Genomic DNA, 52,193 nt, shown 5'->3' with positions numbered 1-52,193 from the left:
ATTTAATCCAGGAATGGGAGGAATGCCGCAAGGATTTGGTCCGGAAATGGGAGGCTATCCAATGACGGGGGGATTCAATCCAGGAATGGATATGAGAGGAATACCGCAAGGATTTAGCCCGGAATTAGGAGGTCATCCAATGGCGGGGATGTTCAATCCAGGAATGGAAATGGGAGGAATGCCACAAGGATTTGGTCCGGAAATGGGAAGCTATCCGACCGGATATAATCAATCTTCAATAAATCAATCTCCTTATCCTCAAGATGCTGTTGGAAATACGCCAAACTCCTATTCAACGGAAAATAATGGTCCAGTTCAAGAGGCGCCATCTTATGAAGGGGCGATTACTTCAGAAGTGGCATCACCTGCTTATGGACCGGGAGGGAATGCTCCAGTATTCACACCTCCTTATAATCCTACTATTGGGCAGCCGCCATTTATGAATCCATATGGCATGAATCAAGGTACTCCATTTGGAATGCCAAGATACCAAGAGGATGAAAGCAGTGATCTATGATTTTTTTCATAGAGGAGACGATACTTTTTATTATCGTCTCCTTTCTTTATTAGAAAAAAAAATACCGTTCCAAATCATCGAATTAAGCAGGATTAGAAATGATGTATATCTAATAAAAACGAAGCAATATTGGATAATTTTAAAAGGTTTTACTAGTTATCAAAAACTCAAAGTTCAAGTTGCTTTTACAAGAGCGCTTAAACAAGAAGGTTTTACACAGACATATCAATTTTATGAGTTCGATGAGGAGCCAATTGTTATCGATAATAAAGTGTATGGGCTGATTGAATATCTTCCCCCACATAAAGATTCTTTTTCATATCATAGTAAGCGGAATAGACGGGAAGCACTTCAATTATTGGAGCATTATTATTCGGTTACAGAGCGACTGGTAGAAATATATAAGTATATCTTGCCAACTTTTCATTTAATGAAAAAATTTGAACACAGACTAGAAGAATATCGAATGAATATACCAATTATTGAGCAATATGTAAAAAAAGACATAGTAAAGGAAATAATGGAATGGGCTGATTATTCATTTGGTTCAATAAAAAACAAAATAGACTATTTGGATACAAACCCAAACGTAATCCTGCATGGGGATGTTGCTCATCATAATTTCTTACGTGTTAGGAATAATGAATTATACTTAATTGATTTTGATTTAATTAGTATTGGTCCACGAATTGCAGACTATTTACAATTTGCTAATCGCATTCTTCCTGATATAGGATGGTCTATACAAGATTTACAAAGTATGCAAGGCTACGCCGATCTTTTTAAAGATAAATGGTTTTTAATGGCTTTAATATATCCGACAGATATTCTGAGGGAATGGAATAGAATAATCAGAAATAAAGATGTAGATAATGCCTACTTGTTAGAACAAGTACAATTATTAACAACCAATCAGTTTCACAAAAGGAAGAAATTTTATCAAAAACTGCAACAACTTGTAGGAACATAAGACATAAAAAAAGACTGGCTAGACTTTACAGTATGTTTCTTTCCGAACAGTAGAAGATAAAAGAGAGCAAGGTTGCTCAAGTTTTACATGAAGGGGAGAATTCTACTATGCGTAAAGTTAAACTAGTTGCTCCAGTTCTGTTGACATTGTCTTTTGGATTAACAGGTTGTGGTGTAAATGAGGATCAAACTGCTGATCGAAATCGCCTTAATAATACTAGGCCAATTGGATATTATTCAAATGAACAGCATGAAGGAAACAATGGCGTTGGGAATGCCGATAATGATGGACCAATTACAGAAATGATGGACCATACTTTTGGGGATGAAGGAAATACAAATGGATCCAATGTTCGGAATGTAAACAATAGAAACAGAACAAACGTAAGAAATGTAAATAATCATCACAACAATCGTGATAACGTAAATATAAATGATCAGAATGAAAGAGTATCTTATGACACAGAATTAGCTGAAAAAATATCCGATCGAGTTACTAAAATGGATAATGTAAAAAATGCACGTACGCTTGTTTATGGAGAGAACGTTTTAGTTGCATTGGAAGTGGAAAATACAAAGAATGTGGCCAAAACAAAAGCGCAGGTAAAAGACAAACTAAATGATTCACTAAACGGAAGAGACATTTCAATCATCACAGATAGAGGAATATTTAACAGTATAGAAGATATAAATCGTTCGATTCGAAATGGTCAGCCGCGGCAAACGATTAACCATAATATTGAAAATATTTTTCAGGATTTAAATCCAGCTAGGGACAATAGATAATAAAAAAACTAACTTTGAGTGGTATAACCACTTGGGGTTAGTTTTTAGTCCATTCGTTCTTTATTAGAAACGTTTTAAAAGTGATAGACGATATTCCCCCAAATATACAAGAAGAAAAGCATGATTATAATAGAAAAAAGGATCGTTCTATATAATGAATTAGTTATTGAAATTACAAGAGAAAAGAGATATACTTTATAATGAAAAATACATTCGTTATAAAGAACTTATAAAATGTTAGTTAAAAGCCGAAAATGGCGGAGGGATATATAGTGAGAGTGCTAATCGTAGGTGGACAAGAGAATAAAATTAGACATGCTCTAATGCAAGAACTTTCAAACAAGCAAGTTTGTTACATAGTAGCTGATCGGAAAAAAGAAAATAGCATCCTGTCCTCTCTAGTTCATCATCAAGTAAACACTTTCTTGAACAAGATGGAATTAGCAGATTTAATGGAAAAGTATCAAATCGATTGTGTAATTGACTTATCAAATGAGCCAATTATGTCTAACAAAATGAAAGATTCCTTTGAACATTCAGAGAAGAATATTGCTCGTACGCTTGAAGTACTGGAGGCATGTGTGGAAGCTAAAGTAGGAAAAATTATTTTTCCGTCTACCATAGCAGTTTATGGGGACTTGGAAGATGTGATCACAGAGGATATGGTTTTACAACCAGTGCTATTTGAAGGATTATCGAAAAAGATAGTGGAGAAATATATACAACATTATCATACATTATATGGTCTTTCTTATACGATTTTACGATTTCCTATTTTATATGGAGAATATTCCTTCCAGAAGCAGAACGAAAGTATAGTGGAAACAACAATCAAAAATGTGTTGGAAAATCGTCCGTCTATTTGTTTTAAAGACGGAGAAGATAAGAAACATTTTTTACATATTAGTGATGCTGTTAAAGCCTTTATTTCTAGTTTAAATAAAGGCACGAATGAAATTTTTAATATTTGTCCGATGGAAAAATATTCAATGAAAGAAGTTGTCTCTATTATTCAGTCATTGATAAATGAAGATTCTCTTCCTCGCGTGGGTTTGAAAAAAGGAGAGAAAAGTAGAATTTCAACAAAGAAGGCACAAGTCCATCTTGGATGGCATGCTCAAGTGTCGTTTATAGAGGGGATTAGATTAGCGATGGTTAATATAAAACATGCCCTAAAACAGAAAAACGAACTATTGAAATAGGATTCATTATGATTCCACCTAGAGAGAGTTACTACGATACGCTATGAGAGAACCCTCCAATATAAGATTGCTAAAAATTAGGAATGAAATTATTTTTTATGGTGAGAATAATAGAGAGTAAGGTTGTTTAAAACCAAACTTTAGATTGACAGTACCTTATTTCCTTGGAAATAAAGCTGCTGTTGTGAGTAATGTGAAGAGGTGGTTATAATGAAAACCAGATTCCTTTTATTTTCAACTGTTCTTCTTGTCAGTATTCTTACTGTCTTTTTATCAAACGGACAAGTATATGGAAAGACTGGAAGCGGTGTCTCTCAAAATGAGAATCCTAAAAAATTGCAAGTCGTATTGCAAAGGATTTATTTAGACGGAGAAGTGAGTGAAGAAACAATAGAAGAGACAGTATGGTCGATGGAAGATTTCTGGTCAAAGTATGATAAATGGCAGCTGGTAGATATGACAAGCAGAGATCTTGTTTTTAAACAAGAAGTTGATGATATATCTCCATTGTTGAAAACAAATGGTTATTTTGGCATTAATGAAGAAGGGATTTTAACCATTTATAATGGAAAACCGGCTGAAGAGAACATTATTCAGTCCTTTTTCCAGCTTGATTTAAAGAAGCTGGAGTCGAAACAACATGAAGATTTACAAAAAGGTATTCCGATTAAATCAAGAGATCGTTATGTAAAAGTACTTGAAACCTTTAAAAACTTAACAACAATTGAAACTACTAATTAAGGAATTATCAGTGAACAGAGGAAACACAGTAAACGTGTCGAATCTGCTCACTTTTTTTTGCAAGAATATTATGAAAATCATCTATAATAGCAGTTCTACAAAATAGTATGATAAAATAAGGGCTAGGATTTATCCCACACTTAAGGGGCACGGAGCCCTACTTTTGGAAGTTTTCTTTATAAGGGAGAGAATATAATTTGTACGAATATATAAAAGGGAATGTAGAATTTGTTGGACCAGAATACATCGTAGTGGAAAATAATGAGATTGGTTATCAGATTAAAACACCTAATCCATTTTCGTTTTCTGCCTTTTCTGGTAGTAAGATTACTGTATATACATACCATTATGTTAGAGAAGATAATATTAGCTTATACGGTTTTCGTTCGCAAGATGAAAAAGCTTTATTTACCAAGCTCCTTAACGTTTCAGGAATCGGACCTAAGGGAGCATTGGCTATCCTTGCATCTGGAGAACCGAGCCAAGTAATATCCGCTATTGAAGCGGAAGATGAAGCATTCCTTGTGAAGTTCCCTGGTGTTGGCAAGAAAACAGCAAGACAAATGATTTTGGATTTGAAAGGGAAACTAGCAGAGTTTATGCCAGATTTCTCCCCGGATTTATTTACAGTAGAAAGGCATGTAGCGAAAGCAGAAAGTGATTCAGCAATGGATGAAGCGATGCTTGCTTTAACCGCACTTGGATATTCGGAGAAAGAAGTCAAAAAAATTATCCCACATTTAAAGAAGGAACAGTTATCAACAGATGGTTATATCAAATTGGCATTGAAGCTTCTTTTAAAAAGATAAATGTGGATAAACGATTATCTAGAAGAAAGGAGTGAATGTTATGGATGATCGAATTATTTCAAGTGAAGCAGATACACAAGATTTATCATTTGAAAAAAGTCTTCGACCCATTCAATTACAGGAATATATTGGGCAAGATAAAGTAAAAGAAAATTTAAAAGTGTTTATCGAAGCGGCTAAATATAGAGAAGAGGCTCTTGATCACGTATTATTATATGGTCCCCCTGGTTTAGGGAAAACAACACTTGCAACGATTATTGCGAATGAAATGGGAGTTAATATTCGTACAACTGCTGGTCCAGCAATCGAAAGGCCAGGTGATTTAGCAGCAATTTTAACTGCCTTAGAGCCTGGGGATGTGTTATTTATTGATGAAATACATCGTTTGCCGCGAGCTATAGAAGAGGTCTTATATCCTGCCATGGAAGATTACTGTTTAGACATTGTAATAGGCAAAGGTCCCAGTGCTCGATCAGTTCGCCTAGATTTACCTCCATTCACTCTTGTTGGTGCGACTACTAGAGCGGGTTCCGTTTCTGCACCGTTAAGAGATCGTTTTGGGGTTCTGTCTAGATTGGAATATTATGAGGTAGATCAACTCAAAGATATTGTTTCCCGAACAGCAGTTGTACTTCAAATTGGAATAGAGGACCTTGCAGCATGGGAAATTGCTAGACGATCAAGAGGTACACCTCGAATTGCGAATCGCCTTTTACGAAGAGTGCGGGATTTTGCACAAGTAAAGGGTGATGGAATGATTACGAAAGAATTGGCAGACCATTCCCTTGAACTTTTGCAAGTGGACCGTTTAGGGTTAGATCATATTGACCATAAATTATTACTAGGAATGATTTATAAATTTAAAGGTGGACCAGTAGGATTAGAAACCATTGCTGCAACAATTGGGGAAGAAGCACATACGATTGAAGATGTCTATGAACCATATTTACTGCAGATTGGTTTCTTGCAGCGCACTCCTAGAGGGAGAAGCGTCACACATCTTGTTTATGAACATTTAAATATAAAATTGGATTGATGGAAACATTTAAATAATAGAAAAGAATAAGCGGTATGAAGGACGAAAATAATGAATGATATTCCTAAGTATATAATGACTATTGGTGTGATTGTATTTCTTATTGGATTAGTAATGCAGTTTGTGCCGATTGGAAAACTTCCTGGTGACATTTTGATTAAAAAAGAGCATTCAACTTTTTATTTTCCAATTACAACTTGTATTGTGATTAGTATCATTTTATCTTTAGTTTTTTATTTTATCGGGAAATTTCGCTAAAAAAGATTGTATAAAAGAGAATAGGTGGACAGATATGAAAGTAGATTTATTTGATTTTTATTTACCAGAAGAATTAATTGCGCAGACGCCTTTAGAGGATCGTACAAGCAGCAGACTCATGATCGTTAATAAAGAAACTGGTGATTTAGAACATCGCAAGTTTAAAGATATATATGAGTATATTAATCCTGGAGATTGTTTAGTATTAAATGATACAAGAGTATTGCCAGCTAGATTACATGGTGAAAAAGAAGATACTGGAGCACATATTGAAGTTTTATTGCTGAAGCAGCAAAAAGATGACAAGTGGGAAACACTTGTCAAGCCAGCCAAAAGAGTCAAAGAAGGTACCGTTATTTCCTTTGGAGATGGAACACTAAAAGCAGTTTGTGTAAAAGAGTTGGAACACGGTGGGCGTATTCTTGATTTTCAATATGAGGGCATTTTTTACGAAATCTTGGATCAGCTTGGCGAGATGCCGCTGCCTCCCTATATTAAAGAAAAACTAGACGACCAAGATCGTTATCAAACTGTTTACGCGAAGGAAAGGGGGTCTGCGGCAGCTCCAACAGCTGGGCTCCATTTTACAACAGAATTGTTAGATGCACTAAAGAAAAAGGGTGTACATATTGCCTTTATTACTCTGCATGTTGGTCTTGGCACCTTCCGACCAGTAAACGTTGAGGATGTAGATAAACATGAAATGCATGCGGAGTTTTATCAGCTTAATAAGGAAACAGCTGCCTTATTAAATAGTGTAAGAGGTCAAGGCGGACGAATAATTTCTGTAGGTACAACCTCAACTAGAACGCTTGAAACAATTGCCTCTGCCAATAATGGTGAATTTGTAGAAAGCAGTGGATGGACAAGTATCTTTATTTACCCTGGATATGAATTTAAAGGAATTGATGGCATGATTACGAATTTCCATTTGCCTAAATCGACGTTAATTATGCTAGTAAGCGCACTGGCAGGAAGAGAGAACATTCTTCATGCGTATGAAACAGCAGTCAAAGAAAGATACCGCTTCTTTAGTTTTGGCGATGCAATGTTTATACAATAAGTAATCGATCATCATGATAGGTTATCAATTGCTTGAGTTTCGCAGTAATATTCTTTAGAATAATATAGTCGATTCTACTGTTTTTTAGTTACTAGATATTTTTTCATTAAAAACGGAAAATTAATCATGAATCTGAGAAAGATTCACTTTATATGAAGGAGAAAATAAATTTGACAGCAATACGTTATGAATTCATAAAAACTTGTAAGCAAACAGGCGCCAGATTGGGGATTGTCCATACACCCCATGGATCTTTTGAAACGCCGGCTTTTATGCCAGTTGGAACGTTAGCAACAGTAAAAACAATGGCACCAGAAGATTTAAAAACGATGGGAGCAAATATCATTTTAAGTAATACCTATCATTTATGGTTAAGACCAGGTCATGACATTGTGAAAGAAGCAGGCGGGCTTCATAAATTCATGAATTGGGATAAAGCGATATTGACGGACTCGGGCGGATTTCAAGTCTTTAGTTTAAGTGATTTCCGCAAAATCGAAGAAGAAGGCGTACATTTTCGCAACCACTTAAATGGGGATAAATTATTCCTTTCCCCAGAAAAAGCAATGGAAATACAAAATGCCCTAGGGTCAGATATTATGATGGCATTTGACGAGTGTCCGCCCTACCCAGCAGAATACGATTATATGAAGAAATCAGTGGAACGAACTTCTCGTTGGGCAGAACGCTGCCTAAAGGCACATAAACGTCCAGAGGATCAAGGTTTATTTGGTATTATTCAAGGTGGAGAATACGAAGAGCTTCGCAAACAAAGTGCAAGAGACTTAGTTTCTTTAGATTTACCTGGCTATGCAGTCGGTGGATTATCAGTTGGGGAACCTAAGGATGTGATGAATCGTGTCCTTGAATTTACAACGCCATTAATGCCAGATAATAAACCGCGTTATTTAATGGGAGTAGGTTCACCAGATTCATTAATCGATGGTGCAATTCGTGGGATTGATATGTTTGACTGTGTGTTACCAACCAGAATAGCAAGAAATGGTACGGTGATGACAAGTGAAGGCCGTCTTGTTGTGAAAAACGCTAAATATGCTAGAGATTTTGGACCATTGGATCCTGAGTGTGATTGCTATACTTGTAAAAATTATAGCCGGGCATATATTCGTCACCTTATTCGATGTGACGAAACATTCGGAATAAGGCTTACATCTTACCATAATCTATATTTTCTGTTAAACTTAATGGAGAATGTCCGAGACGCAATCAGAAACGACCGTTTAGGAGATTTTAAAGAAGAGTTTTTCGAACGTTATGGTTTTAATAAACCAAACGCTAAAAACTTTTAATAGAGAATTTGAAAGGAGGGGAAATATAAATGGGAAATTTAGCTGGTTTACTACCGTTTATTTTAATGTTTGTACTATTCTATTTCTTGCTAATTCGTCCACAGCAAAAGCGTCAAAGAGCTGTGCGTGATATGCAAAGTAGCTTAAAAAAAGGGGACAAGATTGTCACGATTGGCGGCATGCATGCTACAATCGATGCAATTGATGAAGGAACGGTTGTATTAAAATCAAAAGATGGCTCACGCCTGACATTTGATCGTAATGCAATTCGTGAAGTAGTAGAATCCTCTGCTGCAGTAGCTAGTCCAACATTAGAAAAAACAGAACAATAAGTAAAAAAAAGTGCAGTCTTAAAAAATAAGATTGCACTTTTGTATTTTATCGAAGGATTTTTAGTTGTTTATTTTTTGGAAAGATTTACCCCCAAAATACCTCCCATCATACAAATAAGGGTATAACATACATGATAAATGGTTTGTTCTATCGTAAATAGTTGGTCAGAGCCTAGAAAGGAAAATAAAAAAATGATGATGGAATAGATGAACCCCGTGAGTCCCCCAAGAAACCAACCTCTTTCCTTACCTTTCCCGCCGGAAATAAAACCACCTGCAAATAAAGTTATAAAGGATACGGCTGTAATAATATATCGCAGGGATGATTCTTGAATAGATGTAAATCTTAATAATAGGGAAAAGAACAAACTGCTTGCTATTAACATAATGAAAATGGCAATTAGACCGTATAAAACAGAACTGCCAACATGTTTACTCTCTTCGATTGTAAACCTCTCCTTTCCAAAACATTTAAAGTTTTCTATAAAAGTTCTCTAGTACAAGCATATTCGGGAAGGAAGAAAATAGAATTAAAAAATATTTAAAAACACATTTTTCTCTCATCCTTATACTGCTACTTTTCTGTATTATTTTTATCGTATGGAGCAGATTAAAAGAGAACATATTTGATCGGAGGAGATAATGTGGACCAGTATTTGATCATTTTGTTTAGAACGATTTTGATCTACTTCTTAATCGTTCTTATTTTTCGAATGATGGGAAAAAGGGAAATAGGGGAATTAAGCATACTAGATCTTGTTGTATTCATTATGATCGCAGAAATTGCTGTTGTTGCTATAGAAGATTATAAGGATCCCATTTTACCAACGCTATTTCCAATGTTTATCCTACTAGCCATTCAAGTGCTTCTTGCGTTCTTTTCTTTAAAAAGCAAAAAAATGCGTGATTTTATTGAGGGAGAACCAACATTAATTATCAAAAATGGTAAAATTGACGAAAAAGCAATGAGAAGCCAGCGCTATAATTATGATGACTTATTAATTCAGCTTAGAGAAAAAAATATCCGCAATATTGCAGATGTAGAGTTTGCCATATTAGAAACATCAGGTAAACTTTCTGTATTTGAAAAAGAAGAAAATAAGTCATCTATTACTATTCCATTAATTATGGATGGAATTATTCAAGAGAGCAACCTAGAGAGAATAGGAAAAACTAATCTATGGTTAAGACAGCAATTAAAAGATAAAGGATATGTTAATATAAAAAACATCTCCTTTTGCAGTTATCAAGACGGTGAATTTTATATTGATGTGATTGATCATTAAAGAAAGAACAACAGTGAAATCTTTCAGTAAAAAAGCAACCAGTGAGAAGCGGAATTCTCATTGGTTGCTACAGTTGAAAAAGTTTTAAGAAAAAAATGGACCAATCCAAGGGATTTTTGCTAAATCTTTTTTGTTCATTAAACGGAAAAGAAAAAGCAATATGATATAAAAGATACAGATTATACTAGTAATACTGATGATTTGTATCAGAATGGAAGGGAACGTTATTGTTTTGACTAAAAGAGAGCCAAGATAAGCAGTCAGCAAAATAACAAGCAGCATTTTTATATAATCTTTCACAATAATCGAGAAACTAATTGTTTTTAATATTGTAGCAAAATGAAGGATCGTTACTAAAACAAACCCAACAATTAAGGCAATAGCTACTCCGAAAATTCCAAACTCTGGTCGACTTGCAAGAATAAAAATTAATGCTGTTTTAACGGCTGCTCCGATAAAGCTGTTAATCATTGCTGCTCTAGCAAAATTTAAGGCTTGCAAAGTAGCCTGAAGTGGACCTTGGTAATAATTAAGAATAAAGAACGGTGCCATTAGCTGAATAAAGGAAGTGCCTCGCGTGCTTCCGTACATAACGGTCATTAAAGGCTCAGCCAACACATATAGGACTACAATGGCAAGTCCACCTGTCATAAAGGTGAATTTGAGTGCTTGCTGTAATAAATGTTCGATTAGCTTTAGTTGATTATTAGCTTTTGCTTCACTAATAGCAGGCACAAGAGATGTTGATAATGATTGAGTAAAGAAGGATGGCAGCATTAAGAGTGGGAGTGCAAAACCAGTTAATACTCCATATTGTTTTGTTGCATTGATAGCAGTAAGACCAGCTAATGATAAGCTATGTGCTACAACAATGGGTTCAATAAACCAAGCGATGCTGCCAATCATTCGGCTTCCTGTTGTTGGTAAAGCAATTGTCATTAGTTCTTGGAAAGTATTTTTTCCATTATGTACATATTGGAAGAATTTTTTCCGCAAATGAAATTTTTTTTTCCATTTAAATGATGCTAGTAAATAGAATAAAGACGCTAGTTCTCCAAGAACAGAAGCGAGCATTGCCCCTGCAGCAGCATATTCGACTCCAAGAGGCAGAAAGGCTTTTGTTAAAGTCGCAATTAACGCAATCCGAACGATTTGTTCAATCACTTGAGAAATTGCAGCTGGCTTCATATTTTGTCTGCCTTGAAAATACCCTCTCAAAACAGATGAAACAGCGATTATTGGGATAATTGGCGTAATCGCAAGAAGTGGTAAAAGAGTTCTTTCATCTGTAAATAGGGTTTGAGAAAGATAGGGTGCTAAAAGAAATAAAGCTGGAGTAAAGATCACTGTTAGACCTAAAGTTGTACTTAAGGAAACGATTAAGATGCTCTTTACTTTTCGTAAATTCCCTGCTGCTTCGGCTTCGGCTACATTCTTAGAGATTGCTACAGGCAGTCCAAGCTGAGTGATGGTTACAACTAATATCATTGTCGGGTAAACCATCATGTAGAGTCCAACACCATCATCTCCGATAAATCGTGCGATAACAATTCGATTTATAAATCCAAGAACTCTAGTAATAAATCCTGCTATAAGTAAAATCATTGTTCCTTTTAAAAACTTAGACATTCTATTACCTGCCTTCTCAAATAGCGAATAATACTATACAATTATCTATATGCAACAGAGTGGACAAAGCATGACAAGGTTTTTTTATAAAAGTAAGTTTGTTGTAAGGAAGAGACGATATTTTATTGTTAGTATGAAAAAGGAATCATATTTTTTTCTAGGTAAAATGGTTTGCTTAGCATTATGGAGGTATAGAAGTAAAAGGAGATAGCTCCCATGTTTAAAAGTAAGATAAAATGACTGTAATGGAGTGAATAGGAATGTCGTCAACATCAACACACATATATGACCAATATCGTTCACAAGTTAAACCTGTATTAAACAGCAAGTTAGAAGAGTTTCACTTACTTGGCTATGAGACTATTAAGGAAGACGAGCTATGGGCATTTTTAACGAATAAAAAATGGAGAAAGCCTGCTCAAGATATCAGAATTTCGGAGCTTGTACAGGATATACTGAATGTTAAGGTAGTAGACTATATGAACTTTGCCACTATCGAGGCATATAAAACGGCAGATCTATTCTCTGTCTTATCAGAAGAAGAAAAAAAAGAATTACTGAAGTAAAGGAGTTTTATTAATCAGAAATTCTTCCATTATTCTTTTTTTATAGTTGATGATGGTTTGGAGATGGTGGTAATAAAAGACAAGTCGTTAACTTTATGTGACAATTAGAATAACTTTACTAGTATATTTTTCTATACAAATTGACAGTCATGATAAACTGTTCCATAATGAGTTTATTCTAAGTTATAGAAGAAATTGTTAGTTTAATTACTGGAAAGAAGTGAGCCGCAGAAATAGAATAACAGCTGATTGCAAGGTTCATATTATAAGAGGACATCATTTTTGATAAATAACAATGAATATGGCTAGTATTAGTTGAGGAAGTTTCTGCTTTGTATTTCATGAGGAGGATTAATACATAATGGTTAAACGCAGTAGAATTGTTGCTTTTTTGTTAATCATTGTCTTGGCGGCAGGATTAATGGGAGGAACAACAAATAAAATTTTGGACAATATTAAGCTTGGATTAGACCTTCAAGGTGGATTTGAAGTTCTTTATAAAGTAGAACCACTGGAAAAGGGGAAAGCGAAAATTGATGAAGCCGCTTTAAAAAGCACAGCTCAAGCTTTAGATAAAAGGATAAATGTTTTAGGAGTAAGCGAGCCTGTTATTCAAATAGAGGGAAAAGACCGAATAAGAGTACAGCTTGCTGGTATAACAGATCAAAATGAAGCAAGAGAAATGCTTTCAACTGAAGCTAACCTAACATTCAGAGATATTCAAGATAAGAAATTACTAGATGGCTCTGATTTAGTGCAGGGAGGAGCAAGTCAAGAATTTGACCAGTATGGAAAACCTAGTGTTTCTTTAAAACTAAAAGATGCAAATAAATTTAAAGAAATAACACAATCAGTTTTAGGTAGTCCGTTAGTCATCTGGTTAGACTTTGAAGAAGGGGATTCTTATAATGCGGAAGCAGCGAAAGAAGAACCAAAATTCTTATCTGCGCCGATGGTAAGTGAAGTGATTAACTCGGATACTGTATCTATAACTGGTAATTTTACAGTAGATGAGGCGACCAGATTAGCTGAATTATTAAATGCTGGTGCATTGCCGGTTAAATTGACGGAAGAATATTCGACAAGTGTTGGCGCACAGTTTGGAGATCAAGCGTTAAAAGATACAGTATATGCGGGTATCATTGGTGTAGGCCTAGTATTTTTATTTATGCTTCTCTATTACCGTCTGCCTGGATTAGTTGCTATCATTACATTGTCCATCTATGTTTATTTAAATCTGTTGGTTCTTGATTTAATGAAAGGGGTATTAACACTTCCAGGAATTGCGGCACTTATTCTCGGTGTTGGAATGGCCGTAGATGCTAATATCATTACCTATGAAAGAATTAAAGATGAACTGAGGGTAGGAAAGTCGCTGCGAGCTGCTTTTCAAGCAGGTAATAAAAACTCCATCGGAACCATTTTTGATGCAAATTTAACTACCATTATAGCTTCGATTGTTCTATTTATTTATGGGACAAGTTCAGTAAAAGGGTTTGCTACACTCTTAATTGTTAGTATATTAGTAAGTTTTATTACTGCTGTATATGGTTCTAGATTATTACTCGGTTTACTAGTGAAAAGTAAATTGTTTGATAAAAAAATTACGTGGTTTGGAGTCAATCGTAAAGACATTAAACATATTAGCGAAAATTACGATACTTTAACATTGCCAACCAAATTTGATCGTCTTGATTTTGTAAAATATAAAAATGTATTTTTCACAATTTCTAGTGTTTTAATTGTGGCGGGAATTGTGATTATGTTTATATTCAAGCTTAATCTTGGAATTGATTTTGCAAGTGGATCTCGTATAGAAGTTATGGCAGATAAAGCATTAACAACTGCTGAAATTGAAGATCACTTAGATAAGCTGAATGTAAAAGCAGACGATATCGTAATTTCAGGTGACAAGCAAGATACTGCTGCTATTCGTATTAAGGGTGATTTAAGTCGAGCTAAAATTAATACGATAAAGTCAGAGTTTAATAAGACGTATGGGCATGATCCGAACGTCAGCAGTGTATCACCAACTGTTGGGAAAGAACTAGCTAAAAATGCCTTTAAAGCGATAATTTTTGCCTCCATCGGAATCATTATTTATGTGGCAATTCGCTTTGAAGTATATATGGGTCTTGCAGCTGTATTAGCATTACTGCATGATGCTTTCTTTATTGTCGTGATTTTCAGTCTCACACGACTAGAAGTAGATATTACCTTTATCGCTGCCGTGTTGACGATTGTCGGTTACTCGATTAATGATACGATTGTTACCTTTGATCGTATAAGAGAAAATTTAGCGAAGAAGAAGCGAATCAAAACACCACAAGAAATTAAAGATATTATCAACAGAAGTATTAGACAGACATTTGCACGTTCGATAAACACTGTAATAACGGTTGTGATTTGTGTAGTGGCTTTATTAATATTTGGAAGCAGTGCAATCACAAACTTCTCTTTAGCGTTACTAATTGGTTTAATTGGCGGTGCCTATTCTTCTATCTTTATTGCATCCCAGCTTTGGTATGTCTGGAAGAAGAGAGAATTAAAGAGAAAAGGTGTCTTAATTACGTATAAAGAAAAACGTCCAATTTCAGACGAGCCACAAGTATAAGACAAAACAAAAGCCTGTCTCCTAAAGGAGCGGGTTTTTGTATATTTGCTAAAAAAAATCCTTGTTTATGATAGTGGAAAGATGGAAAATAGGAAATAATAGAACCAAAAAATACAAAGGGAGGGAAGTAAATGAAATTTCAATGGAATATGCTTTGGGGAATTATTTTTGCTTTAATCGTTGCGGTCTTTGCAGTTATTAATGTCGAACCGGTTTCCGTTAATTACTTATTTGGAGAAGGGGAATGGCCGCTTATTTTAGTTATATTAATTTCTGTTCTTCTTGGTGGATTAATCATTGGCTCTGCTGGAATTATTCGTATTTATTCATTGCAGCGTAAAATTAAAACATTGGAAAAAGAAAAAAAGGCATTAGAACAAAAATCGGATGATAAAAAAGAGAAGGAAAAGGTTCTAACAGATCTAAAATAAAAAGGGATGTCTGCAAGGAGAAATTCGTTGGGAGTGTTTACTTCGATTAATTTCTTCTCAGACATCTTTTTTGTCTATTTAGTTATTTGGAATGATAATTGAACAATTTTTTTAATATTAAAAAGTAATTATAAAAACAACCACATGTTTTTCCATTCTTCTTGCATTGAAAGGACTTCTTTTAACTTGTATAATAGTTAGATTGAGGTGATTGAATGTTACGTTCCAAAAAAAGATGGATACAAGAAGAAACTTCAAATAAAGAAAATATTTTACTATTAGCAGAAGAGTTAAAACTAGCACCAATTGTTGCCTCACTTTTATTGAAAAGAGGTTACCATACACCAGAGGAAGCAAAAGCTTTTTTATTTGATGATAATAATGATTTTCATGATCCTTTCCTGCTTTTAGGAATGGATATAGCCGTAGATCGAATACAAAAGGCAATTACTAACAAGGAATTAATTCTTATATTCGGAGATTATGATGCCGATGGAGTAACTAGCACAACCGTTATGATGAAAACATTAGAGGATCTTGGAGCCAATGTACAATTTTATATTCCAAACCGATTTACCGAAGGATATGGCCCTAATGAGAGGGCTTTTCGCTATGCTAAAAGCATTGGTGTTCAATTGATTATTACAGTCGATACGGGTATTGCTGCTGTTCATGAAGCGGAAGTGGCAAAGGAATTAGAAATAGACTTAATCATTACCGATCACCATGAGCCTGGACCAATATTGCCAGAGGCACTTGCGATTATTCATCCGAAGATAGAAGGCAGCGGATATCCATTCCGTGAGTTAGCAGGGGTAGGCGTTTCTTTCAAGTTATCTCACGCTCTTTACGGAAAAGTTCCCCATCATTTATTGCCATTTGCGGCAATTGGAACAATCGCTGATCTTGTCTCTTTAACAGGAGAAAATCGCCTTCTTGCGAAAAAAGGAATTAAGGCACTGCAAGAAACGGATAATATCGGTTTAAATGCATTATATCGTCAAATGAATATCGACAAAAATACGATTAATGAAGAAACAATCGGGTTTATGCTTGCTCCGCGAATTAATGCTATTGGCAGATTAGGAAATGCGGATCCGGCTGTTGACTTATTATTAACGGATGATTCAGAGATTGCAAAAGAACTAGCATTAGAAATGGAAGAAACGAATAAGGAAAGACAAGCGATTGTAAATCAGATAACATTGGAAGCGATGGAACAAGTGGACGAGCTCTATCCATTAAATGAAAATCGTGTTCTAATTGTAGGGAAAGAAGGCTGGAACCCCGGCGTAGTTGGGATAGTTGCTTCTAGATTGGTAGAAAAGTACTATCGACCAACGATTGTATTAAGTTATGACAAGGAAAAGGGAATAGCAAAAGGATCTGCTCGCAGTATTGAGGGATTTGATTTATATAAAAATCTATCGACGTGTAGAGATATTCTACCTCATTTTGGTGGGCATCCAATGGCTGCAGGAATGTCTTTAAAAATAGAAGATGTAGAAGTTCTTAGAGATAGTTTAAATAGATTAGCATTTGAACAATTAACAGAAGAAAATCTCATTCCATTAACAAAGGTGGATGGCAGTTTTTCAATTAGTGATATATCTATTAAATCAATAGAGGAAATGCAAATGCTCGCCCCATTTGGAGTCGACAATCCCAAGCCAAAATTAACCTTCTGTGATCTAGAAATCGACAATATGCGGAAAATAGGTTCCAATCAAAACCATTTAAAGATTATATTAAAAGATAATGATTTTGAATTAGATGGAATAGGATTTGGAATTGGAGACCTATGTGATCATATCTCTCCAAGTGCAAAAGTTTCTGTATTAGGGGAGCTTTCGATAAACGAATGGAATAATCGTAAAAAACCGCAAATCTTTATTCAAGATATGGAGGTTGCTCATTGGCAGCTGTTTGACTATCGCAGTTTAAGAAAAGTGAATCAATTATACGAAGTAGTGCCTAAAAATGCCCAGTGGATTTTTTTTCATCAAGATTCTGTTCCTAAGGATATGGATGAACAAGTCTCTTATCAGGTAATTGAATCAATAGAGCAAGCAGCATTCCTAGAATCAATGAATAATGCTATGGTACTGGCAGATTATCCCCCTAGTTTGGATATGCTAAAAACATTGTTAACTAACAATGCCCCTGAAAGAATATATGCTGTTTTTTATAAACAACAAAGTGACTTCTTTAGTACAATGCCAACTCGTGATCACTTTAAATGGTTCTATGCTTTTTTAGCAAAACAGGGGAATTTTCACCTCCAAAAATTCGGTGGAGAGCTTGCTAGAAGAAAAGGCTGGAGTAAAGAAACGGTAGATTTTATGTCAAAGGTGTTTTTTGAATTAAATTTTGTTACAATGAAGGATGGATTTATTTCACTGAATAAGAATGTTCCAAAAAGAGATTTAACAGAATCTATCTCTTTTCAACAAAAACAAGCGCAATTTGAGCTGGAAAATGAATTAATTTATTCATCTTATGAACAACTTAAAAATTGGTTTGATCTTATTCTAAAGAAATCCGTCAATAATGAGGAGGAAGTAAAAGAATGGATTTAAAACAATATGTTACGATCGTTGAAGATTGGCCAAAAGAAGGGATCAGATTCAAGGATATAACAACATTAATGGATAATGGTGATGCATATAGATATGCAACAGATCAAATTGTAACGTATGCAAAAGAAAAAGAAATTGATCTTGTTGTAGGACCAGAAGCAAGAGGCTTTATCATTGGCTGTCCTGTTGCTTATTCGCTTGGAGTTGGCTTTGCTCCAGTTCGTAAAGAAGGAAAATTACCGAGAGAAACGATTAAAGTAGAATATGGATTGGAATATGGAAAAGACGTATTAACAATCCATAAAGATGCGATTAAACCAGGTCAACGTGTTTTAATCACAGATGATTTATTAGCGACAGGCGGTACAATTGAGGCGACAATTAAATTAGTCGAAGAACTTGGCGGGATTGTTGCTGGTATTGCATTTTTAATTGAATTGTCTTATCTTGAAGGACGTAAAAATTTAGACGGATATGATATTTTAACTTTAATGGAATATTAATCCACATACATGAAAAAAGGGCGCTGATTAAGCGCTCTTTTTCATAATCGAAAAGAAAAGAAAGAAAAAATTACTAGGAATAGGTAGAAATCGCCTTCATTCGACATTTTTCTTTCTTTCCGTATAAAATTTACTTCCAATCCCTTTACAATCTCCCTTTTTTTTTCGATAATAGTAATAATCATTCTAAAATAAATTTTATTCTTTTTTGTAATCTTGCATAAAAGTAGTAGGATAGAAAGAATGTCTAAAATATGCTAAATTTTAATAATATAATTGTAATATGAAAGGTGATTACATGGCGAACGATCAAGTATTAACCGCCGAACAAGTCATCGATAAGACTAGAGGATATTTAAACGAAGAGCACGTAGCTTTTATTGAAAAAGCTTATGACTATGCAAGAGAGGCTCATCGTGAACAATATAGAAAATCTGGGGAACCATATATTATTCATCCAATCCAAGTAGCAGGAATTTTGGCTGATTTAGAAATGGATCCAGCAACAGTAGCAGCAGGTTTTCTCCATGACGTTGTTGAAGACACGGAAATTACTTTACAAGATATAAGTAAAGCATTTAACAGTGAAGTGGCCATGCTCGTTGACGGTGTAACGAAGCTCGGTAAAATTAAATATAAATCACATGAAGAACAACAAGCAGAAAATCATCGTAAAATGTTTGTAGCGATGGCGCAGGACATTCGTGTTATCCTAATTAAATTAGCAGACAGACTTCATAATATGAGAACATTGAAGCATTTACCTGCAGAAAAGCAGCGTCGTATTTCAAATGAAACATTGGAGATTTTTGCCCCACTTGCTCATCGTCTAGGAATCTCTACTATTAAATGGGAACTAGAAGATACTGCATTACGCTATATGAATCCACAGCAATATTATCGTATCGTAAATTTAATGAAAAAGAAAAGAGCAGAAAGAGAACAATACCTAGATGAAGTAGTTACTGAAATTCGTGAAGGAACGGCAGAAGTAAAAATTCAAGCAGATATTTCCGGAAGACCAAAGCATATATACAGCATATATCGCAAAATGGTTTTACAGAATAAACAGTTTAATGAAATATATGACTTATTAGCAGTAAGAATTGTCGTCAACAGTATTAAAGATTGCTATGCCATACTAGGGATTATACACACAAGATGGAAACCAATGCCTGGGCGCTTTAAAGACTATATTGCGATGCCAAAGGCTAATATGTATCAGTCTCTCCATACAACTGTTATCGGTCCTAAGGGCGATCCTTTAGAAGTGCAAATTCGTACACAAGACATGCATCGAATTGCTGAATACGGGATTGCAGCTCATTGGGCATACAAAGAAGGAAAATCTGTAAATGAAGGATCCTCATTGGAAGAAAAATTAACATGGTTTAGAGAAATATTAGAATTCCAAGATGATTTCGTGAATGCCGAAGAGTTTATGGAAAGTCTGAAAATTGATTTATTTTCAGATATGGTTTTTGTTTTTACACCAAAGGGAGACGTGTTTGAGTTACCTTCTGGCTCTGTACCAATTGATTTTGCTTATCGTATCCATTCAGAAATTGGAAATAAAACGATTGGAGCAAAAGTGAATGGCAAGATGGTCACCCTTGATTACAAGTTAAAAACAGGCGATATTGTTGAAATTCATACGAGTAAACATTCGTATGGACCAAGTCAAGATTGGTTAAAAATAGCTCAAACATCCCAAGCAAAAAATAAAATTAGACAATTTTTCAAAAAACAACGTAGAGAAGAAAATGTCGAAAAAGGGAAAGAATTAGTTGAAAAAGAAATTCGTAATATGGAATTTGATTTGAAAGAAATTCTTACACCCGAAAATGTGAAGGCAGTAATTGAAAAATTTAATTTTATGACAGAAGAAGATATGTATGCGGCTGTAGGCTACAATGGAATTACAGCACTCCAAGTGGCCAATAGGTTAACAGAAAAATGGCGGAAGAAAAGAGATGCAGAACAGATTTCAACTATTTCAAATGCAGTTGCGGAATTAAAGTCTTTTTCCAATAATAAAAGGAGCGCTTCTGGTGTTCGAGTAACGGGAATTGATAACCTATTAATCCGTTTATCTCGCTGCTGTAATCCTGTTCCAGGTGATGACATAGTTGGCTTTATTACAAAAGGAAGAGGCGTTTCCGTTCATCGGGCAGACTGTACAAATATTGACACAGATGATGCGAAGGCACGACTAATTCCTGTTGAATGGGAAACGAATTTAAATAACCGCAAAGAATATAATGTTGAAATTGAAATAAGCGGCTATGACAGAAGAGGTTTATTAAATGAGGTTCTCCAGGCAGTTAATGAATCGAAAACAAATATATCGGCCGTATCTGGTAAGTCTGACCGTAATAAAGTTGCGACGATTAACATGAGTATTATGATTCTAAATGTCAATCATCTTCAAAAAGTTGTTGATCGAATCAAACAAATTCCAGATGTCTATTCTGTACGAAGAATAATGAACTAAGGAGTCTTAAATGTGCGTGTAGTATTACAAAGATCAAGAGAAGCAAAAGTAGAAGTAGACGGAGAGATAGTTGGCGCTATTGAGAAAGGATTCGTTCTTCTTGTAGGTATTACACATAGCGATACATTGGAAGAGGCTAAATACCTTGCAGATAAAATTGCCCATCTTCGTGTTTTTGAAGACGAGAATGGGAAAATGAATCAAAGTATTTTAGATAGGGAGGGAGCCGTTTTATCGATTTCCCAGTTTACCCTATATGGAGATACACGTAAAGGAAGAAGACCTAACTTTATGGATGCCGCTAAACCAGAGCAGGCAAAGGTGTTATATGATCAATTCAATAAACTTTTACGCAGCCATGGTCTAACTGTTGAAACAGGTATTTTTGGTGCGATGATGGATGTCCAGCTAATAAACGATGGACCGGTAACATTAATATTAGATAGTAAATAATGTTAAATGAATGCTTCCTATACAATTAAAAAAGGTTAGACCATAAGTAATCTGGATAGAAATAAAGCCAAACAATCACGAAAGCTCAGATGATTGTTTGGCTTTTATTTGCTTCTTATATGACCATTCAATGAACAGGCTTAATAACTAAAATAATTCTCTAAGCCATTATAGATAGCTGTAGTAATGGTCTCTTGATACTTGTTAGAAAGTAACGTTTGTTCTTCAGCAGGACTACTTAGATATCCCAATTCTAACAGAGAGGCAGGTTGTCTATTTTGCTTAAGGACGACATATGAATTTTGTCTAACGCCTCTATCCTTTCGATCTGTTGCTTCAATGATACTTTTATGTATGCTGGTAGCTAATTTTTTCTGATTTGATGTGTAGTAATAGCTTGTAACACCATTTACGGAACGATCACTGATGCTGTCATAATGGAGGCTGATAAAAGCATCTGCATGATAGAAATGGCTTATATCGACCCTTGTTTGTAACGGAATAAATAGATCGTTTTTTCTAGTTAGGATTACCTTTGCTCCAGAGGCTTCTAGTTTATTAGCAAGTAACTTAGCGGTACGAAGATTTAATGTCTTTTCAAGTGTTCCGACAAAGCCTATTGTGCCACTATCCTTTCCGCCGTGCCCAGGATCCAAAACGATTGTTTTTCCCTTTAAATCATTTGTAGCTGTAGTATTGGTAATTTGGGGATCATTTGATGCTGAATCTTCAACCAGCCATTCCGCAATATATCCAAATTCGCCGTCTGCAAGTTTAATTTTATACCAATCATCAATTATTTCTACTGCTTGAAAGGTTTCGCCGCTATCTGCGACAAGCAAGATTTTTGAATTGACGGTTGCATCGCTTCTAATATTTGTTCTATCGTAGAGAAGTTTAACTTTCTTATCGATTGTTTTTCCTTTTCTGCTTTCTATATCGCTGCTCTTTAAAAGATCTTTATGAACCCAGCCGATATTACCAGAGTATTGAATTTTTGCCCAATTAGATTCTTCTGCTATTATAGTAATTACAGTGCCAATGCTGATTTTTCCGATGATTTCTGCACTAGTAGATGGATTACTGCGAAGATTAATCTGATCTTCTGTAACAGTAGCTATTTCCTGTTTAGGCTTTTCTTGTACTCCTGTTTCTGTATGAATAGAAGAATCTTCAAACAGGAGATAATCATTGTGAACCCATCCAGACCCTAAATCTGTACTGATTTGATACCAATCGTTATTTGTGGAAAGGATGGTGACTTCAATTCCTTCACCTAAAGTGGTAATCACTTGATAATTTGTACCTGGTCCTTTTCTTAAGCGAAGACCATTCTCTGTAATCGTGGCTTTGTTTGAATGGGAAGTAATTGTTTCTTCTTCTTTTTCCATTGGGCCGTCATTTGTACTTTGTCCGTTTTTTTTTACTAAATAGGCGGCTACCCATCCAGTAGAAGAGGGAGTATATTGAATTTCAATCCAATCATTTTCTTCCTTTATTAAAGGATATGCTTTTCCTATCTCCATTTTCCCAATAACATTTTGATCAAGCCCTGGATTTTCTCTAACGTTTATGACCATATTAGCTTGAACAGTTGATTGATTTTCTGCTGATACAAGTTGATACTGTGTAGGAATGAAGAAGATGCTGACTAAAAGTAATAGCATCCATCTTATATTCTTCAAACAAGCTGCACTCCTTCCGTAATTGTCTAAAGCTGACTAGTATAATTTCACATACAATAAGATTCTACTTTTTGAAGGTATATTCCTTTATGCTATTCTTATTTTTTGTAATCAAATTTAGACAAGAAACTATTTTTTGATGAAATTTTTTAGCCTCTCATGGTAATACTATAAAAAAATAACAGAAAAAAGGGTGAAATGCATGAGATTTGGTGAAAAAAGTTCATCAACTAGTGAAATTGATTCCAAATTACTAGGCGTCGATTTTCACGATTTTATTCAAAGAGAAGGAAATTCAAATGCGATTGAGCTAGCTTCTGAATTCGGACTTTCATTAGGGGAAGTAAAAAAGCTAAAGAAACAACTAGGAAAATTATAATAGAGCGGGAAATCATTTTCATATCCTATTGACAATACAATCTTTCCTATTTATTATTAATTAAATAATAATAAATAATCTAGTAAAGCCATTGATCGAGAAGAGTATCTAAGAGACACATGAACAGAGAGGAAATGTCATAAAGGCTGCAAGCATTTCTACATGATGACTTAGAGAAAGAACACTCAGGGAGGCTTTCTTCTGAAAATATTCTTCATTAGTAGGTAGAAACGTGCGCAGGCGTTAACTGCAAAGTGGAAGATTTAAGAAAATCTTCAATTAGGGTGGTACCACGGGAAAAATCTCGTCCCTTGTATTCAGATGGATGCAAGGGACGAGATTTTTTTATTTGAAATATTACAAATAAAGCGCGGATATCAGACGCTTTTCTAATAGCAGGGAGGATACATAAAATGCATATTAATATTCCAAGAGGAACCCAAGATATTTTGCCAGGGACTGTAGAAAAGTGGCAGTATATTGAAGGGAAAATTAAACAACTTTGTGATCGATATCAATATAGCGAAATCCGCACTCCTATATTTGAACATACAGAACTATTTTTACGAAGTGTTGGGGACACAACGGATATTGTTACAAAGGAAATGTATACTTTTGAGGATCGAGGAAAAAGAAGCTTAACATTAAGACCAGAGGGAACAGCGGCGGTTGTTCGTTCATTTGTGGAGAATAAAATGCATGGATATGCATCTCAGCCAATTAAGCTCTTTTATTTAGGGCAAATGTTCCGGTATGAGAGACCACAAGCTGGACGTTTTCGTCAATTTGTCCAGTTTGGTGTGGAAGCAATTGGGAGTAAAGATCCTGCTATTGATGCGGAAGTGATTGCACTTGCTTATTCCGTTTATCAAACAATGGGATTATCAAAGTTAAAGGTAGTTGTTAACAGTTTAGGTGATAAAGAAAGTAGACAAGCTCACCGTGAAGCGCTAATTGCACACTTTAAACCGAGCATCGGGGAATTTTGTCATGATTGCCAAACAAGATTAGAGAAAAACCCAATGAGAATCTTAGATTGCAAAAAGGATCATGAACATCCATTAATGAAGTCTGCACCATCCATCCTAGAGTACTTAAACGAAGAGTCAAAAGCATACTTTGAAAAGGTACAAAAATATTTAACGGCTTTAAACATTCCCTTTGTTGTTGACTCTAATTTAGTTAGAGGTTTGGATTACTATAACCACACAGCTTTTGAAATAATGAGTGAAGCTGAAGGATTTGGCGCCATTACTACATTATGTGGTGGAGGCAGATACAATGGCTTAACAGAAGAATTAGGCGGCCCTGAAGCTCCTGGAATCGGCTTTGCTATGAGTTTAGAACGATTACTTTCTGCCCTTGAAGCGGAAAAAATCGAACTACCTATTGAAAAGAAGGTGGATTGCTATTTAGTTTCATTAGGAGAAGAAGCAAAGGATTACACGGTAGGATTAGTAAATGAACTTAGACAGGCTGGTTTCTCTGCTGAAAGAGATTATCTTGATCGCAAAGTAAAGGCCCAATTTAAAGCAGCTGATCGTCTTCACGCTAAATATGTCGCTGTTTTAGGAGAAAATGAATTGCAAAACAACAAAATTAATTTAAAACAGTTAGAAACAGGAGAACAAAAAGAAATTCCGCTTACAGAGCTTGTAAGTGCGCTAAAAGACTTTGGCTCATTCTAAGCAAGGATGTTTTCTTTGTTTTTAATAGGAAAGCAAAGAAAGCATCTGAATGAGTCGTTAGGAAGATAAAAATGTGAATACACAAATGTTGATTATAGGGAGGATACTTCATGTTTGGAAGAACATATTTTTGTGGTGAAGTAACAGAAAAATCGATTGGTGAGAGTATTGTTTTAAAAGGATGGGTGCAAAAAAGACGTGATCTAGGCGGGCTGATTTTCATTGATTTACGTGACCGTACAGGTATCGTTCAGGTAGTATTTAATCCAGAGATAAATAAAGAGGCCATCGAAATCGCTGATAAGGTAAGAAATGAATTTGTATTAGATATAAAAGGAAAAGTAGTTGCGCGCCAAGAAGGTACAGTCAATGAAAACCTTAAAACAGGAAAAATTGAAATAATCGCCGATGAAATTAAAATCATTAATGAAGCAAAAACTCCTCCATTCGTTATTTCTGATCAAACGGATGTTACAGAAGATGTACGTTTAAAATATCGCTATTTAGATGTTAGAAGACCTGTTATGTTTGAAACCTTAAAAATGCGTCATCAAGTCACAAAAGTGATGAGAGATTTTCTTGATAGTGAAGGGTTTTTGGATATTGAAACACCAATCTTAACAAAAAGTACGCCAGAAGGGGCAAGAGATTATTTAGTACCTAGCCGAGTTCATCCAGGTGAATTCTATGCATTGCCTCAGTCACCACAAATTTTCAAGCAATTATTAATGGTCGGTGGAGTAGAGAGATACTATCAGATTGCTCGTTGTTTCCGTGATGAAGATTTACGTGCAGATCGACAGCCAGAATTCACACAGCTTGATTTGGAAACAAGCTTTATGAGTCAGGAAGATATTATGAACATGATGGAAGCAATGATGGTAAAAATCATGAAAGAAGTTAAGAATATCGATGTGACGCTCCCATTTCCAAGAATGCCTTATGATGAAGCAATGAGTAGATATGGATCAGACAAACCAGATACTCGTTTTGAGATGGAATTAGTTGACCTTTCTGAAATAGTGAAAGAATCTAGCTTTAAAGTATTTGCTTCAGCAGTTGAAACAGGCGGTCAAGTAAAAGCAATAAATGTAAAGAATGCAAGTGGAAACTATTCTCGTAAAGATATTGATGCATTGACAGAGTTTGTAAAAGTGTATGGAGCAAAAGGTCTTGCTTGGTTAAAAGCTGAAGAAGACGGCTTAAAAGGGCCTATTTCTAAGTTTATTTCCGAGACAGAGCAAAAAGACTTTGAGCAAGCGTTAAATATTGAAGCAGGAGACCTGCTTTTATTCGTAGCTGATAAAAAGAATGTCGTTGCCGATGCATTAGGAGCACTGCGTTTAAAATTAGCAAAAGAGCTAGATTTAATTGATCAAAGTAAATTCAATTTCTTATGGGTGACAGATTGGCCGTTATTTGAATATGACGAAGAAGAAGGCCGTTTTTATGCAGCACATCATCCATTCACAATGCCTCAAAGAGCGGATTTAGAATTATTGGATACGAATCCTGAAGCAGTGAAAGCACAAGCTTATGACATTGTGTTAAATGGTTATGAGCTAGGCGGTGGTTCTCTACGTATATTTGAAAAAGAAATCCAAGAAAAAATGTTTAGCTTATTAGGATTTACTAAGGAAGAGGCTTATGCTCAATTTGGTTTCTTATTAGAAGCGTTTGAATATGGAACTCCACCACATGGAGGAATTGCAATTGGTTTAGATCGCTTAATTATGCTGCTATCTGGGCGCACGAATCTTCGTGATACGATTGCATTTCCTAAAACAGCAAGTGCAAGCTGTCTTTTGACAAATGCTCCAAGTGAAGTAAGTGAAAACCAATTAACAGATTTACATTTATCTTTGAAACTGAATAAATAATGATTAAGAGACTGGAATAGAAGTATTCCACCAAATATAGACCCGAACAATTATGCGGAGATATCAACAATATTTCGTATGATTGTTCGTTTTTTTATGTCGAAAAAGACGTTTTGTGATTTTTTTCTGGAGCTAAATACGCATCGCTTTCCAACTGGCTAGCCCATGAGGTTTAGCTATGAGATTGATTCTCTTTACTTATTACATATTTTGTTCCAACTCTCTCTTTTAGTACTTGCAAAATTTATACCTATCATTCAATAGAAAAAACTTAATTCTTATCGGGAAACAAGGAAAGGGTAGTGGTAGCTGATAAAAATTTATGTTATATTTCTTAAGTAATAATTTTATTCTTTCAGAATGAGAATTCCTTATAAGGGAATATGTAAACATAATTAGCTGGTAGGAAAAATTAAATGGAGTTGAAAACAGATGTTGCATCAATTTTCGAGAAATGAGCTAGCCATTGGCAAAGAAGGGCTAGAGACAATGAAAAACAGTACGGTTGCTGTTCTAGGAATCGGAGGCGTTGGTTCCTTTGCTGCAGAAGCGTTAGCTCGTTCAGGCGTAGGAAAATTAATCTTAATTGATAAGGATGATGTGGATATTACGAATGTCAATAGACAGGTAATTGCATTATTATCTACAGTTGGCCGTCCTAAAGTAGATATTATGAAAGAACGTATTGCAGATATTAATCCAGACTGTGAAGTAATTGCATTGAAAATGTTCTATACCGAAGAAACGTATGAAGAAATTTTTGCTTATGGCTTAGATTTTGTCATAGATGCATCTGATACGATTGCTTATAAAATTCACTTAATGAAAGAGTGTTTAAACCGAAATATTCCAATCATTTCAAGCATGGGCGCTGCAAATAAAATGGATCCTACTCGTTTCCAAATTGCAGATATTAGTAAAACACACACAGATCCAATTGCAAAAGTTATTCGTACAAGACTTCGTAAAGAAGGAATTAGAAAAGGGATTAACGTCGTATTTTCAGATGAAAGTCCCATTGTAATTCGTGAAGATGTTCGTAAAGTGGTCGGAAAAGATAATGCGCCAATTCGAAAGGCGAAAATGCCTCCTTCTTCTAATGCGTTTGTTCCTTCAGTGGCTGGGTTAATAATGGCTAGCCATGTCGTAAAAGAGTTGCTAAAAGAGATAAAAATCACACGTGTAAAAGATGAGAAATAATACCATAAAATGGCGGTAAATGTTTCTTGATTGAAAAGAGATTGGAACATAAGTGTCTAGCTTCCTTTAAACCAAAACAATTATACGAAAATGCTATGAAAAGCTACGTATAATTGTTTTGGTTTTTTACATGGAGATTATGGTGACTTTTCGTTCATCTAAATGGTGAGAAAAAGAGCCGAAGCCTATTGACTAGTATCGGAGTATTAGTGTACTATGTAGATAATACACTAATACAATGAGGTGGTTTAAGTGAATTCGTTTAATGGGCTATTAAAAAAAGATTTAAAGCTTGGTCTTCCTTTTCTGTACACGAGTATTATTATTGTCAGTTTGGGATTGATAACGTCTATTGTACTATCTAGTTATTACAAAACAATTATGTTGGTCGCAATTTTTGCCATCACTTTCTGTTTTGCGCATGTGTTTTATCTTCCATCTTTTTTATTAACTTCTTTGAATATAGAAGGGAAAACACAATTATGGCTTCATAATCCAAACAGCAGCATAAAACTTCTTTTATCAAAATGGATTACAGGAATCCTGTATTCGATAATATCATTGTTTTTAATGTTTAGTGTGGCAGTGATTAGTATGTATGTTGGAGAATTGAAACTAGCTTTCAATCAAACAAATTTATTTTTTATGTGTTTAATCCTATTAGGAATATCCATATACCTCAGCAGCTGGGTCTTTTTCTCATGGACACTTTATCACAGCATGAAAAAAATCGTATGGTTGAATAAAATACGCTGGGTCGTTTTAATCCTTCTTTGGAATATTTGGAATATTGCTGTCTACTGGTTTAATAGAATCCCGGTTATTGATGCTCTTAAAAGGAAATCAGTTATTTCTGTAGACAATACACTTGCTTTTGAAGCACGTCGGGATTTTTTTAAGGCTTCTATAGAAACAACAGAGATATCTATTTTTTCATTATGCGGATATATTCTAACACTCTTCTTCTTATTTCTAATAGCTTCTTGGTTATTGGAAAAGAAAGTGGAGGTGTAGATTACCATGGCAGATGAATTTGAATCATCCAGACCAATTTACATGCAGATCGTAGAAAAAATTACACAGCAAATTGCACGCTATGAACGGATGCCAGGAGATAAGTTGCCATCTGTTCGAGAAATGGCTATTGCATCTGGAGTAAATCCAAATACGATTCAACGGACGTACGGTGAATTGGAAAGGATGAAGATTGTGGAAACGAGAAGAGGTCAGGGTACATTTATAACCGAATCAGAAGATATTATAGAGGAGCTAAGAACAAAGCTTCAACATGATTTACTGGAACAGTTTATTCGTAATATGCAAGAGCTAGGAATCAAAAAAGAAGAAATGGTTCAGTTATTAGAAATCTATCTTCAAGAGAAGAAGGGTGAAAAGTAAATGATACAATTTCGCAATGTAACCAAAAGATATGGTAGAGAGTATGCAGTGGAAAATGTAAATTTAACCTTAGAAGAGGGAAAAATTTATGGTCTTCTTGGTACAAATGGAAGTGGAAAATCAACCACGTTGAAAATGATTGCTGGTCTTGTCCAGCCGACTAATGGCAAGGTGTTAGTCAATGGAAAAAATGCTACGCATAGAATTGCAGAGGATGTTTCATATTTAACGGAGCTAGACCGTTTTTATGAATCTTTTACTATTCAAGAAATGATACGATTTACAGCCTCGCAGTTTCATGATTTTCAGCTTGGCAAAGCGCAAGAATTACTAGAATTTATGCAGTTAGAGCAACATAAAAAAATAAAGAATCTTTCGAAGGGAAACAGAGGAAGACTGAAGCTTGTTCTTTGTTTAGCTCGGTCAGCGCCAATTTTATTACTCGATGAACCTTTTTCAGGTTTAGATCCACTGGTGCGGGAATCAATCGTTAAAGGATTATTAAACTATATTGATTTTGAAAAACAGACCGTTGTGATAGCAACACATGAGATAGTAGAGGTTGAATCCATTTTAGATAATATAGTTGTTTTAAATAATGGGAATGTAATCGCCAATCTTTCAGTAGAGGATTTAAGGGAAGAAAAAGGTCAATCCATTATCGAGTGGATGAAGGCAAATATAAACAAATGAAAGGCTGGTAAAAAATAGTGACATCCGTAGTGGAATTAAAAAATGTCTCAAAAATAATCAAAGGAAGAAAAATAATTGATTCGTTGAGTTTCCAAGTAGAAGCAGGAGAAGTATTTGGTTTTCTTGGTCCAAATGGTGCAGGGAAAACAACAACGATCCGGATGATTGTTGGTCTCATTAATATGAGTGATGGGGATATCATAATTTGCAAGGAGAGTGTTCGCGATCAGTTTGAGAAAGCAATCCAGCATGTTGGAGCCATTGTAGAGAACCCGGAAATGTACAAATTTTTGAGTGGGTATGAAAATCTTCTGCACTATGCTCGAATGGTGAAAGGTATATCAAAGCAAAAAATAATGGAGACAGTTGAATTAGTTGGTTTAAAAGATCGAATTCATGATAAAGTTCGCACTTATTCACTTGGAATGCGACAACGTTTAGGCCTTGCGCAAAGCCTTTTGCATGATCCTAAAGTATTAATCTTAGATGAGCCAACGAATGGATTAGATCCTGCAGGGATAAGAGAGATAAGAGACCATTTAAGAATGCTAGCTAGAGAGAGAAACATGGCAGTTATTGTTTCTAGTCACTTGTTATCAGAGATGGAAATGATGTGTGATCGCATCGGCATTATTCAAGAAGGTAAACTGGTCGATGTCCAGTTAGTAAAGGACTTTGTAGCAGTAGAGCAAGTATTTGAAATGGAGCTTCATCCTGTTGATAAAGCCATAAGTCATATACATGGAATGATGCCGGAAGTGCAAGTTATGCCAAAAGAGCAGGGAATTCATATTACGGTAACAAAAGAACAAATACCTGGAATAATAAAAGCACTTGCTTTACAGGACGTTCAGATTTTTGGCATAAAAGAAGTATCGAAAACATTAGAAGATCGATTTTTAGAATTGACTAACCACAGGGAGGATCTGAATTAATGCAGCTAATAAGAAATGAATGGATGAAGATATGGAAACGTCCAGCAACATTAGTAATGATCGTGCTCTTATTAATTGCTGTTTTATTGCTTGGTGCTTTTAATAAATATCAATCAAGTGGATTTTCTGTCCCTGATAATGAGAACTGGAAACATGGACTTGAATTAGAAAATAAGCGCTATAATGAACAGCTGGAAGATGAACACCTTCCTGAAGAAACAAGGAATTATTATACAAAAGAAATAGCTATAAACGAGTATAGAATTACACATAATTTTAGTACAAATGTAGAATACTCTGCATGGGATTTTGTTGCTGATAGTATCCAACTTCTTAGTCTTGCAGGCTTATTTACAATTATTATTGCAGCTGGAATCGTAGCAAACGAGTTTAATTGGGGAACGATAAAACTTCTCCTTATTCGTCCATTAAGCAGAATAAAGATTCTATTATCAAAATATTTAACGGTATTACTTTTCGGGTTTTTAACTATTTTTATCATCTTTGCCTTTTCTTTTATATTAGGTGCCATTCTGTTTGGACTGCCGAAAGAAGTGTATCCATATTTATTTTATTCCAATGGGGTAGTGAAGGAACAAAGCATTCTCATGCATTTAATAAGCTATTATGGATTAAATTCGATCAGTTTATTTATGCTCACTACAATGGCATTTATGATTTCTTCCGTTTTTCGGAATAGTTCACTCGCAATTGGGATATCGATTTTCTTAATGTTTATGGGTAATACAGTCACTTTATTATTAGCGAACTGGTTTGATTGGGCGAAATATTTATTATTTGCCAACACTGATTTAACGCAATATTTGGAAGGAACTCCTTTAGTGAGCGGCATGACTTTGTCTTTCTCGATTACTATGCTCGTTATTTATTTTGTCGTATTCATCGGCTTAGCTTTTTGGGTGTTTAGGAAGAGAGATGTTGCGGCGTAATCATAGAATGAGGTCTTTTATGGACTTCATTCTATTTTTCTTCTTTCCTATCTTTACGTTATAATGGATGTAAGAAGTTAAACAAGAAGGTGTATAAATGAACGGGGAACCACTTGCTTATCGAATGCGCCCGACGAATCTTGATGAAGTAGTCGGGCAAAAGGATATTATCGGAAAAACAACCAGTTTATATAAAATGATTAAAAATGGTCATGTTCCATCGATGTTATTGTATGGAGAGCCTGGCATTGGGAAAACCTCGATTGCCTTTGCTATTGCTGGTACAACAAAATTACCTTTTATTGCACTAAATGCGACTACATCAGGAAAGAAGGATGTGGAAGCGGTAGTGGATGAAGCAAGATTGACAGGGAAAGTCATTCTTTTTTTAGATGAAATTCATCGTTTTAATAAAGCGCAGCAGGATTATTTACTTCCTCATGTGGAGAGAGGGGATATTGTTTTAATAGGTGCTACGACGGAAAATCCCTATCATGATGTAAATCCTGCGATTCGCAGTAGATGTGGACAAATCAAGCAGTTAAAAAGATTAACGGATGATGATATTGAAGAATTATTGCATCGAGCATTACAAGATGAAAAAGGGCTTGCGAATCTGTCCATTCAAATTTCAAAGGAACAAATTGCAAAAATTGCAAAAGGCACTAATGGAGATGCAAGAAAATCATTAACTCTTCTAGAGTCTATTGTCTATTCATCTGATAAAGAGGACGACGTTTTTATTATCAAGGATGATACCATTGACCAAATGATTGAAAAGGTCGGTGTTTTTGGGGATAAAAAAGGCTCGCATTTCTATAATTTATTATCTAGTCTGCAGAAAAGTATCCGAGGTAGTGATGTAGATGCCGCCTTATATTATCTCGCTCATTTATTAGAAACAGGAGATTTAGTTGCCGTAAATAGGAGATTGTTAGTCATTGCCTATGAAGATGTTGGCCTTGCCAATACATCTGTCGGCAATAATGTTTTAGCAGCAGTGACGGCGAGTGAGCGACTTGGTTTACCAGAAGCGCGAATTCCTTTATCTGTAGCGGTAGTGGAAATGTGTTTATCCTCTAAATCGAACGCAGCCTATAAAGCATTAGATGCCGCCATAGCAGATGTCCGCAATGGCAGAGTCGGGGATATCCCTATGCATTTAAGGGATGGTCATTATGAAGGAAGCAAGAAGTTAGGACATGTTGGGTATATTTATCCGCATGACTATCCAATTGGAACGTTTGGTGGATGGGTTGATCAAGAATATTTCCCGGAAAAACTTAAAGGAACTCAGTATTATCATCCAACTGAAGCTGGTGAGGAGAAGAAGCTGGGGGCAATATATGATAAGCTTAAAGGATTTAAAAAAAATAAATAAGCATAGACTTATATAATGGAGTCTAGTTAAATGACACGCACGAATGGTAAGGCAGTCATTTAACTAGGCTTCTTTTTTAAGGTTTTTTTAAAATTTCTAAACAAACATTTTTAAGAGATGGCAGATAAATATCGTTTCCGCCAATCTATATTTTTTGTTATAATCTTCATTTTTTCAATTATCTAAGAAAAATACTGACTTTCCTTTATTTTATAGATTGAAAAAGAGGCGTCTAAAGATTAAATTGAAAGTGCTTACATTTTAGTGAGCGGTTATTTCACTAACGAATAATTAAAAACAAGGGGTTGAAAAAATGAAAAAGTCGATTAAAAAAGTATTTTTGCTTCTTTTATGTATTCCGTTTTTATTAATTGGTTGTTCAAGCGAAAGTAATTCAACATCTGATGATGGGAAGGTTGATGGAAAAACCCAGATTAAAATTACATGGAGAGATGTAGGAGAGCATGATAAATTAAAAAAATATTTAACAAACACGTTTATCCCAGAATTTGAAAAAGAAAACCCAGATATAAAAATAGTTTTATCGCCGATTACAGCTAGTGAGGGGGATTATTTTTCTAAAGTGGCTTTATCGATGCAATCAGAAAGTACAGCACCTGATGTGGTTGCAGAAGACTCCTTTATGTTAAATTCAGATGCGAATGCAGGCTATCTCTTACCACTTGATGATTATGTGCGTGATTGGGATCAATGGCAATATTATACAGAAAATTTAAAGTCAGGTTCGATTGGAGAAGATGGGAAATTATATGCCATTCCAGGAACATCTGATTCTCGCGGGTTATGGTATAACAAAAATGTTTTCAAAAAAGCTGGTCTGCCGGAAGACTGGCAGCCTAAAAACTGGGATGAGATTATAGAAGCTGCTGAAAAAATAAAAGATTCAGCTAAGGATGTTATTCCTCTTTCTATGGGAGTAGCTAAAGCAAACGGGGAATCCGTATCGATGCAGACTTTTGAAATGCTGCTCTACGGGACAGACGATGTGTTATTTGATGCTGATACAAAGAAATGGCATGTGAATACAAAAGGAATAGAAGAATCCTTACAATTTATTGATCTAGTATATAATCAGAAAAAATTAGGACCGCCTCTATCTATTGCCATTAACAGCAACTATAGTTCCGTTTTATTCCAAGAAAAGTTCCCAAATGATGAAGCAGGAATTATATTAGATGGATTTTGGAATACAGGTAATTATACAGAAACAGGAGCAGTTCCAATGGATAATGTCACGGAACGATTTGGTTTTGCGGCCATGCCGACTCAAAATGGACAAGAGCCTGGCACTACGACTATGTCTGGAGGATGGACATGGGCAATTCCATCTAAAGCAAAAAATCCAGATGCTTCATGGAAGGTTATCCAAGCTTTAGGTGGGAAAGAACAGCAGGCAGCTCGCGCTGTTGCAGAAGGAAACTTAACAGTACGTGATGATTCAGCGGAAGTTCCCGCCTATAAAGAACAAAATTTCATTTCGGAAGCAACGGAGTATTTGAAGAATGCTCATTTCCGTCCTGCTAATGACAAATATCCGAATGTTTCCGTAGAAATACAAACGATGGTGGAGGCAGTCGCAACTGGTAGCAAGACACCAAAACAAGCTGCCGAGGATTATGCAAACAATGTAATCAGGATTGTCGGCGAAGAAAACGTAGTTAAATAACTGTACAAAAGGCTGAACACTTGACCAGCAGGGAAATTTACTCCCATTCCTTGTATGGTCATCACCTGTTGTTATAGTGATAACCTTTTTAAAGGTGGGATGAAATTGGAAGCAGTATTAGGAAAAAAGCCGAAACGAAAAGGACAGTCGGATCATGTTAAGGCAGCTATTTTTCTCGCTCCGACCTGGCTTTTATTATTGATATTTTTCATTGGGCCGATGCTATTAACATTACTTTTTTCATTTACAAACTTAGCTCTGACTGGTGCAGAAGCTAGTCAGCTAAGGTTTGTAGGATTTGAAAACTTTACCCGGATGTTTCAAGATCCCGACTTCCGTGTCAGTGTGTGGAATACAATTGTTTTTGTTTTTTTCTCAGCGGTGCTCGGACAATGTTTCTTTGGCTTTTTGATCGCCTTTTTAATGAAAGAGAAAAATAAAACATTTAGAAGAATTGTTGGTTTAATCATAATTGCCGCCTGGGTAACTCCAGAAGTTGTGGTAGCATTTTGCTGGGTGGCATTTCTTGGTGAAAGCGGAACTGCTAATTGGCTGTTGAGTCTTTTTGATATTAAACCGATTGCCTGGCTATTTACTTTCCCAATGGTGAGTGTTGTGATTGCGAATATGTGGAGAGGAACTGCTTTCTCCATGATGGTATTTCAAGCAGCTTTAGACGATATTCCAAAAGATGTGGAAGAAGCAGCCATTATGGATGGTGCCAGTCGATTTCAGGTTATTCGCTATATCACCATCCCTATGGTAAAAGGAACAATCGCCACAAATATGATGTTAGTTACGCTGCAAACACTTGGAGTATTTGCTTTAATTTATACAATGACTGGAGGAGGTCCAGGGGTAAGTACAGCAACGCTTCCTGTATTTATGTATAAACAGGCATTTGTCAGTTATCAGTTAGGCTATGGGACAGCGATTTCCTTTGTGTTATTAGTATTGGGTGCAATTGCCAGCTTCATATATATGAAAACCTTGAAAGTGAAAGTGTAGGTGAAGTGAGTTGGTTCAAAAAGGATATAGAGTGGAAAAACTTATTCATTATTTAATCCTGTCTATTCTGGCAATTTTGTTTTTGCTGCCGTTATTATGGATGCTATTTGCATCAGTGGATCCAGGGGCAATTCAGGCACTGAAGATGCCAGAAAAGATAACCTTAGACAACTTTAAGTCAATATTATCTGAAGCTGCGATTTTGCGTTCGTTTTTTATTGGAATAGGAATATCGACTTCACAGGCATTGTTGGTTGTGATTTTATGTGTGCTGGCTGCTTATCCATTGTCTAGGTATACATTAAAATATAAAAATAGTTTTATGATGACCATTTTGTTCATGACTTCCTTACCAATGACAGCCGTTATTGTACCGGTGTTTCAGTTATTTCTTTATTTGAAATTTCAAGATTCCTTGATAGCGATGACGCTTTTTTTAACAGCTTCTTCCTTGCCATATGGTATTTGGATGATGAAGAATTTTATGGATTCTATTCCCTTGGATTTAGAAGAATCAGCCTGGGTCGATGGAGCATCTATCTTTCAAGGAATAAAAAAAATTGTTGCTCCCTTAATGCTTCCCGGAATATTCACAGTTGCTATCTTTACTTTTACAGGCAGCTGGGGAAATTATTTTGTTCCTTATATCCTCATTCAAAGTCCAGAAAAGCTGCCGGCTTCTGTAACGATCTTTCAATTTTTCGGAAACTTTGGAATGGTTAATTACGGCAGATTGGCAGCATTTTCGGTAATGTATACATTGCCTGTCGTTATTTTGTATACAATTTCACAAAATTTTATGTCAAAGGGCTTCAGTTTAGGTGGAGCTACGAAAGGATAGGGTGCTATGTTTTATACAATCGAAAAATTAGAAGCTAGAATGAAAGAATTAAATCCTTACCGATACATGGAAAGACAAAGTCTTAACAATTGGAAAGCAAAAGAAAGCATAAAAGGAGCAGAGAAATATCCACCTAGTATTTCGACTGAGTGGCAAGACTTTTCGTTAGGCGATATTTGGGAAGGAAGGGACTATTATTTATGGATTCAAACAACGTTTAAAGTTCCTAAATCAGATGGAAGAATAGTCTTACTATTGGACTTTGGTCGAACAGGTGGCGGCTATAACTCCGGATTTGAATCCTTGCTTTTTGTGGACGACCAACCATACCAAGGCGTTGACTCTAATCATAAAGAAGTCTTTCTTGACCCTGGTTATTACGGAAAGGAAGTAACACTTTCCTTGAAATTATGGTCCGGATTGGAAGGTGGTGGACCTGAGCAAATCCAATCACATACATTTAAGATGGCTGAATATGCAATTTTAAATGAAGAATGTGATGATTTATATTTTACCGCAGATTGTATTTTAAAAACGATTAAACAATTAAAGGAGGATGACCCAAAACGATATGAACTTTTGCCTTTATTAGAAAAAACCATGAAATATATCGACTGGTCCTATCCAGGGAGTCCTGCTTTTTATAAAAGTATAAAGTTAGCTAATGATAATTTGCAAAAAGGAATAGACGCTTTAGAAAAGCGCGAGTTAGTGACAATCACCGCGATTGGTCATACCCATATTGATGTCGCTTGGTTATGGAGACTGAAGCATACAAGAGAGAAAGCCGCACGTAGTTTTTCGACTGTTCTACAGTTAATGAAGCAATATCCAGACTATATCTTTTTACAAACTCAGCCCCAACTCTATCAATATATAAAAGAAGATTATCCGGAGATTTATGAACAAATAAAAAATAGAATAAAAGAGGGCCGTTGGGAAATAGATGGTGCTATGTGGCTGGAAGCTGATTGTAATATACCATCTGGCGAATCACTAACTCGGCAAATTCTCCATGGAACACAATTTATAAAAAAAGAATTCCATAAAGATGTCCACTATCTATGGCTGCCAGATGTTTTTGGTTATTCATGGGCATTGCCTCAGATTTTAAAAAAGAGTGGGATAGATACATTTATGACGACAAAAATAAGCTGGAATCAATACAACCGGATGCCACATGATACTTTTGTCTGGCGGGGGATAGATGGATCAGAGGTGTTAACCCATTTTATTACTACACCAGAACCAGGAAAAGACTTAGTAGATAATCAATGGGCATCTCGCTGGTTTTATACTTATAATGGACAGTTGGAACCAGAAACAGTGTTAGGCAGCTATAAAGCTTATCGGAATAAAGATGTAAATAAACAACTGCTTATATCGTATGGGTATGGAGACGGTGGCGGTGGAGTCACAAGAGATATGTTAGAAAATCGCCGTCGTATGGATAAAATCCCGGGTCTTCCACATGTGAAAACAGGGCGTGCGGATGAATTTTTTCAACAGCTTCATGACACTATTGATTCTGCAGATAATTACGTTCATACATGGGATGGGGAATTATATTTAGAATATCATCGAGGAACCTATACATCTCAAGCCTTTGTCAAAAAAATGAATCGCAGATTAGAGTTAACTTTAAGAGAACTAGAAATTTTGTATTCAGCTGTACAAGTCTCAAAAGGAATTCATTATCCAAAGGAAGAAATAACGAATATATGGGAAGTGTTATTGCGTAACCAATTTCATGATATTATTCCTGGTTCATCTATAAAAGAAGTTTATCAAGATCATAAGGTAGAGATAGAAGAAGCGATGGAAAGCTCTACCCAACTCTTAGCACGGTTAGATGATGCAGCAATAAATCAATGGACTGTCTTTAACTCGGCCGGCTGGGTAAGAAAGGAATTGGTAATAATTGAAAAAAAGGAATCTGGCAAATTTTTAACGGATTCTGGAGAAGAATTGGAAGCAGTGCCGTGTGAAGAAGGATATCTTGTCCAGACACCGACTATTCCAGCTTTCGGAACTTGTATTCTGAAATTTGAGCCGATGGAAGTAAAAAGAGTGGAAGCTCCTTTTATAAAAGCAGTAGAAAGCGGTATAGATACGAATAATTATCTAATTCGCTGGAATGAGAAAGGACAGTTAATTAGCATTTATGATAAACAGTATCATCGCGAAGTACTTAAAGAAAATGGCTTTGGGAACAGGCTTCAATTATTTGAAGATAAACCAATGAACTTTAATGCATGGGATATCGACATATTTTATCAAGAAAAGTATAACGAGTTAGCCGCAGAATCGATTACCATTAAAGAACAAAACAACCTATACGCAAAGGTTGAATTTGTTTATTCATTTGGTACTTCGAGAATTATTCAATATATGCAGGTTTATAAACATTCACGTCGAATAGATTTTATTACAAAGGCAGATTGGAAAGAAAGGGAACAATTACTGAAAGCAGGATTTGATGTCGATATTCGCAATACTGTTGCAACGTATGATATACAATATGGTAATGTTCAGCGACCTACACATTGGAATACCAGCTGGGATCTGGCGAAATTCGAGACAGTAGCACACCAGTGGGTGGACTATTCACAAAGGGATTATGGAGTCAGTATACTTAATGACTGTAAGTACGGGCATGATATAAAAGACCAAACAATGAGAATTACCTTATTAAAAGGGGGAATATATCCAGACCCATCAGCTGATATAGGAATGCATGAATTTACGTATAGTCTTCTACCACATACAGGAGATTTCGTAGATGGAAGAACGGTTGAAGAAGCTTGGGCTCTAAATCAGCCATTATCTGTACTAAAAGGGAATCAAGTGAATCGGAGACTATTTAAATGGCATACAGAAGAAAGCGTATACATTGATGCTGTTAAAGCGGCGGAAAATGGTCAAGGGATTATATTACGAGTGCATGACCACCTAGGAAGTAATAGAGTGCTAACTTTAGAACCATTATTTGATTGTCGACAATGGAATGAAACAAATTTGCTGGAGAAAGACATGGAACCTCCTGTGGATATAGAGGGAAATATTACATTGGAGTTAAGTCCCTATGAAATAAAAACAATACGTATTGTATAAAGCTAATCATTTCTTTTTAGCGGTTAATAGGTGGAAGGCTTATTCCCACCTATTAATCATCTTTATACCATAAGTTTACATACCTCTTCTAAATATTGTTTTTTATTATAACTTAGAAAATATAATTGGAATAATAACAAAAAGAGGGGGATATTATGTTTCGGAAAACTATTTTTAAGAAATTATTTCTATCATTCTCCGTGGTTATCATTATCTATACTTCTATTATTTTATTTGTGACAATCTCGCAAGAATATTCCCAAAATCGGCTAGAAATAAATAAATTAAATGAGATGTTTTTGGAAAGAGAAAGTAATATAATTGACTATCGACTAGATGTTTCCTTAAATGTAGTCAAGCTGTTATCCCAGCAAGATGTTATTGCAGAATTTTTAAAGGAAAATCAGTTTAATTATAGTATATATAGTAAATTGTTTAATGAGTTAACAGGCAATCATTTTTCAAATGATCAGTTAGGTTTTAATCTTGCTGTTTTAAAAGATTATGGGACAGATGTAACTAGTTCAGATGGTTATTTTTTGTTTAAAGACTATATGAAATTTATTCACATGGATGAAAATTTCACAGAATTAGAAGCTTTTATGGATTCAAAAGGAAACAATGATTTACAGTGTTATGACGCCAAAGATAAACTGGTTATTGTCAATAAAATCTATTATCAGCAGGAAAAGCAATATCTTTATTTTTTCATTGTGTGGGAGAAAAAGGACTTATTAACGAGCAATTTACCAGATACGAATAGTATTCTTGCGATTGTTAATAAGTCTGCCTTAGCCTCTACTACCATAAAGGGAGAAAACGTACTTGCTAGTTTTTTACCGGTGAAAAAAAACCATGAAAATCAAATTGTTTATCGTTCGGTTAATCAATACAATGGCTATCAAAAACGTTCCAATGCGATACCAACTATTCATTATTTATATATAACGAATGTACATACAGGAATTGGATTACCCATTCATACCCTTACAAGTATCGGAGTAATTTTGTTTGTGCTCCTTTTGTTAGGTTTTGTTCTAACTACCACCTTAAGCAGAAAATCTTATTCACCCATTGAAGAAATTATCAAAAATATTAAAAGTGGAGAGGAAAAGAATAGTTCGGACAGTTATATAAAAAATGAGTTGGATTATATTATCTCTAAAATTCATACTATCAATAAAACCAATCAAAACTTAGTACAGCTCCAACAAAGCTCATTAGTTGATTTGCAAGAAAACTTTCTCAAAAACATTATTTATGAAAATTATGATAAGCAGAATATGGAGAGAAGGTTGAAACTCCTCCAATTAGATCCATTCTGTCAAGGTGGAATTCTTGTGATTATATCCATGCAGGGGATTTCTGAATGGGAATCCAATTTAAGTGAAGGGAATATTTTAACATTAAGAAAAAAAGTATTAGCTTTATTTAATGAAAAAGAAACCAATCAAAAATTTATTTCTTTTCCCATTGATTATAAACATTTTTGTTTGTTTTTTGCAGAAAAAAATCAGCACCTAATATTAGATGTTTTACATCGAATGATTGGGAGGATAGAGCAAGAATTAGGAGTAGAAATCGTTTTTACCCTCTCGCAAGCCTTTTCATCGTTAATAGAATTACCAAAAATATTTAAAACTTCCTTTCAACTTATGGAACAGAAATATTCTTTTATTGATACAAAATCTCTATGCAGCAACCATATTTCATTATCATCTGGGAAGGATTATTCCTATAGTGTAGAAACGGAAAGCATTTTAATAAATTTTATGCAGAAAAGAGAGCTGAAGTATGCCAAGAAGTTGATAAATGAGATAGTTGAAACAAATTTTAGAGAAGAAAGCATGGATATCTATAATATTTATGATTTTCGAAATGCTCTCATCAATACGATAAAGAGAATCTTGAATAAATGTAATCTGTCTTTTAGCGATTTTTTAAAGGATAATAAAGCTCTATTCTTTCATTTAAACAGTACAGATATCGAGATACTAAAGAACACCTTCATCGATATATTCAATGAGTTAATGTTACTTTTAGAAGAAAAACATTCCATTAAACTTTCCACTGTAGAAAATGTTCTTCGTTATATTCAAGAAAATTACACAAGCGATCTATCTTTAGGGGAAGTAGCAGATCATTTTCAATTAAGTGAATCCTATGTTAGCAAGTTGATTAAAGATCATTTAAAATCCTCGTTTAAAAATTATGTAAATCAATTAAAGGTAGAAAAATCAAAAATTTTATTGGAATCAGGTAAATATATGGTATCCGAGGTTGGCGAAATGGTTGGCTGTAAAAATGTGAATACTTTTATTAGGATTTTTAAGCAGCATGAAGGAATAACACCAGGAAAATATGTTATCAATAAAATGGCTAAAACATAAGAATTCTCAACCAAATAACCCCGCGTAATTATACGTACATACTAAGAAAAGTTCGTATAATTGTTCGGGGTTTTATTAATATTAGAAAAAAGGTTCCGCAGCCTGAATACACTTCGCTTTCCATGGGGCGAGTGCCAAGCTTCCAGCAGGGCTTGGGATTTCTCGAATCTCCCATAGGAGCCTCCGTGTATTCAAGCTGCTTTGTATTTCCTAATATTATATATTCTTTAAAAAAAATGATGGAACGAGTTGGTTTCGCTACTAAATTAGAGATTGTTCGACTTAATTTATTATATATTTTGTTTGTCCCACTTCATTTATGTTAAAAAATTTTTAGTAGATATTTCGATTTTTTAAATAAATTTCTACCAATAATCCAAATTACTATTAAAATAGAAGAAAGATACTAGACGAGAAGGACGTGAAATGGTGAAAATTGATAAAATCGAAGTCCAACATGTAAAAATGCCCCTGGTTAGTCCGTTTAAGACAAGTTTTGGCGAACTGTTAGAAAAGGATTTTCTTATCATTAAAATATATAGTGGAGAGCACATTGGGTATGGAGAGTCTGTCGCTTTACCTGATCCTACTTATAGTGAGGAAACAACTGGAACTGTTATCTATATGCTAAACGAGTTTTTGATTCCCCTCTTGTTAAAAGACGAGATAACGCATCCAGATGAAGTTACAAAAAGATTCGCTCCAATCAGAAGAAATAATATGGCAAAAGCTGCTTTAGAAGGAGCAATATGGGATTTATATAGTAAGCAGCAAGGTATTTCTCTTTCAAAAGCGCTTGGAGGTGTTCAAACGTCGATTGATGTAGGGGTAAGTATTGGTATCGAACCAACTACTGATATGCTTTTAACAAAAGTGGAACGCTTTTTGAACGAGGGCTATAAAAAGATAAAAGTGAAAATTAAACCTGGCTATGACTTAGAGCCTTTAGCAAAAATAAGACAAACCTTTGGCTATGACATCCCGCTAATGGCAGATGCGAATTCTGCCTATACATTAGCAGATATTGAGCGAATCAAAGAATTAGATCCACTTAAGTTGATGATGATTGAACAGCCATTAGCATATGATGATATTATTGACCATTCTATTTTGCAAAGTGAGCTCGCAACACCTATATGTTTGGATGAAAGTATTCATTCTGTAGAAGATGCTCGAAAAGCGATTGAATTAGGAAGCTGTAAGATAATAAATATTAAAATTGGCCGTGTCGGCGGTTTGACGGAAGCAAAGAAAATACATGATGTATGTAAAAAACACGATATTCCTGTATGGTGCGGCGGCATGCTGGAAGGCGGAATCGGAAGAGCGCATAATATCGCGATAACCTCCCTTCCGGCATTTACTATTGCTGGGGATACATCTGCATCGAATCGATACTGGAAAAAAGATATTATTTGTCCAGAAGTCACATTGTCTACGCCAGGAAAAATAGAAGTACCAAAAGGAGCCGGCATTGGGTTCGACTTAAACGAAACAGTGATTAATCAACATTTAATTTCTAAGAAGGTATATGCTAATCCATTTATTTAATAAGGGGGAACAAAGACAGTGGATCCTTATATAATAAGAGAAGTAACCGAAAAAGCTGAAATCCAACTGGTAGTTTCCCTTCAAAATTCAATTTGGGGCAGGACGAATACTACTCCATTTCCATTTTTAGTTGCCTCCATTCAAAATGGAGGAATAATTATAGGGGCTTTTTTGAAAGAGGAACTAGTAGGCTTTTGCTACAGTTTCCCTGGTTTTCATCAAAAGGAAATCTATTTAGTGTCCCATATGATGGCAGTGAAGGAAGAGGATAGAAATGCTGGTTTGGGCTTTAAAATGAAAGAAAAACAAAAGGAAATGGCCTTGGAACGTGGCTATACGAAAATTATCTGGACTTTTGACCCGCTAGAATCACGGAATGCCAATCTAAATATAGCGAAACTAGGAGGGGTAGTGAAAACATATTATTCTAATCATTATGGAGACATGGAGGATGAATTAAACGGCGGTCTTCCTTCAGACAGGTTATTGTTAGAGTGGGACATTGGGAAACGATCGGATAATCGTCATCCGGAAGGGGAGCAAATTCACTCCCTTGTTACTTGGGAAACAAGGGGAGAAATCCCTATTCCTTTATCTTTTGATGTCCTATCCATAAAAGCGAATACCTATAAGGTTCCTGTTCCTAAAGATATACATACAATAAAAGAAATAGATTTTGCTGCAGCCGAAACGTGGCGTATGATGCATAGAAATGTCTTTACCAAATTGTTTGTAAGGGGATATATCATTCACAGCTTTCAAAAGACAAATGAACCAGTGAATTATTATATTGTAAGCTTAAACAAAGAGAATGAATGAAGCCATTTGAATTACGAATTACATATACGAGGAGGGGGAAAATGCACGAACAAATAGACAGCTGGGTAGACAGGAAAAAGGAACAGATAATAGCTATGTACCAGTTTCTTCATAATAATGCAGAAATAAGCTGGGAAGAAGTTGAAACGACGAAATTTATAAAAAATGAATTGGAGAAATTATCTATTCCCTATCAATTATTCGATGATCAAACTGGGATCGTTGGGGTATGGGGGAAAGAAAATAATCCTGTTATAGGGCTTCGAGCAGATATGGATGCGTTATGGCAGCAAGTGAAGGGAGAATGGAAGGCCAATCATTCATGTGGTCATGATGCACACACGACGATTTTGCTTTTTACTTTAAGATGTCTGAAGGAATTAGGCCAAGAACCAAAGGGGAGAATTAAGTGCCTGTTCCAGCCAGCTGAAGAGACTGGTGCAGGTGCAATTTCCTTTATTAATAAAGGGCTTTTAGATGATGTTGATTATTTATTAGGCTTACATGTACGACCAATTCAAGAAATGAGATTTGGAGAATGTTCTCCTGCAATTTACCATGGAGCAGCGGCAAGCTTTAAAGGAAAACTGTATGGAATGCAGTCACATGCCGCAAGACCGCATTTAGGGATAAATGTTATCGACAGTCTTACAGCTATTAATATGGCTATTCGTTCTATTCCACTAAATCCGATTATACCTGCCTCCGCGAAAATGACTTTTGCCCAGGCGGGAGGAAAGAATTTTAATATTATTCCCGATTATGCGGAGTTTGGCATTGATGTTCGTGCCCAAACCAATGAAGCGATGGAACAATTGATTTCCAGACTTGAAAGCCAAGTGAAACTTGCAGGTGAAGCGAATGGAGCTCGAGTAGAATTAGAACTACTATCCGACATGCCAGCCGCAAGACCAAATAAATCGATGGAAGAAATAGTAGCTAAGAGTATTAAAGAAATACTAGGAGAGAAAGGGCTTGTAAAGCCTCCAGTAACACCTGGTGGAGAAGATTTTCATTATTATGCGAAAGTAAAGGAACAACTGCAAACAACGATGATTGGCTTAGGCACAGATTTACAGCCCGGATTACATCATCCGGACATGTATTTTCAGTTAGAAAGCCTACTGCATGGGATAAAAATTATGGCTTTATCGACAGTCAAATTAATGGAAGAAAAACAATAGATTGAAGGGATTTCTTCTTTTGCTAAAGGAGGAATTCCTTCTTTTTAATCTAGAGATGCTTCTATATACAGCAATAAAAAAAGCAAGTTTAGCGAAAACGAAAAAATATGATATCCTATTGAATAGATAGGATATAAACTAATTATACTGGATAAAGAATGAATATCAGGTCTTTACTGCAACAATTATAAAAGTAATTATGCTATAATGCTTAATGGCAATTATACAGAAAAAACACTTACGATAGGGATAGCAAAAGGGGCACCAGATGAAATCATTAATAGGCCAAGATAAACCAGTTCAACGACTTTTTATTTTTATAATAGGGCTTTTGATTATGTCATTAGGCATTGTGTTAGTTATTACAGCAAATTTAGGTTCAGCCCCATGGGATGTCTTGAATATTGGATTGCATATTCAGTTTGGTCTGACCATCGGCAGCTGGGCAATAATAGTTGGTTTTTTAATCCTATTGATAGCTGCCATCCTTTCAAAAAAACTTCCCCCTTTTGGTGCTTTATTAAATATGGTGTTAGTAGGAGTATTTATTGATATTTTTCTACTTCTTCCCTTTATGAATACCCCTGCGACCCTTTATCAAAAATGGATTATGTTTTTAATTGGATTGATTATAATGGGCTATGGAATGGGATTCTATATTTCTGCGAAACTTGGTGCAGGACCGAGAGATAGTCTTATGATAGTCTTATCAGAAAAATTTGGCGGGAGTATTGCAAGAACGAGATTATTGATGGAGGCAATTGTTTTAATAGTAGGATGGATACTTGGTGGACCTGTATCATGGGGAACGATTATCTATGCTGCTTTAATAGGAAGAGTTGCGGGATGGAGTATCCCACAGTGTACTAAATGGACGAACTATATATTGGACCGAAATAAAAGAACGGTGAATAATATTCACCAACATAATATGGAGCGGGAGGCAAAATAATGAAGATATCTACTAAAGGAAGATATGGATTAACTATTATGATGGAATTAGCAAAGAAGCACGGAGAGGGACCGATTTCATTAAAATCAATTGCTCAAACCAATAATTTATCAGAGCATTATTTGGAACAATTAGTTGCTCCATTGCGTAATGCTGGTTATGTGCGCAGTATTCGTGGAGCGTATGGTGGATATGTATTAGGCGATGAACCTAATAAAATTACCGCTGGAGACATTATTCGTATATTAGAAGGGCCTATTAGCCCTGTCGAGGGAATCGAAGATGAAGAACCAGCCAAGAAAGCTCTATGGATGAAAATCAGAGATGCCGTAAAAGATGTATTAGATTCAACCACAATTGAAGACCTAGCTAACCATCAAGAAGATGATAGCACAGATGGTTATATGTTTTATATTTAAGAAGCTGCATTTTAGAAAAATGATGGCTGTTTCCGTATAATAGCAATCAAGTGTGTAGAAAGCTCTTTGTATGATTTTTTTTAAGTATTGGGCAAAAATAGAAAACTGAAATGATCACAACTAATTAATTGTAGGTGAATAACTTGGAACATATTTATGTGGATCATGCGGCAACTTCACCCATGCATCCAAAAGTAATCGATAGAATGTATGAAGTCATGAAAGATCAATTTGGCAATCCTTCAAGTATTCATGCCTATGGAAGACAGGCAAGAAATATATTGGATAAGGCTAGAGCAGTAGCTGCTTCTAGTATAGGTGCTCACGAAAATGAAATTATTTTTACTAGCGGTGGTACAGAGGCAGATAATTACGCTATCTTTGGAATTGCAGAAGGAAAAGAAGCAAAAGGAAAACATATTATCACAACGGAAATTGAACACCATGCCGTATTACATGCTTGCCAAGAATTAGAGAAAAAGGGCTACGAGGTTACTTATCTTTCTGTAAATGAATACGGACTAATAGATTTGAATGAATTCAAATCAGCATTAAGAGAAGATACAATTCTTGTTACGATTATGTATGGCAATAATGAAGTGGGTGCGATTCAACCGATAAAAGAAATTGGCTTATTGTTAAAAAATCATCCTGCTGTCTTCCATACAGATGCGGTACAAGCCTACGGTTTAGAAGATATTGATGTAAAAGAACAGCACATCGACCTTTTATCTGTTTCTTCTCATAAGATTAATGGTCCTAAAGGAATAGGGTTTTTATATGTTAAAAACGGCATTAAACTAAATCCTCAATTATTTGGTGGAGAACAAGAGAAAAAAAGAAGAGCTGGCACTGAGAACGTTCCTTCTTTAGCAGGCTTTCAGCTAGCAGTAGAAATTTCTCAACAAAATAGATTGCAAAAGAGAGAGCAGTTTAAAAAATATAAAGAAATCCTTACAGGTATCTTAAAAGATAATAATATTTCTTTTAAGCAAAACGGATTAGTTGATAATACCTTGCCACATGTTTTAAACTTAAGCTTTCCCGGTACAAATGTGGAAGCAATGTTAGTTAATCTTGACTTAGCGGGTATTGCTGCTTCTAGTGGTTCTGCATGTACTGCTGGATCAATCGAACCTTCTCATGTGTTAGTAAGCATGTTTGGCAAAGAATCGGAAAGAACAAAAAATTCCATTCGATTTAGCTTTGGATTAAATAATACGGAACAACAAATAGAAAAGGTCGGTCATGAGTTAGTCAAAATCATTAACCGTCTGACAAAATGATAACCTTCCCTTCCATGTAAAGGGAAGGGCTAAGGGGGAAATGGAAAATGGAAAAAGCACCAAAAGATACCCGTGTAGTAGTAGGAATGTCTGGTGGAGTTGACTCATCAGTTGCTGCACTACTTTTAAAAGAACAAGGCTATGATGTTATCGGTATATTCATGAAAAACTGGGACGATACAGACGAATTCGGTGTCTGCACTGCAACAGAGGATTATGAAGATGTCATTCGTGTCTGCAATCAGTTAGAGATTCCTTATTATGCGGTGAACTTTGAAAAACAATACTGGGATAAAGTGTTCACTTATTTTCTTGATGAATATAAAGCGGGGAGAACACCTAATCCCGATGTAATGTGTAATAAAGAAATTAAATTTAAAGCTTTCTTAGAGCATGCAATGAGTCTTGGAGCTGATTATCTTGCAACAGGGCACTATGCACAAGTAGTCAGAGAAGATGGTCAAGTGCGCATGCTTAGAGGGAAAGATGATAATAAAGACCAAACATATTTTTTAAATCAACTAACAGAAGAACAATTAAGCAAAGTAATGTTCCCTATTGGCGGTATGGAAAAATCAAAGGTTCGCGAACTTGCTGCTAAAGCAAATCTAGCAACGGCAACCAAAAAAGACAGCACAGGTATCTGTTTCATTGGAGAGCGTAATTTCAAAGAATTCTTAAGCGGATATCTTCCTGCGCAAAAAGGAAATATGGAAACAATGAATGGAGAAGTAATTGGCCGTCATGATGGACTTATGTATTATACAATCGGTCAAAGACATGGTCTTGGCATCGGCGGAAGTGGAGAACCTTGGTTTGTTATAGGCAAAGATTTAAAACGAAATGTCTTATATGTTGGACAAGGCTTCCACCACGAATTGCTTTATTCTGACAGCATTATTGCGACCAATGTTAGCTGGGTATCAAAAGATCGCATTGGTACATCATTTGAATGCACAGCTAAATTCCGTTACCGTCAACCAGATAATAAAGTGACGGTAGAGGTTATCGATGAAAATACAGTCAAAGTTATCTTCCACGAACCAATTCGTGCGGTAACGCCAGGACAAGCAGTTGTATTCTATCAAGGAGAAGAATGCTTAGGCGGAGGAACGATTGATAAAGTGTTCCGTGATAATGAAAGATTAACATATGTAGGTTAAGGATGAACTGTCGACTAACATTAATTAGTCGACAGTTTTTACATATGGCAAAAAGCAGCTGGCAATTCTCCTGTAATAAGAGGATTTGCTAGTTGCTTTTCTCATTTTTTGATTAGAAAATATGCTATACTACCAATAAGAAATGGAGTGTTTTAAGATGGATAATAGTCAATTAGGAATACAATATATGCAAGAAGGTAAATGGGAAGAAGCAGCAAAGTTTTTTATGGAAGAGATTGAGAAGAATCCGAACAATGCTGTTTCTTATGTTAATTTTGGCAATGTTTTATCAGCTTTAGGAGATGATACAAGGGCATTATCTTTCTACCAAAAGGCGATTGAAATAGATGATACAACGGCAGCAGCCTATTATAGTGCAGGGACCGTTTATTATGAAAAAGAAAATTTAGAATCCGCAAAGAATATGTTTGAACTAGCATTAGAAAAGGGCCTCGAAACAAGTGATAATTTCTTTATGCTTGGACTTACTTATGTTGGATTAGATAAAGGGAAACTGGCAATTCCTTATTTTCAAAGAGCAGTGGAACTTAATAGTCAAGATGCGGAGGCATTCTTTCAGCTAGGGCTCTGTTTGGCACAGAATGAATATATTGAAGAAGCAATCACACAATTTCAATCCTGTATAGCATTAGATGCCACTCATGCAGATGCATATTACAATTTAGGGGTTGCCTATGGTTTTAAAGAAAAAACAGCGAAAGCAGTTGAAATGTTCAATAAGGCGCTGGAAATTCAGCCAGATCATCTTCTTGCTGGTTACGGAAAGCAAATTATCGAAGAAAAGTAATGGAAAGAGACATGAAATATAAAGGAAGAAAGGAGGAATTCAGTTGAACGAGCAGAACTCTTTGGATCTTTTTGAAAATGAAAAAAAGTATGTAAAGGGACGGCATCTTGTTACCATTTTTCACAATGAACAGAATCTTTACTCCGTGATAAGAATACGAGTTGATGAAACGAATCATGATTATGACGATAAAGAAGCGGTAATTACTGGCTATTTACCAAAGATGAACGAAGAAGAGACGTATACTTACTTTGGTGATTTTAAAGAGCATCCAAGATTCGGTTTACAGCTGCAGGCGACTTCCTTTCGAAAAGAAATGCCACAAACAAAGCAAGGGGTTATTGCTTATTTATCGAGCAACTTATTTAAAGGGATTGGGGAAAAAACAGCAGAGAATATTGTGGATACTTTAGGAGAAGAAGCAATCTCTAAAATCATGAATCAGCCATCGATTTTAGAGACAGTGCCCAAACTTGCATCAGATAAAGCGAAAATCCTCTATGATACATTAATGAAAAATCAAGGGTTAGAGCAAGCGATGGTTTCATTAAATCAATATGGGTTTGGTCCGCAATTGTCGATGAAAATTTATCAGGTATATAAAGAAAATACGCTAGAAATAGTCCAGACAAATCCATATAAATTAGTGGAGGATATTGAAGGAATCGGTTTTGGAAAAGCAGATGACCTTGGATCTCAGATTGGAATTACTGGGAATCATCCAGATCGATTAAAGGCTGGCTGTTTGTATATTTTAGAGCTGAGCAGTAATCAGGAAGGCCATGTCTATCTCCATGCGGAATTTTTACTAGAAAAAGTAAAAGCGCTGCTTGAAGAAAATCAAAAAGAGGAGATAGAATTTTCGCAAATAGCAGATCAGGTTATTCAGCTAGAGGAAGAAGGAAAAATTATAGTTGAGGATAAAAAAATATATTTACCTTCTTTGTTTTTTTCAGAAAAAGGACTTGTACGAAATATAAAGCGAGTAATGGAGCAATCTGAATATAAAGACCAATTTCCAGAATCGGAATTTCTGCTGGCGTTAGGAAACTTAGAGGACCGTATCGGTGTTCAATATGCTCCCTCTCAACGAGAGGCGATTCAAACAGCGCTTATGTCCCCGATGCTAATATTGACAGGTGGTCCCGGAACGGGGAAAACAACTGTCATAAAGGGAATTGTTGAATTATATGGTGAATTGCAC

The 52,193-nt window shown here is 35.4% G+C and carries 45 protein-coding genes, 1 pseudogene and 1 other annotated feature (1 of these 47 running past the window's edge); of the genes and pseudogenes, 43 read left to right on the top strand and 3 right to left on the bottom strand.

Translation table 11 applies throughout. From position 1 onward, the window contains the following. The 11 genes and pseudogenes from NSQ92_RS14940 to yajC form a co-directional block, all read left to right on the top strand. Nucleotides 1-517 (top strand): annotated as a pseudogene (locus NSQ92_RS14940) (hypothetical protein); the annotation flags it as partial. Then, nucleotides 507-1,487, top strand: a complete 981-nt coding sequence (locus NSQ92_RS14935) for a phosphotransferase (RefSeq protein WP_061800806.1) — start codon at nt 507-509, stop codon at nt 1,485-1,487. The pseudogene NSQ92_RS14940 and the gene NSQ92_RS14935, both read left to right, overlap by 11 nt. A gap of 107 nt (nt 1,488-1,594) precedes the next feature. Further along, nucleotides 1,595-2,272, top strand: a complete 678-nt coding sequence (locus NSQ92_RS14930; protein WP_341152901.1) for a YhcN/YlaJ family sporulation lipoprotein — start codon at nt 1,595-1,597, stop codon at nt 2,270-2,272. A 272-nt stretch (nt 2,273-2,544) separates the two neighbouring features. Further along, the gene (locus NSQ92_RS14925) at nt 2,545-3,474 is read left to right on the top strand and encodes an NAD-dependent epimerase/dehydratase family protein (RefSeq protein ID WP_061800805.1); all 930 of its coding nucleotides are present in this window, start codon (nt 2,545-2,547) and stop codon (nt 3,472-3,474) included. 210 nt (nt 3,475-3,684) lie between these two features. Further along, entirely contained in the window at nt 3,685-4,215 is a 531-nt protein-coding gene (locus NSQ92_RS14920) for a BofC C-terminal domain-containing protein (protein ID WP_144546503.1), read from the top strand. Nucleotides 4,216-4,412: 197 nt separating this feature from the next. After that, nucleotides 4,413-5,024: a Holliday junction branch migration protein RuvA gene (gene ruvA, locus NSQ92_RS14915; protein WP_047944295.1), complete on the top strand. Its 612-nt coding sequence runs from the start codon at nt 4,413-4,415 to the stop codon at nt 5,022-5,024. 40 nt (nt 5,025-5,064) lie between these two features. Beyond that, nucleotides 5,065-6,060: a Holliday junction branch migration DNA helicase RuvB gene (ruvB, locus tag NSQ92_RS14910; protein ID WP_144546505.1), complete on the top strand. Its 996-nt coding sequence runs from the start codon at nt 5,065-5,067 to the stop codon at nt 6,058-6,060. A 51-nt stretch (nt 6,061-6,111) separates the two neighbouring features. Continuing rightward, nucleotides 6,112-6,318 carry a DUF2905 domain-containing protein gene (locus tag NSQ92_RS14905; protein ID WP_047944297.1) on the top strand — a complete coding sequence of 69 codons (207 nt, stop codon included), beginning with the start codon at nt 6,112-6,114 and terminating at the stop codon, nt 6,316-6,318. A gap of 34 nt (nt 6,319-6,352) precedes the next feature. Then, a complete protein-coding gene (gene queA, locus NSQ92_RS14900; protein ID WP_061800803.1) occupies nt 6,353-7,381 on the top strand; it encodes a tRNA preQ1(34) S-adenosylmethionine ribosyltransferase-isomerase QueA in 1,029 nt (342 codons plus the stop codon). Nucleotides 7,382-7,551: 170 nt separating this feature from the next. Further along, nucleotides 7,552-8,691, top strand: coding sequence for a tRNA guanosine(34) transglycosylase Tgt (gene tgt, locus NSQ92_RS14895; protein ID WP_061800802.1), 1,140 nt, complete (start codon nt 7,552-7,554; stop codon nt 8,689-8,691). A gap of 29 nt (nt 8,692-8,720) precedes the next feature. Beyond that, nucleotides 8,721-9,023, top strand: a complete 303-nt coding sequence (yajC, locus tag NSQ92_RS14890) for a preprotein translocase subunit YajC (protein ID WP_047944300.1) — start codon at nt 8,721-8,723, stop codon at nt 9,021-9,023. Between the two features lie 68 nt (nt 9,024-9,091). On the opposite strand, the gene NSQ92_RS14885 is transcribed toward yajC, so the two are convergent. Next, nucleotides 9,092-9,469 (bottom strand): TIGR04086 family membrane protein, encoded by a 378-nt coding sequence (locus NSQ92_RS14885; protein WP_082138430.1) that lies wholly within the window; start codon nt 9,467-9,469, stop codon nt 9,092-9,094. Between the two features lie 198 nt (nt 9,470-9,667). Here NSQ92_RS14885 and NSQ92_RS14880 point away from each other — a divergent pair, with 198 nt between their 5' ends. Beyond that, nucleotides 9,668-10,309: a DUF421 domain-containing protein gene (locus NSQ92_RS14880; protein WP_047944302.1), complete on the top strand. Its 642-nt coding sequence runs from the start codon at nt 9,668-9,670 to the stop codon at nt 10,307-10,309. Nucleotides 10,310-10,393: 84 nt separating this feature from the next. Here the strand turns inward: NSQ92_RS14880 and spoVB are convergent, their stop codons facing one another. Then, nucleotides 10,394-11,938, bottom strand: coding sequence for a stage V sporulation protein B (gene spoVB / locus NSQ92_RS14875; RefSeq protein ID WP_047944303.1), 1,545 nt, complete (start codon nt 11,936-11,938; stop codon nt 10,394-10,396). 260 nt (nt 11,939-12,198) lie between these two features. Between spoVB and NSQ92_RS14870 the strand changes: the two genes are divergently transcribed. The 7 genes from NSQ92_RS14870 to dtd all read left to right on the top strand — a co-directional run bounded on the left by NSQ92_RS14870 (nt 12,199) and on the right by dtd (nt 21,578). Then, a complete protein-coding gene (locus NSQ92_RS14870; protein ID WP_047944304.1) occupies nt 12,199-12,504 on the top strand; it encodes a post-transcriptional regulator in 306 nt (101 codons plus the stop codon). A gap of 361 nt (nt 12,505-12,865) precedes the next feature. Beyond that, nucleotides 12,866-15,118, top strand: a complete 2,253-nt coding sequence (gene secDF / locus NSQ92_RS14865) for a protein translocase subunit SecDF (protein WP_047944305.1) — start codon at nt 12,866-12,868, stop codon at nt 15,116-15,118. Between the two features lie 131 nt (nt 15,119-15,249). Further along, on the top strand, nt 15,250-15,549 hold the full coding sequence (locus tag NSQ92_RS14860) for a LapA family protein (protein ID WP_047944306.1): 300 nt from the start codon (nt 15,250-15,252) through the stop codon (nt 15,547-15,549). 215 nt (nt 15,550-15,764) lie between these two features. Beyond that, on the top strand, nt 15,765-18,128 hold the full coding sequence (gene recJ / locus NSQ92_RS14855) for a single-stranded-DNA-specific exonuclease RecJ (protein ID WP_061800801.1): 2,364 nt from the start codon (nt 15,765-15,767) through the stop codon (nt 18,126-18,128). Then, nucleotides 18,119-18,631: an adenine phosphoribosyltransferase gene (locus tag NSQ92_RS14850; protein WP_047944308.1), complete on the top strand. Its 513-nt coding sequence runs from the start codon at nt 18,119-18,121 to the stop codon at nt 18,629-18,631. Before recJ ends, NSQ92_RS14850 begins: the two co-directional genes overlap by 10 nt. Nucleotides 18,632-18,929: 298 nt before the next feature. Next, the gene (locus NSQ92_RS14845) at nt 18,930-21,125 is read left to right on the top strand and encodes a RelA/SpoT family protein (protein WP_047944309.1); all 2,196 of its coding nucleotides are present in this window, start codon (nt 18,930-18,932) and stop codon (nt 21,123-21,125) included. Nucleotides 21,126-21,137: 12 nt separating this feature from the next. After that, the gene (gene dtd, locus NSQ92_RS14840; RefSeq protein ID WP_047944311.1) at nt 21,138-21,578 is read left to right on the top strand and encodes a D-aminoacyl-tRNA deacylase; all 441 of its coding nucleotides are present in this window, start codon (nt 21,138-21,140) and stop codon (nt 21,576-21,578) included. 140 nt (nt 21,579-21,718) lie between these two features. On the opposite strand, the gene NSQ92_RS14835 is transcribed toward dtd, so the two are convergent. Next, nucleotides 21,719-23,263 carry an N-acetylmuramoyl-L-alanine amidase gene (locus NSQ92_RS14835; protein ID WP_144546509.1) on the bottom strand — a complete coding sequence of 515 codons (1,545 nt, stop codon included), beginning with the start codon at nt 23,261-23,263 and terminating at the stop codon, nt 21,719-21,721. Nucleotides 23,264-23,465: 202 nt separating this feature from the next. Here NSQ92_RS14835 and NSQ92_RS14830 point away from each other — a divergent pair, with 202 nt between their 5' ends. From NSQ92_RS14830 to recD2, 24 genes are all read left to right on the top strand, one after another. Next, on the top strand, nt 23,466-23,642 hold the full coding sequence (locus NSQ92_RS14830) for a hypothetical protein (RefSeq protein WP_047944312.1): 177 nt from the start codon (nt 23,466-23,468) through the stop codon (nt 23,640-23,642). An 82-nt stretch (nt 23,643-23,724) separates the two neighbouring features. Beyond that, nucleotides 23,725-23,957: a binding site (T-box leader), on the top strand. A gap of 98 nt (nt 23,958-24,055) precedes the next feature. Continuing rightward, complete coding sequence (gene hisS / locus NSQ92_RS14825) at nt 24,056-25,330, top strand: histidine--tRNA ligase (protein ID WP_047944313.1); 1,275 nt, start codon at nt 24,056-24,058, stop codon at nt 25,328-25,330. Between the two features lie 110 nt (nt 25,331-25,440). Continuing rightward, a complete protein-coding gene (gene aspS, locus NSQ92_RS14820; RefSeq protein WP_144546511.1) occupies nt 25,441-27,210 on the top strand; it encodes an aspartate--tRNA ligase in 1,770 nt (589 codons plus the stop codon). A 432-nt stretch (nt 27,211-27,642) separates the two neighbouring features. Further along, on the top strand, nt 27,643-28,410 hold the full coding sequence (locus NSQ92_RS14815) for a tRNA threonylcarbamoyladenosine dehydratase (RefSeq protein WP_047944315.1): 768 nt from the start codon (nt 27,643-27,645) through the stop codon (nt 28,408-28,410). A gap of 252 nt (nt 28,411-28,662) precedes the next feature. Further along, a complete protein-coding gene (locus NSQ92_RS14810) occupies nt 28,663-29,424 on the top strand; it encodes a hypothetical protein (RefSeq protein WP_095258106.1) in 762 nt (253 codons plus the stop codon). Between the two features lie 6 nt (nt 29,425-29,430). After that, nucleotides 29,431-29,808: a GntR family transcriptional regulator gene (locus NSQ92_RS14805; protein WP_047944317.1), complete on the top strand. Its 378-nt coding sequence runs from the start codon at nt 29,431-29,433 to the stop codon at nt 29,806-29,808. After that, entirely contained in the window at nt 29,809-30,501 is a 693-nt protein-coding gene (locus NSQ92_RS14800; protein ID WP_341152900.1) for an ABC transporter ATP-binding protein, read from the top strand. Between the two features lie 17 nt (nt 30,502-30,518). Then, nucleotides 30,519-31,436, top strand: coding sequence for an ABC transporter ATP-binding protein (locus NSQ92_RS14795; protein ID WP_047944319.1), 918 nt, complete (start codon nt 30,519-30,521; stop codon nt 31,434-31,436). Further along, nucleotides 31,436-32,386: an ABC transporter permease gene (locus NSQ92_RS14790; RefSeq protein ID WP_047944320.1), complete on the top strand. Its 951-nt coding sequence runs from the start codon at nt 31,436-31,438 to the stop codon at nt 32,384-32,386. The genes NSQ92_RS14795 and NSQ92_RS14790 overlap by 1 nt, the downstream gene beginning before the upstream one ends. Nucleotides 32,387-32,483: 97 nt before the next feature. Further along, nucleotides 32,484-33,767, top strand: coding sequence for a replication-associated recombination protein A (locus tag NSQ92_RS14785; RefSeq protein ID WP_061800797.1), 1,284 nt, complete (start codon nt 32,484-32,486; stop codon nt 33,765-33,767). Between the two features lie 313 nt (nt 33,768-34,080). Further along, nucleotides 34,081-35,454: an extracellular solute-binding protein gene (locus tag NSQ92_RS14780; protein WP_061800795.1), complete on the top strand. Its 1,374-nt coding sequence runs from the start codon at nt 34,081-34,083 to the stop codon at nt 35,452-35,454. Between the two features lie 105 nt (nt 35,455-35,559). Continuing rightward, entirely contained in the window at nt 35,560-36,462 is a 903-nt protein-coding gene (locus tag NSQ92_RS14775) for a carbohydrate ABC transporter permease (RefSeq protein ID WP_201781404.1), read from the top strand. A 10-nt stretch (nt 36,463-36,472) separates the two neighbouring features. Then, nucleotides 36,473-37,303, top strand: coding sequence for a carbohydrate ABC transporter permease (locus NSQ92_RS14770; protein ID WP_047944325.1), 831 nt, complete (start codon nt 36,473-36,475; stop codon nt 37,301-37,303). Nucleotides 37,304-37,309: 6 nt separating this feature from the next. Continuing rightward, complete coding sequence (locus NSQ92_RS14765; protein WP_061800792.1) at nt 37,310-40,417, top strand: alpha-mannosidase; 3,108 nt, start codon at nt 37,310-37,312, stop codon at nt 40,415-40,417. Between the two features lie 155 nt (nt 40,418-40,572). Further along, a complete protein-coding gene (locus NSQ92_RS14760; RefSeq protein WP_341152899.1) occupies nt 40,573-42,807 on the top strand; it encodes a helix-turn-helix transcriptional regulator in 2,235 nt (744 codons plus the stop codon). A 429-nt stretch (nt 42,808-43,236) separates the two neighbouring features. After that, nucleotides 43,237-44,358 carry an o-succinylbenzoate synthase gene (gene menC / locus NSQ92_RS14755; protein ID WP_047944342.1) on the top strand — a complete coding sequence of 374 codons (1,122 nt, stop codon included), beginning with the start codon at nt 43,237-43,239 and terminating at the stop codon, nt 44,356-44,358. Nucleotides 44,359-44,376: 18 nt separating this feature from the next. Then, entirely contained in the window at nt 44,377-45,177 is an 801-nt protein-coding gene (locus NSQ92_RS14750) for a GNAT family N-acetyltransferase (protein ID WP_061800786.1), read from the top strand. A gap of 41 nt (nt 45,178-45,218) precedes the next feature. Beyond that, nucleotides 45,219-46,361, top strand: coding sequence for a M20 peptidase aminoacylase family protein (locus NSQ92_RS14745; RefSeq protein ID WP_053215791.1), 1,143 nt, complete (start codon nt 45,219-45,221; stop codon nt 46,359-46,361). A gap of 268 nt (nt 46,362-46,629) precedes the next feature. Then, on the top strand, nt 46,630-47,313 hold the full coding sequence (locus tag NSQ92_RS14740; protein WP_047944329.1) for a YczE/YyaS/YitT family protein: 684 nt from the start codon (nt 46,630-46,632) through the stop codon (nt 47,311-47,313). Then, complete coding sequence (gene cymR, locus NSQ92_RS14735; RefSeq protein ID WP_047944330.1) at nt 47,313-47,732, top strand: cysteine metabolism transcriptional regulator CymR; 420 nt, start codon at nt 47,313-47,315, stop codon at nt 47,730-47,732. Before NSQ92_RS14740 ends, cymR begins: the two co-directional genes overlap by 1 nt. Nucleotides 47,733-47,875: 143 nt before the next feature. After that, the gene (locus NSQ92_RS14730; protein WP_047944331.1) at nt 47,876-49,018 is read left to right on the top strand and encodes a cysteine desulfurase family protein; all 1,143 of its coding nucleotides are present in this window, start codon (nt 47,876-47,878) and stop codon (nt 49,016-49,018) included. Between the two features lie 47 nt (nt 49,019-49,065). Next, nucleotides 49,066-50,181, top strand: coding sequence for a tRNA 2-thiouridine(34) synthase MnmA (mnmA, locus tag NSQ92_RS14725; protein ID WP_061800780.1), 1,116 nt, complete (start codon nt 49,066-49,068; stop codon nt 50,179-50,181). A 157-nt stretch (nt 50,182-50,338) separates the two neighbouring features. Continuing rightward, the gene (locus NSQ92_RS14720) at nt 50,339-50,989 is read left to right on the top strand and encodes a tetratricopeptide repeat protein (protein WP_047944334.1); all 651 of its coding nucleotides are present in this window, start codon (nt 50,339-50,341) and stop codon (nt 50,987-50,989) included. A gap of 43 nt (nt 50,990-51,032) precedes the next feature. Next, a protein-coding gene (recD2, locus tag NSQ92_RS14715; protein WP_341132786.1) for an SF1B family DNA helicase RecD2 crosses the window boundary here: on the top strand, nt 51,033-52,193 show its start. Its footprint extends 1,266 nt past the window's final position; 1,161 of the gene's 2,427 nt are visible here — the first part of the coding sequence; its start codon is at nt 51,033-51,035; its stop codon lies beyond the right edge, outside the window.

The organism is Niallia sp. FSL M8-0099, assembly GCF_038006945.1.
In the GTDB taxonomy this organism is placed as follows: Bacteria; Bacillota; Bacilli; order Bacillales; family Cytobacillaceae; genus Niallia; species Niallia circulans.
Note: the sequence above shows the minus strand (reverse complement) of the source record. Positions and strands in the feature narration are given on the sequence as shown.

Coding starts and splice junctions, on each gene's coding strand:
- NSQ92_RS14930 (WP_341152901.1), top strand. CDS start 1,595: ATGCGTAAAGTTAAACTAGTTGCTCCAGTTCTGTTGACATTGTCTTTT.
- NSQ92_RS14920 (WP_144546503.1), top strand. CDS start 3,685: ATGAAAACCAGATTCCTTTTATTTTCAACTGTTCTTCTTGTCAGTATT.
- ruvB (WP_144546505.1), top strand. CDS start 5,065: ATGGATGATCGAATTATTTCAAGTGAAGCAGATACACAAGATTTATCA.
- NSQ92_RS14905 (WP_047944297.1), top strand. CDS start 6,112: ATGAATGATATTCCTAAGTATATAATGACTATTGGTGTGATTGTATTT.
- queA (WP_061800803.1), top strand. CDS start 6,353: ATGAAAGTAGATTTATTTGATTTTTATTTACCAGAAGAATTAATTGCG.
- yajC (WP_047944300.1), top strand. CDS start 8,721: ATGGGAAATTTAGCTGGTTTACTACCGTTTATTTTAATGTTTGTACTA.
- spoVB (WP_047944303.1), bottom strand. CDS start 11,938: ATGTCTAAGTTTTTAAAAGGAACAATGATTTTACTTATAGCAGGATTT.
- NSQ92_RS14870 (WP_047944304.1), top strand. CDS start 12,199: ATGTCGTCAACATCAACACACATATATGACCAATATCGTTCACAAGTT.
- secDF (WP_047944305.1), top strand. CDS start 12,866: ATGGTTAAACGCAGTAGAATTGTTGCTTTTTTGTTAATCATTGTCTTG.
- NSQ92_RS14860 (WP_047944306.1), top strand. CDS start 15,250: ATGAAATTTCAATGGAATATGCTTTGGGGAATTATTTTTGCTTTAATC.
- recJ (WP_061800801.1), top strand. CDS start 15,765: ATGTTACGTTCCAAAAAAAGATGGATACAAGAAGAAACTTCAAATAAA.
- NSQ92_RS14850 (WP_047944308.1), top strand. CDS start 18,119: ATGGATTTAAAACAATATGTTACGATCGTTGAAGATTGGCCAAAAGAA.
- NSQ92_RS14845 (WP_047944309.1), top strand. CDS start 18,930: ATGGCGAACGATCAAGTATTAACCGCCGAACAAGTCATCGATAAGACT.
- NSQ92_RS14830 (WP_047944312.1), top strand. CDS start 23,466: ATGAGATTTGGTGAAAAAAGTTCATCAACTAGTGAAATTGATTCCAAA.
- hisS (WP_047944313.1), top strand. CDS start 24,056: ATGCATATTAATATTCCAAGAGGAACCCAAGATATTTTGCCAGGGACT.
- aspS (WP_144546511.1), top strand. CDS start 25,441: ATGTTTGGAAGAACATATTTTTGTGGTGAAGTAACAGAAAAATCGATT.
- NSQ92_RS14815 (WP_047944315.1), top strand. CDS start 27,643: ATGTTGCATCAATTTTCGAGAAATGAGCTAGCCATTGGCAAAGAAGGG.
- NSQ92_RS14805 (WP_047944317.1), top strand. CDS start 29,431: ATGGCAGATGAATTTGAATCATCCAGACCAATTTACATGCAGATCGTA.
- NSQ92_RS14800 (WP_341152900.1), top strand. CDS start 29,809: ATGATACAATTTCGCAATGTAACCAAAAGATATGGTAGAGAGTATGCA.
- NSQ92_RS14790 (WP_047944320.1), top strand. CDS start 31,436: ATGCAGCTAATAAGAAATGAATGGATGAAGATATGGAAACGTCCAGCA.
- NSQ92_RS14785 (WP_061800797.1), top strand. CDS start 32,484: ATGAACGGGGAACCACTTGCTTATCGAATGCGCCCGACGAATCTTGAT.
- NSQ92_RS14780 (WP_061800795.1), top strand. CDS start 34,081: ATGAAAAAGTCGATTAAAAAAGTATTTTTGCTTCTTTTATGTATTCCG.
- NSQ92_RS14765 (WP_061800792.1), top strand. CDS start 37,310: ATGTTTTATACAATCGAAAAATTAGAAGCTAGAATGAAAGAATTAAAT.
- NSQ92_RS14760 (WP_341152899.1), top strand. CDS start 40,573: ATGTTTCGGAAAACTATTTTTAAGAAATTATTTCTATCATTCTCCGTG.
- NSQ92_RS14745 (WP_053215791.1), top strand. CDS start 45,219: ATGCACGAACAAATAGACAGCTGGGTAGACAGGAAAAAGGAACAGATA.
- NSQ92_RS14740 (WP_047944329.1), top strand. CDS start 46,630: ATGAAATCATTAATAGGCCAAGATAAACCAGTTCAACGACTTTTTATT.
- cymR (WP_047944330.1), top strand. CDS start 47,313: ATGAAGATATCTACTAAAGGAAGATATGGATTAACTATTATGATGGAA.
- mnmA (WP_061800780.1), top strand. CDS start 49,066: ATGGAAAAAGCACCAAAAGATACCCGTGTAGTAGTAGGAATGTCTGGT.
- NSQ92_RS14720 (WP_047944334.1), top strand. CDS start 50,339: ATGGATAATAGTCAATTAGGAATACAATATATGCAAGAAGGTAAATGG.